The organism is Ruegeria sp. BG6 (genome assembly GCF_056538465.1).
The window spans coordinates 619,217-676,887 of the sequence record NZ_JBQFTB010000001.1; the positions used below are offsets into that span (position 1 = coordinate 619,217).

Sequence of the window (57,671 nt, forward strand, 5' to 3'; positions counted from 1 at the left end):
GCGGACAGTCCAGAATGACCACATCATAGTCACTGCCCGCCGCAACCAGGGCTTTCTTCAACCGGGATCTTCTGTTTTTCATTCGCGACAGGAAAACATCGAAATCGCGATAGGTCAGGTTAGCAGGCAGGACGTCCAGCCGGTCAAAGTCGCTGGCGCGGATCGATTTGGTAAACCGTTCCACATCCTCGAAGAATCGTGTTTCAATCAGCTTTTTTGACGGCTTTACCCGCAGGTAGAATCCTGACGCCCCTTGGGAATCCAGATCACACAGCAGCACGTTTTGACCCGAACGCGCATAAGCATAGGCAAGATTGACCGAGGTCGCGGTTTTTCCCACACCACCTTTGTTGCTGTAACAGGCAATGGTTTTCAATCCTCAGTCCCCCTTATGATGAAACAAGCTGCGGAAAAGATGCCGGATGTCCGGGCTGTCAAAATGGTTGAAATTGGCGATCACACGATCCCGTTCGGATTTTTGCCGCTGATCAAGCACCGAAATCAGCCCACCAGCGGCCAAGGCCATTTGGGCATCCACCCGGCCTTGTGTGTTCGACTGTTTAGTCACAAACCCTAGCAGCGCGTCCTGCTGGACTGAACAGTCATTGAAACGCCCCAGATTATCTTGCAACTTTTTCAATGGCTTGATGATCGACTTGAATGCCTTTGCATCAAACAGCGGTGCAAAGAATTCCATAAGATACCTGAGTTTCTTACAGTCGATCCTGAGATCGTGGACCGCTTTATTCGGGGTCATGGGGGATATACGCCGCGCCCTTTTGCAAACCTTGCGGTAGCGTTTCCAGATCAGGGCGCAGGCATATTGATAAGCGCCGCGTTCGGCGTTGGGCCCGGGTTGCAAAGACTGGGGAGCTGCAAGCAGCGCCGCAAGGTCATCCATCTGCTTTTGATAGGCTGCACTGCGGAACCGACGGGACAGGCTTGAAAGATTCTGCGCACGTTCTGTCTGGAATTGCCGAAACATGGCCTCGGCACCATCATGAAGATTGGGCGGTATCAAGCTGAAATATATATCCTTTTCCAAAAGATATACATCCAAGTCCCGCAAACGACCGGTCGGGGCCATAAGGTCGGAAAATTGCCGCTTGAGGGCATTCGTATGCGCAGGTGAAAAGACCCCTTTGAACAGGCTGAGAACCGAGCGGACACGCCGCAACGAAACGCGGTAATCGTGAAGAAACTCGGTATCAATGTCGGCAATAACACCCGCTTCGTTCCGCCGCGCAACAGCCAGAAAGGTGCGCATCAGATCCACGGCAACCTCGATTGAAGGCTCTTCTTTTCCCAAAAGTACGATAGGTTTGGATTGATACGGGGGCGTTTCAGGGAACAGGATGGGGTAAACGACATCAAGACCGCCTTCGTCCCCGGCCATTTCCTGCAATGCTGCGCAGATCGTTTCATAGGCGGGTTCATATCCGCGCAGGGAACGAACTCGCACCAGGGTCGCCTGCCTGTTTTCGGATTTCAGTGAAATCAGTTCGCCGCGCACTCGCGTCTTTTCCAAATTGTCAACTGCGGCAAATTCCTGGATTTCCAAATCTCCTGCACCAAGGTTCATCAATGCACGCAGCTTTGGAAATCCGTTCAATGCATCACGTACCGGACCGTCCGATAGATCCTGAACGAACTTTCCCGTGCCTGTGCCCTTCTGAACCGGAAATCCTGCATTGCCCTGCAAAAGTCGCAGTGTTTCGCCGACCTCCAGCAAGATCGACCCTGCCGACCTGAGCGATTGATCGTGGCAATCCAGCCAGTTGAAGGACTGCGGCGAATTCCCACCTTCAACCCGTAAGGCCAGCCCTTTCAGGCCCTTGTCGAACGCAAGCGGGTCAAATTTCCCTTCAACAACGTACACTCCGGCCAGTTGCACCATCAGGGTCGGTCCTTGAGAGGTACGCGGGGCTCATCGGTCAAAAAAGTTTCCATGATTTCTGGCACGCTCACCCTTCTTCGACCGCCCGGCTTTCGCGATATTGTAAACGGCCACCGATTGTTACCGGTTTCCTTGCTTTTCCAATATCAGAGACTGCACGGCAATATGACACCATGAAACCGTAGCTTGGGTTGTCAGGCAAGCATTGCGTCTGAGTTATCCTTCGGGCCAGCGACACTCCATCAACCGGATGACAGCATCACGGCGTCCAGATAAGACTTGGGCATGTCAGATCCTGTTTCATCCATCCGCAACCTCGGCCCTGCCTTTGAACAGGCATGCGCACGCGCTGGAATTCATTCGGCGCAGGAGTTGCGCGAACTGGGGGCCGACGCGGCGTATGCCCGGCTGCTTCACGCAGGGTCACGACCGCATTTCATTGGCTACTATGTACTTGTCATGGGATTGCAGGGCCGCCCCTGGAACGATTGCAAAGGCGAGGAAAAGAAAGCGCTGCGTCAAAGGTTCGATGCGATCAAGGCCAATACAAAGACCGCCCCGCAATCGAAGTTGGTTTCGGACCTCGACGCCATCGGAGTGCGCATCACGTCGAATGACCTCAAGCCAGTTTGAACAAAAAACCGCCCCCGAAACCGGAGGCGGCCTAATCTGTTCACCAAAGTGGTGGCTTAGCCGACCAGCTCGATGCCCGAGAAGAAGTAAGCGATTTCAACCGCTGCTGTCTCAGGTGCGTCCGAACCGTGGACCGAGTTTTCGCCAACCGATTCGGCGAACTCGGCGCGGATGGTGCCAGCTGCTGCGTCTGCAGGGTTGGTTGCGCCCATGACTTCACGGTTCTTTGCAATGGCGCCTTCGCCTTCCAGAACCTGAACAACAACCGGAGCCGACGACATGAATTCGCACAGTTCGTCATAGAACGGACGCTCGGCATGTACTTCGTAGAACTTGCCGGCTTGTTCCTTCGTCATGTGGATGCGCTTTTGCGCAACGATGCGCAGGCCGGCTTCTTCAAACTTGGCGTTGATCTTGCCAGTCAGGTTGCGGCGGGTTGCATCGGGTTTGATGATCGAGAATGTGCGTTCCAGTGCCATGTCGGCCTCTCCTTACTATATGACGCGGACCCGCGCCGAAATCTATCGCGCGCCGCCTAGCATGGTCTGTCCCTTAAGAAAAGCACTATGATGCTTTGCGGATCAGATCGTGTCGGGCAACGGGTCGCGCTGGTCAATCCAGCGCACATAGAGCACTGCAAGAAGGCCCGCGAAACTGCTGACGCCCATCATCCCCAGCACGATGAAGGGGGCGTTTCCGGGGGTGACCAGTACCCCGGTGGCCGAAGTCAGGATCGCACCCAACGCCACCGTCATAGCGCCCGAAAGACCTGCTGCGCTGCCTGCAAGCTGGGGCCGTACGGACATCAAGCCGGCGGTCGCGTTGGCCACGGTCAGCCCGTTCCCAAATCCGACAAACACGGCGGAACCAAAGAAGGACCAGACAGTCCCCACACCCCCAAGAAACGTCATCAGGCCGATCAGGGGGCCAACCGAAGCGATCACTCGTCCCGCAAGAATCAGGGTGCTCAGTCTTGTGCGGGCTGCAAGCCGTCCGGTCAGAAAGCTGCCGGCCATGAACCCCATCGTGATGATCCCGATCCCAAGCCCCAGCAAGGCCGGGTTCAGATCGAACCACGTGGCCGCAACAAGCGGCGCACCGGTGATGAAGGCGTAGAACCCGCCGATGGAAAAGGCGGCACAGAATGAATACCCCCAGAACCGTCGCGAGTTGAACAGCAGCGGATAGAGCTTAATCTGGGCCATGAATGTTGCGGTTGTGTTGGTGTTGGTCTCGCCCAGATCGACCCAGACCAGCGCCAAAAGGCCTGTTCCCATCAGGAAATACAGAACAAATCCGGCCCGCCAGCCGAACAGCACCTCAAGCACTCCGCCCAGCATCGGGCCAAGCATTGGTGCCAGCGCCATGGCCATCGAGACATAACCCAGTTTGCTGGCGGCCTCATTTGGAGGATGCATGTCGCGGATGGCGGCGCGCGCAAGAACCTGCCCCGCGATAACAGCGCCCTGCAACATACGGAAACCCAGAAACACCCAGATTGATTGGGCCATGGCGCAGCCGATTGAGGCAATGACGAAAAGCCCCATGCAGCTCAGCAATACCGGCCTGCGACCGAACCTGTCGGACAAAGGACCCATGATCAGTTGCAAAACCGCAGATAGCGCCAGGTACCCTGCAACAGACAGGTTCACGAGACCGTAATCTGCCTGCAAGTCCTCGCCGATATGAGGCAGAGATGGCAGAAACATGTTCAGCGACAGAACCGACAACGCAGTGATCAGGACCAGCGTGATCAGGGATGGAGGCGTTCGCGCGGGTCTCATTCAACAATCCGTTCCGGGTGAAAACATGTCAGCGCTATCACATTGATCCCGTGCTGAACATGTCAAGCTGCTGGCGGCCAATTTCACCCTCTGTTATGAGCGGCTCATGTTACGGATCGAAGACATAACCTACGCGGTAGAAGGCCGCCCCCTGTTCGACGGGGCCAGTGCAACAATTCCTGACGGCCACAAGGTGGGTCTTGTCGGGCGCAATGGCACCGGCAAGACCACCCTCTTCCGCCTCATCCGTGGGGAACTGGCGCTGGAATCGGGCAACATCAAGCTGCCCAGTCGCGCGCGGATTGGCGGGGTGGCACAGGAAGTCCCCTCCTCCGATGTTTCGCTGATCAATACGGTTCTGGCCGCCGACACCGAACGCAGCGCGCTGTTGGCCGAGGCTGACGCAGCTACCGACCCGGCGCGGATTGCCGATATCCAGACCCGTCTGGCAGACATCAACGCCTGGTCGGCCGAGGCGCGCGCGGCTTCGATCCTGAAAGGACTGGGTTTTGACGATGAAGACCAGTTGCGGCCCTGTTCGGATTTCTCTGGCGGGTGGCGGATGCGCATTGCACTGGCGGCGGTGCTGTTTTCGCAACCCGATCTGCTGCTGCTGGACGAACCGACCAACTATCTGGACCTCGAAGGTGCGCTGTGGCTGGAAAGCTATCTGGCAAAATATCCGCATACGGTCATCATCATCAGTCACGACCGGGGTCTGCTGAACCGCGCGGTGGGATCGATCCTTCATCTGGAAGACCGCAAGCTGACCTATTACGCGGTGCCCTATGACAAATTCGCCGAGCGTCGCGCCGAGCGGCTGGCGCAGGCCGAATCCGAGAACGCCAAGGCCAAGGCGCGTATCGCCCATCTGCAAAGCTTTGTGGATCGTTTCAGGTACAAAGCCTCCAAGGCGGTTCAGGCCCAATCGCGCCTTAAAATGATCGAGCGCATTCAGCTGGTCTCGACCCCGCAAGAGGCCGCCCTTCGCGCGTTTTCGTTCCCGGAACCCGAAGAGCTGTCCCCGCCCATCATCCAGATTGAAGGCGGCGTGACGGGCTATGGCGAGACCGAGGTTCTGCGACGTCTGAACCTGCGCATCGACCAGGACGACCGCATTGCGCTGTTAGGCAAGAACGGTCAGGGGAAATCGACCCTGTCCAAGCTGCTGTCCGACCGCCTGCCCCTGATGGCTGGCAAAATGACCCGCAGCAACAAGTTGCGGATCGGCTATTTCGCCCAGCATCAGGTGGATGAGCTTTATGTTGATGAAACGCCGCTGGATCACTTACGCCGCCTGCGCCCAAACGAGGCGCCGGGCAAGTGGCGGTCTCGTCTGGCCGGGTTCGGTTTGAACGCCGATCAGGCCGAGACCGTGGTCGGCCGCCTCTCGGGCGGACAGAAGGCCCGCCTGTCGCTGCTGATCGCAACGATTGACGCGCCGCATATGCTGATCCTCGACGAACCGACAAACCACTTGGACATCGAAAGTCGCGAGGCGCTGGTCGAGGCGCTGACTGAATATTCCGGCGCGGTTGTTCTGGTCAGCCACGACATGCATTTGCTGTCGCTGGTCGCAGATCGGCTTTGGCTGGTATCGGACGGCACGGTCAAGCCCTTTGACGGCGACCTTGAAGCCTATCGCGCCATGCTGCTGGCCCGAGAAAAACCGCTCAAGGAAAAGCCGCAAGCCGCCAAACCCAAACGCCCGTCGCGCGAGGCGATGCTGGCTCTGCGCGCTGATCTGCGCAAATGTGAGGACCGGATCGAGAAGTTGAGCGACATGCACGAGAAGCTGTCGGCCAAACTGGCTGACCCCGCGCTGTATGAAGACGACCGGATCAACGATCTGGAATCCTGGAACCGCAAATTTGCCGAAGTTGTCGAAGCCATGCAAAAGGCCGAGACCTTGTGGGTTGCGGCCGCCGAACGACTAGAACAGGCGGAATCCGCATGACCCAACCCGTCAAGGACACCAATGCCATGATTTCCGGCATGCGCCCCGTTTTGCAGCCTGGTGCGTTTGCCTTTGTGGTCTGGCCTGACAACAAACCCTGGCCTGACGGAACACGTGCAAGCTGCGTCGAGGCGGAGGGGTTGTCCCTGATCGTCCCGATTGACAGCGCGCCACAAGACACGGTCCCAATGCACTGCATCACATTGCAGGTTCATTCCTCGCTGGAGGGCGTAGGCCTTACCGCCGCCGTATCCGGTGCTTTGGCGCGGCATGGAATACCTGCAAACATGGTCGCGGGATATCACCACGACCACATCTATGTCCCCGCAGCGCAGTCGCAAGACGCCTTGCGTGTCCTGCAAGACCTGCAACGGAGCAGCATACAGTGATAGACAGCGCATTCCTGATTACCGCGTTCACGACGCTATTCGTGGTGCTCGACCCGCCTGCGCAAACACCGATCTTTGTGGCGCTGACCCAGGGCATGGATTGGAACACGCGCCGCTCGATCGCAATCCGCGCGTGTCTGACGGCGGGCGTCATTCTGGCCATGTTTGCCGCCTTTGGCGAAGCGCTTCTGGGGTTTGTCGGTATCTCGATGGAGGCATTCCGGGTCGCTGGTGGCGTCCTGCTGTTTCTGACAGCGCTCGACATGCTGTTTGAGCGCCGAACAAAACGGCGTGAAACCAGCGCCGAGGAAGAAGAACACCCCGATCCGTCAGTCTTTCCGCTGGGCATTCCTTTGATTGCAGGCCCTGGCGCGATTGCAACGATGATTTTGCTGGCGGGTCAGCAGCCCGGTATACAGGGGCTGGCCGTCGTCATCGGTGTGATGCTGGTCGTGCTGGCGATGGTGTTCGTGATGTATCTGACATCCGGCGCTGTGGCCCGTATTCTGGGCAAGACCGGGCTGAACGTACTGACCCGCCTGCTGGGCATGTTGCTGGCGGCATTGTCGGTTCAGTTCATCCTGGATGGCCTTAAGGCCTTTGGATTTGCGTCCTGAATCCCCATATATCACTCAGGTAATATTGTTGGGATAACGGTATGGATGGCGACAGCATTGCACGTTTGGCGTATCTGAGCCTGCTCGGCGCAGCGGTGGTGGCCTGGTTCATCTCTCAGAACCGGCAATCGCTGAACAAGACCTTGCAACAGATGATGGCCTGGGTGTTCATCTTTATTGGTGTGATAGCTGTGGTGGGCCTGTGGGAAGACATCCGTTCAACCGTGGGTCCTTCGGCGCAGATGTCCGTAACCGGCGACACGGTTGAGGTTCCCCGGTCTTATGACGGGCACTATTACCTGCCAGTTCTGGTGAACGGAAAGCCGATTACATTTCTCGTAGATACCGGAGCCAGTCAGATTGTCCTGAGTTCCGCAGACGCAAGGCGCGTCGGCATTGATCCGGATCAATTGAACTATTTTGGCCGCGCCGCCACTGCAAACGGAGAGGTCCGGACAGCACCCGTGCGTCTGGACAGCCTCGAGCTTGGCCCGATCGTAGACCGCAACATCTCGGCCTGGATCAACGAAGGCGAGCTGCATCAGTCCCTTCTGGGCATGGATTATCTGCATCGTTTCTCGAACATCCAGTTTGCCGATGGCCGTCTGATCCTGTCTCGTTAAATAGACTCCGGGATCACATCCGATCTTGAGAACAAAATGAGAACATGCTAACCTGACGGCATGTCTGCACACCTTCTTGGCCGCAAACCCGCGCGCGAGGCGCCGGGGATAAAACTGCACCCTCAGATCACCCTGCAACTGGCCCGCGTGCACGAGGCCTGCGGCCCTGCCCGACGCAGCTTTGCCATGTGGCTGGCGGGTCAGGCACAGGGGCCGGTGCTGTGGATTTCCCCCGCGTGGGAGCCCGGCCAGCTGAACCCTGACGGGATGATGCCTTTTGCCGACCCCGCACGTTTCCTGTTCGTCCGCCCCAACCGCGCCGAAGACCTGCTGTGGTGCATGGAAGAGGCGTTGCGCAGCGGGGCCATCCCGCTGATCATTGGCGACCTGCCCGGTGCGCCCGGGCTGACACCGGTACGACGGATGCATCTGGCCGCAGAACAGGGCGGCGCGATGGGGCGGGCACCGCTCGGGCTGCTGCTGACACCCGGCGATGGCGGCGCGCAAGGTGTCGAGACGCGCTGGCACATGGCGGCAAACCACAAGGGCGAGGCCCGCTCCTGGACTCTGACCCGCCGCCGCGCCCGCGCCCTGCCCCCGGTCAGCTGGCAAGCCACCCAGACCAAACCGCGCGCGGGCCTGCACCTGCACCGGACCGAAGCGCAGGATGTTCCGGCCTGATCGGGCCATTCACGAAGGATGTGATTGGCCAAACACAAAGCCGGGCTCTAGCTGAGGGTCAGAGCTAACCAATCCACCTCAGGGCCCCGATGTTAACCAGACAAGTTAATTTCCAATGCAAACACAGCACCGCATGGCGCGCCTGACCCGACGCGACGTCTTGGTCGGTCTGGCCGCAGCAGCCCTGCCGCACCCGGCACAGGCGGCCCTGCGCCCTTACGAACTTGTTACAGACGGAACCACAGTCAGCTTTACATTCGACCTGGCTGGAATCCCGCAATCCGGCATCATGCCGATCCGGTCGGCCAGCATTGCACTTGACCTATCAAACCTTGCCAACAGCAAGGTCGATGTCCTGATGGATGTTGCCAAGGCGCGAACCCGAATGCCCATTGCAAAAGGACCGATGCTGAGCGCGAGTGTGCTGGACGCCAGCACCTATCCGACCATCCGTTTCAGATCGACCCGCATTCAACTTGGCCAAAGTGGCCGAATCTCAGACGGCGCGCAAATTACCGGCGATCTGACCCTGCGCGGCATCACACGTCCGATCACACTGCAGGCCGCGCTGTACCGTCAGCGCGGCACTGCGACCCAAGACCTGAACGAATTGTCGATCCGCCTGCGCGGCGCCCTGAACCGGCACGATTTTGGCGCGTCGGGCTATGCCGATCTGGTGCAGGACACAGTGGGGCTGGACATTCGTGCCGAAATCAAAGGTAAAGACTGAAGGGATTTGACAAAAACGACTCCGCAAGGTCGATAACGTGCGTGAAATCCCGGCCTGGACAGTCAAGTTGAGAACATCATGCGTACACTCATTTCCTTTGCGGCCCTGTTTCTTTCTGTCATTTTGCTACAACTGTCGACAGGCGGCGTGGGTCCACTGGACGCAATTTCCGGTCTGACGCTCAACTTTACCACCGAACAGATCGGTATGCTGGGTTCGGCCCATTTCCTGGGTTTTTTCGTGGGATGCTGGTGGGCTCCGCGTCTGATGGGCAACGTCGGCCATTCCCGCGCTTTTGCCGTGTGCACCGCGCTGGGGGCCATGGGGCTGATCGGACACACGCTGACTGAAAATCCATATATCTGGGCCGCGTTGCGGATCGCCTCGGGCACTTGCGTTGCGGGAAGCTATACGGTGATCGAGGCATGGTTGAACGCCAAGGTCACGAACGAGACGCGCGGGCGCGCCATGGGCACCTATCGCATCGTAGATATGGGTGCGTCCCTAAGCGCTCAGCTGATCATCGCAGTCCTGCCGCCTGCCTCTTATGTCTCGTACAATTTGCTGGCCATCCTGTGCTGCGCCGCGTTGCTGCCGCTGACGTTGACCCGGGCCAGCCAGCCCAAAACACCCGACGCGCCGCGACTACGACCAAAACTGGCCTGGAGCAGCTCTCCATTGGCGGTGGCGGGCGTTATTGTGGCCGCGCTGAGTTCTGCATCGTTCAGGATGGTCGGCCCGGTATACGGGCAAGAAGTGGGTCTGGGCGTGGATCAGATCGCGTTCTTCCTGGCCTCGTTCGTGCTTGGCGGGGCGTTGGCGCAATACCCGATGGGATGGCTTGCGGACAAATACGACAGACGCTGGGTACTGATCTGGTTGTCCTTCGCGGCGGTGCTCAGTTGTGGGGTAACGATGGCGGCTAGTGACACAGGCACGGTAGGTGTCATGCTGGCTGCAGGACTGTTCGGCTTCACGACATTCCCGATCTTTTCGGTGTCATCCGCACACGCCAACGATTTTGCCACAACCGAACAGCGGGTCGAACTTTCTGCGGCCCTGATGTTCTGGTACGCCCTTGGCGCAATCGCCTCGCCCTATGTCTCGTCAACACTGATCCAAGAATTCGGTCCCGGAGCGTTGTTTGCCTTTGTCGCGCTGGGCCATGTGTTCCTGATCGGGTTTGGCCTGGCTCGGATGAGATCGCGGCCAACGCCGGAAGAACGGACCAATTATGTCTATGCCCCCCGCACCTCGTTCACGGTCGGCCGTCTGCTGAAACGGTCGCGTGAAGGTCGATAAAACAAGGGCCGGGAAAGTCCCGGCCCGGGCTCGACAGTGTTCGGCCTGCGCCTTTTCACGACGTGCTGCGGCATAGTTGGTTGTTCAAGCAGTCGTGTGAAGAACTAAGCCCCGGATGCTACTCCGATGGCGGAGAAGACGGGATCATTTCATCCAGAATTGAACCTGCCTCATATCCCAGCAGATCAACCTCCATTCGCCTCGGATCTCCGAAAGCCCAGGCGCCTACGTGACGTTGCATTCTCTCATAGCCGACGAAATCGGCCATCGCCTTGTTGCCATGTGCATTTTCCGCAAACATGACCTGGCCCGCCGCAACTTTCCGCGGCATCACCCGCTCCAGATACAGTTCCACGACATTGATCCCCGTAACATTGGACCCGCCGTGATGAACGACATACATTTTGTCCCAGTCTTCTTTACTGACGGCGGCACGCGCATCTGACACGGCCTTGTGTAACGTGGACAACTCGGCCCGAGCCGCTTGGCGCATGTTGGCCGCCCAAACCGGACGCATCTCGTTGATCGCGTTTGCTACGTCCTGCCGCGTGAGGGTACCGTGCTTGACCGCCCCGCTGGTGAAGGTGCGCGCGGCCTCAAGCATCTGTCGTTGTCGGGAAATCTCGTTTTCAGGCAGGTCAAGGCCCTCCAACGACGGCAACAACGTGTCGATTTCTTGCGCAATGGCTGCAAAGTCCTTTTTCCACCTTGCATCAGCGTCATCTTCCTCGGGCCAGGGGGTGACGGCACCGATGATCCCTAAAAGAACGTGGGATGTGGACTTGAATATTAGATAGTTTGGCGCGCCCCTGGGAAAGGACACCTGACCATTCTCGGACAGGATCGTAACATCCCGCGCGATCACCATGACCGGTCGGGTCTGAGACGTTAGTGCATCCTGGCCACGGCGAAAAACCGACAGCATCGCCTTGTCAAAGCTTTCAATCGCATCCATGGCTTTGCTTTGGTCAGCCTGAACACTCGGCGTGGCGAATGCTGTCAGACACAGAATGGCGGACACCTGTATCAGGCGATGAACCCCGAATAGCTTCATTTCAAACCCCCGTTAACAAATTGCGCGACCATCATACATGGTCCGGGACCACCGCGCGAAGGCTACATTGCTTCTGCACTTACGCGTCTTTTCGGGCGTCTATCGGTGTAACCGGTCTTTTGCTGGCGAGATTCATGCTGTAGACGGGCGCGCAGACAGATACGCGGAAACGGAAAATGGCTCGGATTCTCATCACCTCGGCGATCCCTTACATCAATGGGATCAAGCACCTCGGCAATCTGATCGGCTCGCAATTGCCTGCCGATCTTTACGCACGCTACCAGCGTGGCCGGGGAAATGAGGTAATGTTCCTTTGCGCCACCGATGAACACGGCACTCCGGCCGAACTGGCTGCCGCCAAGGCAGGAAAGCCGGTCGCGGAATATTGCGCCGAGATGTACGGCATTCAGGCCGATATCGCCAAGCGGTTTGGCCTGAGCTTCGATCACTTCGGACGCTCGTCCAGCGAGCAGAACAAGAAATTGACGCAGCATTTTGCAGGCAAACTGGATGACGCCGGACTGATCCGCGAAGTCAGCGAGAAACAGGTCTATTCCAACGCCGACAAACGGTTCCTGCCCGACCGCTACATCGAGGGCACCTGCCCCAACTGTGGCTACGAGCGCGCGCGCGGTGACCAGTGCGAGAATTGCACCAAGCAGCTGGACCCGACCGACTTGATCGAGCCACGCTCGGCCATTTCCGGCTCGACCGATCTGGAAGTGCGCGAAACCAAGCATCTGTATCTGCGTCAATCAGCGATGAAAGACCAGTTGGATGCATGGATCGACAGCAAGACAGACTGGCCAATCCTGACCACATCGATTGCGAAAAAGTGGCTGCATGACGGCGACGGCCTGCAAGACCGGGGTATCACCCGCGATCTGGAATGGGGCGTTCCGGTCAAGAAAGGCGAACAGGACTGGCCGGGAATGGAGGGCAAGGTCTTCTATGTCTGGTTCGACGCGCCGATTGAATACATCGCCTGCGCCAAGGAATGGGCAGATGCGAACGGCAGGACCGACGCCGATTGGGAACGCTGGTGGCGTACCGACAAGGGTGCCGATGACGTGCGTTACGTTCAGTTCATGGGCAAGGACAACGTGCCCTTCCACACCCTGTCTTTCCCGGCAACCATTCTGGGATCGGGCGAGCCTTGGAAGATGGTGGACCATCTGAAATCCTTCAACTACCTGAACTACGATGGTGGACAGTTCTCGACCTCTCAGGGGCGTGGCGTGTTCATGGATCAGGCGCTGGAGATCCTGCCTGCCGATTACTGGCGCTGGTGGTTGCTGAGCCATGCGCCCGAAAGCAGCGACAGTGAGTTCACCTGGGAAAACTTCCAGCAATCCGTGAACAAGGATCTGGCCGACGTGCTGGGCAACTTCGTCAGCCGTATTACCAAGTTCTGCCGCTCGAAATTCGGCGAGGCCGTGCCGGAAGGCGGTGCCTTCGGCGACCGGGAACAGGCGCTGATTGACGAGCTCACCAAACGTGTTCGCGCTTATGAAGGTCACATGGAGGCGATGGATGTCCGCAAATCCGCGCAAGAACTGCGGGCCATCTGGGTTGCGGGCAATGAATATCTGCAAGCCGCCGCCCCTTGGTCGACCTTCAAGGAAGACCCCGAACAGGCTGCCGCGCAGGTCCGGCTGGGCCTGAACCTGATCCGGCTTTATGCAGTTCTAAGCGCGCCGTTCATCCCCGACACCTCGGCCCGGATGTTGAGTGCGATGAACACGCTGGACACCGGCTGGCCCGACAATGTCGCCGACGCGCTCAACGCCCTGCCCGCCGGTCACGCGTTCACAGTGCCCGAGGTTTTGTTCGCCAAGATCACCGACGAACAACGCGAAGACTGGCAAACGCGGTTTGCCGGAACGCGCACCTGACCGAACATTCATGTGAAATACCAAAACGGGGGCCGCTTGAGCCCCCGTTTTTGTTTGGGCACCGACCTAAATGTACCAATCGGCGGAGAAATCTCTGCATGCATAGTGGAAGGGAACACATTCAAGACACTTGAGATATTGTCTTAAAGCGGCCATCCTGCCACGTAATTCCGCCGACTCAAAAAGGCACACATGCCATCGCGGCGCCTAATCCATAGATTGAACGAGGCTCTTTCCATGTCCCTTGCAGCAAAGCACCCGATTTTCCGTAGCAGCGGAGCAGTCAGGACACTTGGCAAGTATTTTGCCGTTCTGGCCTGTCTGGGCATGGTCCAACCTGTGCTGGCACAGGAACAAAGCGACGCGCCGCCGCCCAAGGTTTCCATCGCGGCCGCCTATTCCGAGGAAATCACTGACGAGGCCGTGTTCATCGGGCGCGCCGAAGCCATCGACAAGGTCGATATTGTCGCCCGGGTCAGCGGGTTTCTTGACAGTCAGAATGTTGAGGACGGGGCGTCCGTGACCCAGGGCGACCTGCTGTTCACTATTGAACCCGACCTGTATCAGGCCACTCTGGAGGCTCGCAAAGCCGATCTGGACCGGGCCGAGGCCAATCTGGAACTGGCCAAGGTCGATTTGGCCCGTAAGGAAGAATTGTACAAGCGCGACGCGACGCCGGAATCGGAACGCGATATTGCCCGCGCCAACGAGCTGGTCGCCGAGGCCGAGGTGAAAGCGGCCAATGCCGCCATTCAACAGGCAGAACTGGACCTGAGCTACACTGAAATTCACGCGCCTTTCACGGGCCGGATCGGACGGGTATCCACCAGTGTCGGCGACGTCGTCGGCCCGACCAATCCGCCACTTGTCAATCTGGTCAGCGAAGCGCCGATCTATGTCAATTTCTCGCTGAACGAAAAACAGTTCACCACGGTTCTGCAGGCCGTCGATGAAAATGCCTCATCCCTGGCCGAAAGCAACAAAAGCCCGGTGGTCAGGGTGACGCTGCCCAATGGCACAGAGCTGGGCGAAACCGGCGAGATCGTATTTGTCGACAACCGCATTGACCCGCTGACCGGCGCCATCACCGTCCGCGCCCAGTTCGACAACGAAAGCCGCCTGATCCTCGACGGTGCATTCCTGAATGTCCATATCGAGGCATTGGAGCCCACCTTGCGGGTTCTGGTCCCGCAGGCTGCACTGCAACGCGATCAGCGCGGCGAATTCGTTCTGGTCGTCAACGACAAACAGATGGTCGAACAACGCTATATCACCACCGGCGATACATTCGGCACCGCCATCATCGTGCTTGACGGGCTGCGCGAGGGAGAAAGCGTCATCGTCGAAGGGCTGCAAAGGGTTCGCCCGGGTGTCGCGGTGGATGCGGTTGTCGCATCCGAGCAGCCGGGAGAATAACGGATGTTCTCAGCCCTGTTCATCAGCCGGCCCAAGCTGGCGCTTGTCATCTCGCTTGTTCTGACGATCATGGGCGGCATCGGCTACCTTGTCCTGCCGGTCGCCCAGTTCCCTGACATCACGCCACCTGTCGTCAGCGTCACGACGACCTATACAGGCGCGAACGCTGAAACCGTGGAAAACACCGTGGCCGCCCCGATCGAGGCGCAGGTTAACGGTGTGGACGACATGATCTACATGACGTCAACCTCATCCGATAACGGATCGTATTCGCTGAACATTACGTTTGAAGTGGGCACCGACCCTGACATCGCTTCGGTCAACGTGCAAAACCGCGTGGCGCAGGCCATGTCGTCATTGCCGACCGAAGTGACTGCATCCGGCGTGGTTACACAGAAAGCATCGACAAACATGTTGCTGCTTGTGACGCTGACATCGCCCAATGGCACTTATGACAGCGTCTTCCTGTCGAACTATGCCTCAATTAACCTGAAGGACGCGCTGGCGCGTGTGCAGGGTGTAGGTAAGGCGGATGTTCTGACCAATCTGGAATACGCCATGCGGATCTGGATGGATCCCGACAAGATGGCCGCGCTGTCCATTACGCCCGGCGATGTGATCAACGCCATCCGCGAACAGAATATCGAAGTTTCGGCAGGTTCAATCGGGTCGCCGCCCGTGCCGGAAGGACAGACATTCCAGTACACGATCAAGACCAAGGGACGCCTGACATCGGCTGCCGAATTCGGTGAAATTGTCATTCGGACCGGTGATGCGGGCTCGATCGTTCGGGTCCGGGATATCGCGCGGGTCGAACTTGGGGCCCAGTTCTACTCGGCTTCGGGGTATTTCCAATCTGTACCGGCCACCGTGCTTGGCATTTATCAGGCACCCGGAGCAAACGCGCTGGCCGTGTCCGAGCGTGTGCAGGCGGAACTCGAACGATTGTCTCGCGCCTTCCCGACAGATGTCGAATATCAGGTGCCGTTCAACACCACCGATTTTGTCCAGCAATCGCTGAACGATGTGGTCTCGACCCTGATCCTGACCTTCATTCTGGTGATCTCGGTTGTGTTCGTTTTTCTTGGCAGTTGGCGCGCGACGATTATCCCGGCTGTGGCGATTCCTGTATCACTGATCGGGACATTCGCCTTTTTGCTGCTTTTCGGGATGTCGCTGAACACGATCTCTCTGTTTGCATTGGTGTTGGCCATCGGGATCGTGGTGGACGACGCGATCGTTGTCGTTGAAAATGTCGAACGGATCATCGCGGACGAGGGCCTGCCCCCAGCAGAGGCAACCCGCAAGGCGATGGGTCAGATCACCGGGCCGGTCATCGCGACCACTCTGGTTCTGCTGGCCGTCTTTGTGCCCGTGACTTTCATGCCCGGTATCTCGGGACGATTGTATTCACAGTTTGCCGTCACAATCTCGACCGCGGTGGTGATTTCGTCGATCAACGCACTGACGCTTTCGCCCGCTTTGTGCGGCCTTGTGCTGAAGGAACGCTCTGGCCCGCCCAAAGGCCTGCTTGCCGTGTTTGAGAAGTTCATTGGCACGGTACGCGGCGGGTATGTCGCCATTGTGCGCAAACTTCTGATCCTGCCGATCATCGCGCTGGGTGTCATCGTTGCCCTTGCCATGGGTACCGGCACGATCATGTCGAACACGTCCAGCGGCTTTATCCCGCTCGAGGACAACGGCTATCTATTTGTCGACGTTCAATTGCCGGACGCCGCCACATTGGAACGGACCGAAGCCGTCACGCGCCGTGTGGATGCGCAGATTCAGGAAATCCCCGGTGTCGCAAGCACGGTTCTGGTCAACGGGTTTTCTTTGCTGAACGGAACGATCACCAACGGCGCTGCGATCTTCGTAAACCTCGATAATTGGGATGATCGGCAAGAGGACGACCTGAGCGCAAATGCCATCCTTGCCAAAGTTCTGGCAATCGCAAACGGCGAGTCCGCTGCATCGATCGTGGCGTTCAACCCACCGCCCATTCAGGGTCTTGGCATGTCCGCCGGTGTCGAGATGGAGGTTCAGCAGACCGGTGGCGGTACGCCCCAGGATCTGGCATCGGCGGTAGGCTCGTTCGTGTACGCAGCCAATCAGCGCCCGGAAATCGGTCAGGCCTATACCACTTTCCGCGCGAATGTCCCGCAGCTGTTTGTCGATCTGGACCGCGAGAAGGCCAAGACGCTGCAAGTGTCCGTGGCCGAGATCTTTCAGACCATGCAGGCGCAGTTGGGGTCGTACTATGTCAACGACTTCAACCTGTTTGGCCGGGTCTATCGCGTGATGATCCAGGCGGACGGCACCTATCGCGACAATGTCGAAGACATCTCCAACCTGTATGTGCGGTCCACCAAGGGTGAGATGGTGCCACTCGGCACTTTGATCGACGTCGAGAACGTGCTGGGGCCGGTCCTGCTGAAACGTCACAACCTGTTCCGATCCGCGACCGTGACAGCAGTACCCGCACCGGGGCTGTCCAGCGGCGACGCGATCACTGTGATGACCGAGGAATCGGCAAACGCCCTGCCCCCCGGTTACGCCTTCGAATGGACCGGGACCGCGCAGCAACAATTGGCGTCGGGCAGTCTGGTTATAGTGATCCTGGGACTGGCGATTCTGTTCGGCTACCTGTTCCTTGTCGGACAATATGAAAGCTGGACTTTGCCTGTCTCGATCCTGCTGTCTGTTATCGTCGCCCTGTTCGGCGCCGTCGCTGCAGTGGCCATCGTGGGAAGTGACATCAATCTTTACACGCAGATCGGGATGATCATGCTTGTGGGGCTTGCCTCGAAGAACGGCATTCTGATTGTCGAATTTGCGATGGAGCAGCGCGCCAATGGCCTGTCGATCCGAGACGCGGCGGCCGAGGCCGCATTCCAGCGTTTCCGCGCGGTTATGATGACCGCACTTTCGTTCCTGCTGGGCGTTGTGCCATTGCTTGCAGCCAATGGCGCGGGCGCGGCCAGCCAGAAGGCCATCGGCGTGGCTGTATTTGGCGGAATGCTGGCGGCCACGCTGGTCGGCGTCATTCTTGTGCCTGTCCTGTACGCTCTGATGCAAAGCCTGCGGGAATGGGTCAAGGGCACCCGGAATGATCCGGCGCCGCCGGAAGAGACTGCATAAGGCAGAAAAAAGCCCCGCATTTTCTGCGGGGCTTTTTTCTGTCCATCAGGCGGATACGGCTACGCCTGACCGTTTTCGCTCATCCATCCACTGCTGAATGCGCGCAATCTGTTCGCTGCTCAGGCGAAGACCCAGTTTGTTCCGCCGCCAGATTGCATCCTCGGCATCACGCGCGAATTCCCGGTCCATCAGCCACGCCAGTTCACGAGCCGTCAACGAGGCTCCGAACCCCTCCCCCAGATCTTCTGCGTTTTGGGCCTTGCCCAGCATCAGGCGCGCTTCGGTTCCATAGGCCCGGATCAGACGGCGCGCCCATTTTTCGTCCAGAAAACCGTAATCCGATCGCAAACCCTGAACCAGATCCTCTATCCCGTCGACCGGAAAATCACCCCCCGGCAACGCGACACCAGCGGTCCACGGTCCGGACAGAGCCGGGAAATGTTCGGCAACCTTTTCCATCGCGCTTTCGGCCAGCCGGCGATAGGTCGTGATTTTTCCGCCGAAGACATTCAGAACAGGCGCACCGCCCTGTGCATCGACCTTGAGCGTATAATCCCGCGTCGCGGCCGTAGCGCTCCTGGCCCCGTCATCATAAAGCGGGCGTACGCCGGAATAGGTCCATACGACAGCCTCGCGCGATACGGGTTGATCAAAGTACTTCGAGGCGAACGCACACAGATAGTCCTGCTCGTCCTCGGTGCAGACCGGCAGCTGGGACGGATCGGGATGATCCTGATCGGTGGTTCCGATCAACGTGAAATCCTGCTCATAAGGAATTGCAAATATGATCCGGCCATCTTCACCCTGAAAGAAATAGCATTTGTCGTGATCGTAAAGCTTACGCGTCACGATATGGCTGCCGCGAACCAACCGCACGCCATCGCGCGAATTCATGCGGATCCTGGTCTGAATAATGTCGCCGACCCAGGGGCCGCCGGCATTGATCAGCATCTTTGCACGAATGACACGTTGGGTTCCGCTATCCCGGTCTCGAACCGTTACATTCCACAGCCCGTCAACGCGATCTGCTGACATGACTTCGGTGCGAACCATGATCTCGGCCCCTCGTGCCTGCGCATCGCGGGCGTTCAGGACGACTAGGCGCGAATCCTCGATCCAGCAGTCGGAATACTCATAGGCGGTTTCGAATTTACCTTTCAAAGGCCTGCCTTCCGGCACCGATCGCAGGTTCAATGACGATGTGCCCGGCAGGATTTTGCGGCCGCCGAGATGGTCATAGAGAAATAGACCCAACCGGATCAGCCAGGCCGGACGCCTGCCCCGCATCCATGGCATCACTGTGCTGAGCAGCCGCGAAGTCGGCGTTTCCGCGTCAAATCGCATGTCCTTGTGATAGGGCAGCACAAAGCGCATTGGCCAACTGATATGCGGCATGGCCCGCAGCAGGGTTTCGCGTTCGATCAAGGCCTCTCGGACAAGGCGAAACTCGAAGTATTCGAGATACCGCAACCCTCCGTGAAACAGCTTTGTCGATGCCGACGACGTGGCCGAGGCCAGATCGTTCATTTCAGCCAGGCTAACCGAAAGACCCCGCCCGGCGGCGTCCCGGGCGATGCCACATCCGTTGATCCCCCCGCCGATGATGAAAAGGTCGGTGATCAGGTTTTCCTGCGCTTCCATAGCTGGTCGATTCTCTGTCTGGAAAAACTATGCGCATTAACTGTTGTCGCCTTCGCATCGTCAACTATATTTTTCGTTTTCTTTCGCTTTTACGAAATTTTCATTGAGAATTGGCCCAGAAATTCATTCCTCTTGAAAAATTCGAAAAAAAGAACAAAAACGAATGCACCTTAGAACACAGGTGTTTGCATGTCTCTTTCCTTCCGTCAGTCCGACATACTGGAAATCGCTCGCCAACAAGGGCGAGTGACTGTCGAAGGGCTGGCGGAACAGTTCAGCGTGACGGTGCAGACCATTCGCAGGGATCTGGCGGAACTGGCTGACATGGGGAAACTCGACCGTGTCCATGGGGGCGCCGTTTTGCACTCGGGCGTTTCAAATATCGGTTACGAAGACCGCCGGGGCCTGAATGAAGAGGCCAAGTCCCGTATTGGCGAATTATGCGCAGCCAGCATTCCGGACGGGGCATCGGTATTCATGAACATCGGAACCTCGACCGAAGCTGTCGCCCGGCATCTGCTGGACCACAAGAACCTGATGGTCGTTACCAACAACATGAATGTTGCCAACATACTGGTTGAAAACCCCGAATGTAGGATCGTGGTGGCGGGTGGGGTCCTGCGCCGCTCTGACGGCGGCCTGATCGGAGATTTGACGGCCTCGACCATTCGGCAGTTCAAGGTCGATTACGCGATCATCGGATGTTCGGCACTGGATGCCGATGGCGATCTTCTGGATTTCGACTTTCAGGAGGTTCAGGTCAGCCAGACGATCATCGCACAGGCACGGCAGACGTTTCTTGTGGCGGATCAGTCCAAGTTTCAACGCACCGCCCCGGCGCGAATCGCATCGCTGGCCGATATCGGGATGTTCTTCACGGACCACGCTTTGCCACATGATCTGAACGCTAAATGTGAGGAATGGGAGACTCAGGTGAAGCTCTGCCTTTAACCTGCGGTGCGGATTACATTTCTGCCGGTTTCATTGCCCCATTCCTTGCCAGATATCCAATCGCCTGCCAGTATCGGGACAATTTACGGTTGTTCTTGCCTTTGGGGTCACTTGATTTGGGCCTGATCCCGCCGGGCAGAGACAATTCGATTGACGTACCGGGCACCTACGCCTGAGGATGGGGTACCTTCCCAAAATGGAGGCACGAGCATGGGGTTACTGGGTCAGCCGCTGGAATTTTATGACTACCTGACATTTGTCGCGCTGATATTGCTGCTTGCGGCGGTCATGGGCTTGTTCCTGTTCATCATGGGGTTGCCCGGTCGCATCGCGATCAAGCGCAATCACCCGCATGCCGAGGCCGTCAAGATCATGGGCTGGATGGGTTTTTTGGCCATCGTGCCTTGGGTTCACGCCTTTATCTGGGCTTTCCACGACGGTGTAACCGTTGATTTTCGCCGCGGACCAGATGAAGAAAAAGATGCTATCCGGAATGAAATCAAACGGTTGGGCGGCGTCGTGAAACCGGAATACCGCGACGCGCTTGATACAGACGACGCGCAGAAAAGCTAAGGCCAGAGGAAGTCAAAACACATGTTCGTCGCCCTTGGCATCACGCTGTTTTACATCATTTTCGTCTGGTTCATTTTCTTCAAGGCGCAATGGCTGAAATTCAATATCGTCTGGGGCATCGTCTCGTTCTGGGTCGGCGCACATTTGCTGCTGATCTTTCTGGTCGCCTTGCGGTTTTTTCAGCCATTCTCGATCGACAGTCATGTTGTCAGGTCAACTATCCAGATCGTTCCCCGTTTGACGCAACCAACGGTGTTGACCGAGGTTCTGGTTGAACCCAACACCGAGGTCAAAAAGGGCGACCCGCTTTATCGTTTTGACGACACGGTGTTCTCGCTTGCGGTGGACAACGCGACAGCCCAGCTTGTTGCCGCTGAACAAAATGCGAAAATTCTTGAACAGGATGTCATAGCCGCGTCCGAGGCAATTGAGCGTGCAAATGCGCAGTTGGCCTATGCGAAGACGCAACAGGCCCGATACGAGAATCTTGTTCCTGCGGGTGGCGCCCGTCAGGATGAGCTTGACCGTTGGAACGAGCAGGTCACTGAGGATCAGGCACAGGTGCACGAAGCCGAAGCCAATCTTGAAAAGGCAAAGCTGGCGCAAGCCTCGCAGATCGATGGCGTTAATACCGGTATCCTGCAGGCCCAGTCGCAGTTGGACGAAGCCAAGTACTTCCTCGATAACACGACGATCTATGCGCCCGAAGACGGCATGATTGTTTCTCAGCAGGCCCGGCCCGGCCTGGTTGTCGGGGATATCCGTCTGGGTGCAATCGCAAGCTTTGTAACAAAGGACAATCCCTATGTCCTGGCCACCTACCGTCAACAGAACCTGAAATTCGTCGAACCCGGTCAGCCGGTTGAGGTGGCGCTGGACCTGTATCCCGGCGAAATCCTGACCGGCAAGGTCGAGGCGATCTGGTGGGCAACCCGGCAAGGTCAATACCTGCCTTCAGGCCGCCTGCCGGGCTTTGAACTGCCCAAATTGCCCGGACGGATCGCCGTACAGATTTCGGTCGATATCCCTGAGGGGCACACCTTCCCTGCGGGCGGTCACGCTGCAGTGGCGATTTATACCGGTCAGGGCAAGAGTTTTGAGTTTCTCAGGCGCATCAACATCCGCCTTTATTCCTTCGCCAACTTCATCCGACCGCTGGATATTTGAGGACGCGCATCATGATTCGGGCCAGAACCTTCCGCAGATTGATGGGCAGCGCGCTTTGTGTCGTGACCTTTGCAGCCTGCACTCCGGTTGGCCCGGACTTTGTGCGCCCGAACTCTCCGGTCGTCAAACAATGGATCGAAGTGAACAATCCCAACACGGGGCAAAGCGGACTGACCTCGCGCAGCGCGCCCGTGGTAAAATGGTGGGAAACTTTCAACGACCCCACCCTGAACAGACTGATCGCCGAAGCCTATGCGCAAAACCTGACCTTGCAGGTAGCCGGGGCGCGTGTGCTGCAGGCGCGGGCGCAGTTGGGCATCGCGTTTGGAGAGCTTTATCCGCAATCGCAGGCAGTCGGTGCGTCGCTTGAAAGGCGGCAGATCAGCGACAACCTCAATCCGGTGTCCGATATCAACCGCATCATCCCGCTGGACACGGAGTTCTCGACTTCGCAGGTCGGGTTCGACGCGCAATGGGAACTGGATGTCTGGGGCGCGCAGCGGCGCGGCGTTCAGGCTGCACGGTCCAATCTGGCTTTGCAGGTTGCCAACTATGACGATGCCCTTGTGACGCTGACGGGTGATGTTGCCGCCCTTTACGTCAATATCCGCGCCCTGCAGGAATCCCTGGTCGTTGCACAGGAGAATATCCGACTTCAGCAGGAATCTGCGGATCTGACGCAGCTGCGGTTCAACAACGGCGTCACGACCGAGTTGGATGTGCAGGAATCCACCGCCTTGTTGAACAATACAAAAGCGCTGGTTCCTGAACTGCAAAGCGACTTGCAGCAAGCTAAGAATGCGTTGGCCGTTTTGCTGGGGCAACCGCCATCGCGCTTGACCAGCCTGCTTGGAAGTTCTGGCCGTATCCCCTCGGCAAGGTCCAATGTCGCGGTCGGTGTACCTGCGGAACTGTTGCGCCGTCGCCCGGATGTTCGGGCCGCTGAACTGGCTGCGGCAACGCAATCCGCTCAGGTCGGGATTGCGATGGCCGACCTTTATCCGCAGTTCATCCTTTCGGGTTCAATCGGCCTGCAAGCATCGGGCGGGCGCGACCTGTTCAACGCCAACAGCACCATCGGGCTGGCCAGCGCGGGTGTTGTCTGGAACGTACTCAACTATGGTCGGATCAAGAACAACGTGCGGGCGCAGGACGCCGCATATCAGGCCCTGATCGCCAACTATCAGAACACGGTCCTGACTGCCTATTCCGAGGTTGAAAGCGCCATGGTCGCCTATGCGCAGGCCCGCAAGCAGGTCGAATTCTATCAGAACAGTGTCACGGCCTCGCGCCGGGCGGCCGAGATTGCGATCAGCCAATATCGTGATGGCATCGCCAGCTATTCACGGATTCTGAACACGCAAACCGCCCTGTTGCGGTCGCAAGCCAACCTGATCAGCGCACGTCAACAAGTGTCCAGCAATCTGGTCGCTGTCTACAAAGGTTTGGGCGGTGGATGGCAGATCCGGCAGAATCAGGAGTTCTTGCCCGGCACCGTTCTGGCCGAAATGGCATATCGCACCGACTGGGGTGATCTGCTGGAAAAGGCCCCGACCGGTGTCAGCCTGAACTAGGTTCTATTTTGTCAGCCCCCGCAACCCGCCCGAGATCAGGATATTCACCTCGTAGAGGATGCGTGGTGCCGCCAGACCGCCGGGGCTTGCCAGATAGTTAGGGCTCCACTCGGGGTCGAATTTCTGTTTGAACGCACGCAGGCCTTCGAAGTGATAGAACTGCTCGCCGTGTTCGTAGACAAACCCCCCGATCCGGTTCCAGAGCGAAGCCAGTTGCCGGTTTTCTATCCCTGAAAACGGCGCAGCTCCGAGAGAGAACCAGTGGAACCCCTGCTCGGACCCCCACACCATCATCTCGGCGAACAAAGCATCCATGACGAAACTGGCGCTGTCAGGCTCGTAACGCATCAGGTCCAACGACAGTTCAGACTTGTTCCCGCCCTGAAACAGATTGGCGAAGGCCACGATCCTGCCGGTTTCGGTATTGCGCAGAATGGCGTGATCGAAATACGAAAGATACTCGTAGTCGAAACCTCCCAAGGCAAAGCCCTTCTCTTCGCCCGCCTTACCGGCCAGCCAGTGATCCGAGATTTCACGCAATTCCGGCAGGACCGGTTTCAGGTCCTCCTTCGGAATGATCTCGAACACATAGCCATCACGTATGGCCCTGTTCTTGGCCTGCCGAAACCGTTTGCGTGATTTGCCGTCCAACGAAAACCCTTGCAGCGGAACCCGCGCGACCTCGCCAATTTTCAGGATCGAAAGGCCCAGATCCAGAAAGGTTGGCAGGTATTTGGTCGAAACACTGTAGAAAGCACACAGCTTGCCTTCGCGGTCCGCCCGTTCGCGCAGTTGCCAGATCAGCTGCTGACCCGCGGTCTCATCTCCCACAGGCTCTCCCTTGGTGATCAGCGCGTTTCCGGTGTCGGCATAGGCAAGAAACGCGGTTTCATCCGGCGAGATCAGGAACTGCTTGTCGCCCGTCAGAGAAATCTGGGCTTCGGTGTCTTCGCTTTGCAACGCAAGCCGTTCCACCGCCTCCGGTATTTCGGTTCGCACCTGAACCGGGATTTCGCGCCCGAACAGGGAATTGACAGCCACCACCCCAAGGATAACCGCAACCACCAGACTGGACCTGAGAAAACGCGAGGCATCGCCGTTCCAGGCGAACTCCCACCACAGGGCGTTTTGATATTCAACGTGCGAATACGCGAACAAACCGATCCAAAAAATCACCGCCATCAGTGCCAGCACACTGACCAGCCATGGAATATTCAGACGGAAGACCGACGCGCCGCTGACCCGGTAAAACGCGCCGCGAAACACCGCAAGAACGGCAATGGTCACCACCATACTCAGCGCTTCATGGATATCCAGGCCGCGGGTGAGCGAAGCGATGAATCCGGCCACCATCAGAACCATCGCGACGACCCAGGCGCGATAGAGCTTACGGAACAAGCCGCGTGATACGAGGATCAGCAGAACCCCAACCACACTGCCCGCCAGATGCGAGGCTTCGACGAACGAAAGCGGCAATACCTCGCGTAACGCGCCAAGGCTTTGGGAATTGGACGGCAGCGCGCCGGACACCAGTAATACAACTCCAGCCACTGCAGAAACGCCAGCTGCAACCATTGGAACAATCGGGCGAAAAGCGCGATAGACCCAACTGGCAGCCCCGCCAATCCTGTCGCGCTGTGTCAGCGCATAGGCCACAGCAATGGACAGGCTGGCGATGACGAAGGGCAAAAACGTGTAAACCACGCGATACAGCAACAAGGCTGCGATCACATCCGATCGGCCAGAGGCACCGAGACCCGCGATCAGTGTAGCCTCGAACACACCGATCCCGCCGGGCGCGTGGCTGAGGATACCGACGGCAATTGCCGCCACGTAGATGGCAAAGAAATACGGAAACCCGACGCCCAGATCGTCCGGCATCAGAACATACAGTGTCATTGATGCGCCAAACAGATCCCCTACTGCCGCCAGCGTCAAAAGGCTGGCCAGCTTTCCTCCGGGCAGGTTGAAGCCAAACCCACCATAAGCCAGACGGCGCCCGCCGCTGGCAAGCCAGACAAACAGAGCCGCCAACCCGGCCAGCAGGCACAGGCCGATTACGGTTTCGGTCGTTTCACTGATCGGAAGAACCTGAGATATCCCGTCCGGATGCAACGTCAGCAAGATGCCAAGGATCAGGACCATACCCATCCAGAAGGCCACCCAAGAGGTGGCGATAACCCCGGCCACACGGGCCAGATCCAGCCCAAGCGACGCATAGATCCGATACCGGATCGCGGTTCCCGTGATGTAGGAAAACCCCAGACAGTTTGACACAGCATAGCCACTGGCCCCGGCCATTCCGGCGACCGGCAGCGGAACCTTGTCTTCCGCCAAGCTTTTGACCGCAAACACATCGTAAAAGGACAGCGACAGAAAACTGAATGCGGTCCAGCACAGCGCGAAAAACATGAGCTTCCAGGACGTACCCGCAATATCGGTCTGAACGTCGGACCATTTCACATGCGAAGACAACTCGTGCAGGACGGTCAGCGCAATGATCGTGATGAGGATCGGAACCGCGATACGAACCCAGGGTCTTTCCAGCATGGCCGCAGCCTTCTCGGCCACCCTTAAAACCCGGGAATCGTCACTTGTTTCCTGTACGGTCATCACGACATTCCCTGCTTCAAACCAATCGCGTATTCGGAACTAAAGCCGCTAAAGCCTGCCCGACCGCCCAGGCGGAGTTTGGCACAATTTCCTTAGCATTCAAAGCGCTACAGGCAGCAAGTTCGCCACCCGGTCAGACGCGCCCCTTCCGCGTTGAAAGCAAGAGGTTGGTTTCGGATCGCGTGATCCCTTCCATCCGCCGGATCTGAAACAGAACCTCGTCCAGTTCCGCCAGCGTTTCGGCCCCGATCTCGGCAATCAGGTCCCAGCTGCCATTGGTCGTATGAACCGCTCTTACCTGTCGCATGGCGGCGATCCTTGCCATGGTCCGCTCGGTTCCCCGGCCTTCGATTTCCAGCATCATCAGTCCCCGAACCGGGCTTTGCGCAACATCGCGCCGCGTCAGAACGGTAAAGCCGACGATCTCTCCGGACTGTTTCAGGCGATGCAGTCGACTGCGGACGGTTGTTCGCGTCACGCCCAGAATCTGCGCCAGTTCCGACAGCGAGGCGCGCGCATCCCGGTGCAACGCGTTCAGCAGCTTGCTATCCAAATCGTCCATTGTCGCTTACCAGTTTGTTTATCGGGGTTTCTTTTTGAGCACTTTGCTATCTTCCGGGATGCCGTGTTGAAAGGTTAGACAAACACATGGCAAATGAAAACATAATACTTGTCGGCGCCCCGATGGACGCCGGAAAACGTCGGCAGGGATGCCGCATGGGTCCTGATGCCTATCGCGTCGCGGGTTTGCAGAAGGCCCTGATGGATCTGGGCCACAGCGTGTCGGACATCGGTGATGTCCGCCCTGACGACGTCGCAACCGCCGAGCATCCTCACCTGTTCGCCTTGCCCGAATGTGTAGGCTGGACCCAGGCGCTGAGCCGTGCGGCGCAGGAGAGCGCCCGCCAAGGTTTGCCCATTTTCATGGGTGGTGATCACGCGCTTTCTATGGGTACGGTCGCGGGAATGGCAGCCCATGCGCACAGCATCGGACGGCCCCTCTTTGTTCTGTGGCTGGATGCGCATAGCGACTTTCACACGCCCGACAGCACCGGCAGCGGCAATTTGCACGGCACCCCGGTCGCCTATTTCACCGGTCGGCACGGGTTTGACGCGTTTCCGCCGCTCACGGCACCGGTGCCCACCAACCGTGTCGGAATGATTGGCCTGCGCTCGGTCGACCCCGCGGAACGGGCCGCGCTGGAACAGGACCGCGCCATGCTGGCCGATATGCGCAGCATTGACGAAAATGGCATCAAAGCACCGCTGATGGCCTTTCTGGACCGCGTCCGCGCAGAAAGCGGTATCCTGCACGTCTCGCTGGACGTCGACTTTCTGGACCCCGCCATCGCACCTGCCGTGGGCACCACCGTTCCCGGCGGCGCGACCGAACGGGAAGCGCATCTGGTGATGGAACTACTGCATGAAAGCGGCCTCGTACGCTCGCTGGATCTGGTAGAGTTGAACCCGTTTCTGGATGAACGCGGCCGAACCGCAAAACTGATGGTCGATCTGGCCGCCTCGTTACTCGGTCGCCGCATATTCGACCGCCCCACCCGGAGTTTCTGATGCAGTCGCTGCAAGCCCCTTCGGCCGTCGTGATGATCCGGCCGCATGCATTTGCCTCAAACCCGGAAACGCACGGAGACAACGCGTTCCAGACACTTGCCAGCCGTTCGGCGACCGCAACCTCATCTGCGGCGCGCAATGAACACGATCAGGCAGTCGCGCAATTGCGGGCCGCAGGTATCAGGGTTCACGTCTTTGACGATCACGGAGAACTGGACACACCCGACAGTGTGTTTCCGAACAACTGGTTTTCAACCCATCCCGGTGGGCATGTCGCGATCTATCCGATGTACGTTCCTTCCCGGCGGCGCGAACGTCGTTCCGACGTCATCGAGATGCTGAAACAGGAATATCGCGTTCAGGACGTGATCGACTATTCCGGTCTCGAACAGGACAAGCTGGCGCTGGAAGGCACCGGCGCGATGGTCCTGGATCACATTGGTCGGGTGGCTTACACGGTAAAATCAAACCGCGCCGACCCCGTTCTGCTCGAACGGTTCTGTACTCACTTCAACTATGAGCCTATTGTTTTCGAAGCGAAAGATGCCCTGGGGCACGATGTCTATCACACCAACGTTCTGATGGGTATCGGCACCGAATATGCGCTGATTTGCCTGGACATGATCACCGACCCCGAGCGACGCACGACAGTCAAAGCCAGGCTGGAGGAAACCGGTCGTGCCGTCATCGACCTAACCCACGATCAGATCGCGGAATTCGCGGGCAACGCCATTGAGCTGGCTGGCCAAGACGGTCTGGTCCTGGCTTTGTCCAGCCGGACGCTGGAAGCACTGACGCCCGAACAGATTTCCATAATCGAAGCCAGTGCAAAACCACTGCCGCTTTCGGTTCCCACAATTGAAACAGCGGGTGGATCCGTGCGCTGCATGATCGCAGGCATTCACTTGTCCCGCCGATAGGAGACCCTGATGCAACCTTCTGACAAGGCGCTTGTGCCCTTTGTTTCCGTCGACAACATGATGCGCCTCGTCCATCATATCGGCCTTGAAAAGATGATCACGCAGATTGCCGCGCAGATCGAATCTGACTTCAAGCGATGGGAAAGCTTCGACAAAACGCCCCGAATCCCCGCCCATTCCCCCCATGGCGTGATTGAATTGATGCCAACTTCGGATGGTGAGGCATACGGTTTCAAGTATGTGAACGGGCATCCAAAAAATACGTCCGAGGGTCTGCAGACCGTGACCGCGTTCGGGTTGCTGGCGGATGTTTACACGGGCTATCCCACCCTCTTGACTGAAATGACCATGCTGACGGCCCTGAGAACGGCAGCAACCTCTGCCTTGGTCGGCAGCTATCTGGCACCGAAATCCGCAACGACGATGGCCATGATCGGCAATGGCGCTCAATCCGAGTTCCAGTGCCTGGCGTTTAAGGCAATGTGCGGCATCGACACTGTGCGGCTGTATGACACCGACACGAATGCAACGGCCAAATGCGCGGCAAACCTGCAAGGCAAGGGTCTGACTGTTGTTTCCTGCAATACGGCGGAAGACGCCATCGAAAGCGCCCAGATCATCACGACGTGCACAGCCGACAAGAAATACGCCACCATTCTGACGGACAACATGGTCGGTCCCGGCGTTCACATAAACGCAATCGGCGGTGATTGCCCGGGCAAGACCGAGTTGCACAAGGATATCCTGCTGCGTTCGGAAATATTCGTTGAATACCCCGAGCAAACGCGGATCGAAGGCGAAATTCAGGCCCTGGACTCAGACCACCCCGTGACTGAAATCTGGCAGGTGATGACAGGCCAGGCCAAGGGGCGCACGGATGAACGGGCGATTACACTATTCGACAGTGTCGGTTTTGCGATCGAGGATTTTTCTGCCCTTCGTTACATCAAACGCGCCATCGAAGGGACAGACTTCTTCGAGCCTCTGGACATGCTGGCGGACCCCGACGATCCACGTGACCTCTATGGCATGTTGATGCGCGCCGAAACCTGAATCTTGCCAGGGTTTCAAAGGTCAAGGGGGCTCTGCCCCCGCCGCCCTGCGGGCGACTCCCCCGGGATATTTTTGGCCAGATGAACAAGGGATCCGCTCTCCGGCCATTGGTCCGGAGAGCTTCACCTGGCGCGGTCATCGGCATCCCTGCCTGTACCGCCAATGCTGTGTCCGACAATTTGATTAAAGATCCGTTACTTCATCTGGCCAAAAATATCCCGGAGCGCGAGGCAGAGCCTCGCAAAAACCCAGGTCAACCAGCCAGGGACGGCAGATAGAGTACGATACCCGGAAAGGCCACAAGCAGGGCGATGGTAACAGCGTCGGCCACAAAGAACGGTGTCACGCCCTTGAAGACATCCTGAACACTGAGATCAGGACGCACCCCCGCCACAACAAAGCAATTCAGCCCGATTGGCGGTGTGATCAGGCAAAACTCGGCCATTTTGACCACCAGAATTCCAAACCAGATCGCACACATCGGGCCGGACATTCCAAAAGCACTCTCGGCAGCGCTGACAGCTTCGCCGCCGTTCAGTGCCATTACCGCAGGGTATACAACAGGCAATGTCAGCAACAGCATACCGATTGCGTCCATGAACATGCCAAGCACGGCATAGGCCAACAGGATGCAGATCAGGATCAGCATGGGCGACATTTCAAGCGACGTGATCCAGTCGGAGAACGCTCCGGGCAGATCGGCGAAACCCAGAAAACGGACGTAGATCAGAACGCCCCAGATGATCGAAAAGATCATGGCCGTCAGCTTGGCAGTTTCCAGCAGCGCCGACTTCAATTCACCCCAGCGCATGCCGTGATAGATGGCAAAGCAGAAAACGATGAAGGCTCCGATTGCTCCGCCTTCAGTCGGCGTGCCCCAGGCTTTTTCGCCAAATGGGTTGTAGACAAAACAGATGATGATCAGGATCACCGCAACGATTGGCATTGCCCCAGGCAGCGATGCGAAACGTTGCTTCCAGGTAAAGCCGGTGACCGGCGGGCCGACTGATTTGAACACAACGGCGATGCCGACGATCAGGCCCCCATAGATGACCGCCGAGAACGCGCCGGGAATAAACCCGGCCAGCAAAAGCTTGCCAACATCCTGCTCGACGATGATCGCATAGATCACAAGGATGGCGGACGGCGGGATCAAGGAAGCCAATGTCCCGCCGGCGGCGACAACGCCTGCTGCAAATCGCTTGTTGTACCCGACCTCCAGCATCTCGGGGATTGCAACCCGGGCGAATACGGCAGACGTAGCGACAGACGCGCCCGACACGGCGGCAAAGCCTGCGGTGGCAAACACGGTCGACACTGCCAGGCCACCTGGAACCCAGGCAATCCAGCGCTTTGCCGCTTCGAACAAGGCGCGGGTCAGCCCGGCATAGTAGGCCAGATAGCCGATGAGTATGAATGTCGGGATCAGGCTGAGCGTGTGTGAGGCCACCTTGGAATGCGGCACCTGCCCGGCCGTTTTCACTGCCACCGTCAGCGCCTTGCCAAAGCGGTCGGGGTCATATCCGAACTTGGCCCAGAAAATCCATACAAGCCCAACAAGCCCTGCCAGCCCCGCCGCAAAGGCGACGCGCATTCCTGTGACCACCAAAAACAGCAGGCCGCCTGTGACCCACAATCCGATATCAATCGTGTCCATGAGTCAGCCTTGCCCTTCGAACTGATCCGCCTCGGCAGCGGCCTGTGCGGCCGCGTCCTGAATAAGAGGCACAGCGACCGGTTGATCCAGCCCCAGAACAAACGCGCGCCCATATCCCCAGATCTGCAAAACTAGACGCAGGCAGAGAACGGAGAACGCCACCGGAGCCAACAGTTTGGCCGGCCACAGAGGGATACCAATGTCGATGGAACTGTCCCTGCTCCACATTGGCGCGGCAAAATCGAACGACCGCTCGAAATGGGACCAGCTGCCCCAGACAAGGGCCATCATCAGGACGAGGATCAAGACGACGGAAATCGTCTCGAAGAACCAAAGCGCCCTGCCGCGAAGACGCGCGATGACGATGTCCATGCGAATATGCCCGCCATCTCGCTGCACGTAGGAAACGCCCAGGAATGCGATCAGTGGCATCGCCTGTTCAATCCAGTCGACATAGCCCGGCAATGGCGCGTTGAGCGCATTCCGGCCGCTTACAGACACAACGGCGAGAACCATCAGCGAGAAAACCGCCAGACCGCTGATCAGGGCCAGCAGTCTTTCTGCCCGAAGAAGATGCTGGTCCAGACGGCTGAGACGGCTGCCATCCTCCAGCACGGTGGCCTGTCCCGCCATCCTGCTTTTTCCTTGTGGTTGAAGAGAACCGGACGCCCGATGGCATCCGGTTCAAAACATCAGTTTCCGCCGCGTTGCTGCTGCAGTGTCGACTGAACAAGATCGTACAGGTCCTGCGCAGGCAGACCCTGATCGGTCATGTCGGCAATCCACTGTTCGCGGATCGGATCGGCCGCCTTGGCGCGGAACTCCTGAAGGACGGCGTCGTCAATCATGATTTTCTGAACGCCTTTTTCCTCAAGAACACCGTCCCACTTTTCAAGCAGGGCTCCGTAATTGGCCAGATAATGATCGATCGCCTCGTCAATCGAACTGTCCAGTGCCTCGCGATGCTCTGCCGGAAGCGCCTCATAGGCGTCGATGTTCACCACGACCGGGCAGTTTACGGTGCCGGGGTTCAGGTTGGCCGTCCACCAGTCGGCTTCGTTGATGGTGCCGAAGGACAGGTGTGCGTGCTGGGCAAATGCCACAGTATCGACAACGCCGGATTCCATCGCATTGAACGCTTCGGTGGCGGGCACGGATGTTGGCACGCCCCCTACGGCTTCAAACGCTTTGCCCAACCCGCCGGTCGCGCGCACGCGCATACCATCAAAAGCGGCAAGTGTGTCGCGCGGCTCGCCCGTGCCGACAAGGTTATACTGCGGCATGGGCGACGTCATGATGATCCGGGCGTTCCACTGCGCCATTTCTTCTTTGACGGCCGGGTGGTCATAAACCGCGTGGCTGACCGCTACTTCCTCGTCCAGATTGTTCACGCCCAGAAACGGAAGTTCTAGAACGGTGATCGCCCGGTTCTTGTCCCGATGGTAGCCCGCACAGAATTGTGCCATTTCGAATGCGCCGATCTCGATCCCGTCCAGGTTTTCCCTGGGTTTTGACAAGCCGCCATAGCTGACGTTGATCTTGAACTCGCCGCCGGTCTTTTCGGCAACCAGTTCGGACAGCTTTTCAACATGCTCTGTAAATGCGCGGCGCTTGCCCCAGACCGAGGCGTTCCATTCGGTCGCAACGGCTTCGCCTGCAAAGGCCACGCCAATGGCCGCGACGGCGGCGGCGCTTAACATCCTGTTCATAGTGATCTCTCCCTGTGATGCGCCCCTTGGTCAGAGCGCTTGGACATAAAGCTAGCGCCAACATCCGGATGTGCCAACCCCGCAGACGCTGATGAGTTGCCGCCTTCAGGGCGCGACCTGCCGGAACAATCGAAAGAAGAATTGGGAATCCAAAAGGCGTCCGGGAAATTCCGGAAAACTGCAGTTCGAAAATAGTTACACGGTAGATATTGTTATTTATACATTTTTTTTATCTTTTTCATATTTCTTTACATTTTTTTACCAGATAGCGAAATTTGTTTACAAACAAATCGTGGAACTACGGCAATTTATTTATTTGTTTTCAGAACCCCGTATATTCGCAATCGGGAGGAAACGGGTCGACATTGCCTGTTTGACGGGCAAAATCGGTTCATCAATATCCAGTCCTAGAGGGAGGAGCCTCAGTATGACAACCGCTGCCCAGGCAGATGCCAAAACATATCCGCCATCCGCAGAAATCGTGTCCCGTGCGCATATCGATGCTGACAAATACGCGGCAATGTATGCAGCCTCTGTCAGTGATCCTGATGTCTTCTGGGATGAACAGGGCAAGCGCGTCGACTGGATCAAGCCTTATACTCAGGTCAAGGATGTGGACTACAGCTTTGGCTCCGTGAAGATCAACTGGTATGCCGATGGCACGCTGAATGTTTCGGCAAACTGTCTGGACCGTCACTTGGCGACACGCGGCGATCAAACCGCGATCATTTGGGAGCCGGATGATCCAAACGACGCAGCGCAGCACATTACCTATGCCGAATTGCACCGCCGCACCTGCCGGATGGCCAACATTCTGGAATCAATGGGCGTGCGCAAGGGCGACCGGGTCGTGATCTATCTGCCGATGATCCCCGAAGCCGCCTATGCCATGCTGGCCTGCGCGCGGATTGGGGCGATCCATTCGATTGTTTTCGCAGGTTTTTCCCCGGACGCCCTGGCAGCGCGGGTCAATGGCTGCGACGCCAAGGTCCTGATCACTGCCGACGAAGCCCCGCGCGGTGGCCGCAAGACGCCACTGAAATCGAATGCCGATGCGGCTTTGCTGCACTGCAAGGACACCGTGAAATGTCTGGTGGTCAAGCGGACCGGTGGCCAAACCACATGGGTGGATGGGCGTGACCACGACTACAACGAAATGGCGCTTGAGGCGGATGACTACTGCGCGCCCGCCGAGATGAGCGCGGAAGACCCGCTGTTCATCCTCTATACCTCGGGCTCAACCGGTCAGCCCAAAGGCGTGGTGCATACGACCGGCGGCTATCTGGTCTATGCGTCGATGACCCATGAGATCACTTTCGATTACCACGATGGTGACGTGTACTGGTGCACCGCAGATGTGGGTTGGGTCACGGGCCACAGCTATATTGTTTACGGCCCACTGGCCAACGGAGCGACCACGCTGATGTTCGAGGGTGTGCCGACATTTCCGGACGCCTCGCGGTTCTGGCAGGTCTGCGAAAAGCACAAGGTGAACCAGTTCTACACCGCGCCGACCGCAATCCGTGCCCTGATGGGACAAGGCAATGAATTCGTCGACAAATGCGACCTGAGCGACCTGCGCGTTCTGGGCACAGTGGGCGAGCCCATCAACCCCGAAGCCTGGAACTGGTACAACGAAGTTGTCGGCAAAGGGAAATGCCCCATCGTTGATACCTGGTGGCAGACCGAAACCGGCGGTCACTTGATGACCCCCCTGCCCGGCGCACACGCGATGAAACCCGGCTCGGCCATGAAACCGTTCTTCGGCATTGTGCCGGTGGTTCTGGACCCGCAATCCGGTGTTGAGATTGAGGGCAATGGGGTCGAAGGCGTTCTGTGCATCAAGGACAGCTGGCCGGGCCAGATGCGCACCGTCTGGGGCGATCACGAGCGGTTTGAAAAGACCTATTTCTCGGACTACAAGGGCTATTACTTCACCGGCGACGGCTGCCGTCGTGATGAAGATGGCGATTACTGGATTACCGGTCGCGTTGACGATGTGATCAACGTATCCGGGCACCGTATGGGCACGGCCGAGGTAGAAAGCGCACTGGTTGCGCATGCCGCCGTCGCCGAAGCCGCTGTTGTTGGCTACCCCCATGAAATCAAGGGGCAAGGCATCTATTGCTACGTCACCCTGATGAATGATCGTGAGCCCAGCGACGAACTGCTGAAAGAACTGCGCACCTGGGTCCGGACCGAAATCGGCCCGATCGCCAGCCCGGATGTGATCCAGTGGGCGCCTGGCCTGCCCAAGACCCGCTCGGGCAAGATCATGCGCCGTATCCTGCGCAAGATTGCCGAAAACGACTTTGGCAGCTTGGGTGATACTTCGACACTGGCTGATCCGTCGGTCGTCGAAGACCTGATCGAAAACCGTGCGAACAAGTGAGGATGTGATGGACGCTGCCACGATCACCACACCCGCCGTTCTGATCCTTCTCGGCCCTCCGGGCGCCGGGAAGGGCACACAGGCCCGCATGCTTGAAGAAAAGTTCGGGCTGGTCCAACTGAGTACCGGCGATCTGCTTCGGGCCGCCGTTGCTGCCGGAACCGAGGCAGGCAAGGCCGCGAAGGCCGTGATGGAAGCCGGCGATCTTGTCAGTGACGAGATCGTCATAGCCATCCTGCGCGACCGGATGGCGGAACCGGATTGCGCCAAGGGTGTCATTCTGGACGGATTCCCGCGGACTACGGTTCAGGCCGAAGCGTTGGATGGACTGTTGGCCGAAAACGGTCAGAAGATCAGCGCCGCGATCAGCCTTGAGGTGGAAGATGCCGAGATGATCACCCGCATCTCGGGCCGCTATACCTGTGCTGGCTGCGGTGAGGGGTACCACGATCAGTTCAAGAAACCGGCGGTCGAAGGAAAATGTGACAAATGCGGTCACACGGAGTTCAAGCGCCGCGCCGATGATAATGCGGTAACCGTTGCGTCCCGGCTGGAAGCCTACCATGCGCAGACCGCTCCGCTGATCGACTACTACGAAAGTCATGAGGTTTTGAAACGGACCAACGCCATGGGCCGGATCGAAGACATAGCCAGTGATCTGGAACAGATCGTCGGCGACGCGATGAGTTAAGGGGATAAGTGAAGCCCAATTTGGGGCTCTGATCCAACAAAAGAATACTTCAACGGACCCGCCTTGGCGGACCGGAGGAGTTTTGCCAAACGCCACCCGGCGTTCGGCGCATTCGAGAGGCGGCCCAACGCACTGGAGGAGTTGGGCAAGGGGCCGCTCAACGACGAAGCGAAGGAGGAACCCGCGATGGCGGATCAATCTACAAACTCCGCGCAGGCTGCCGAGGCCGATAAGGGCTATTGGCAGGCCAACCTGCGCCTCATCTACATCAGCCTCGTGATCTGGGCGCTGGTGTCTTTCGGATTCGGCATTCTGCTGCGTCCTCTGCTGTCGGGTATCGCTGTTGGCGGCACCGACCTGGGCTTTTGGTTCGCTCAGCAGGGATCGATTCTGGTCTTTCTGGTGCTGATCTTCAACTACGCCTGGCGCATGAACAAGCTGGACGCCGAATACGGCGTGGATGAGGAGTAACCCCCATGGACCAGTTTACCATCAACCTGCTGTTTGTCGGCGCGTCGTTCGCGCTGTACATCGGCATCGCGATCTGGGCCCGTGCGGGATCCACATCCGAATTCTACGCCGCCGGTCGCGGCGTTCACCCGGTCACCAACGGTATGGCGACAGCGGCAGACTGGATGTCCGCGGCCTCGTTCATCTCGATGGCGGGTCTGATTGCCTTTACCGGCTATGACAACTCGACCTTCCTGATGGGTTGGACCGGTGGCTATGTGCTGTTGGCACTGCTGCTTGCACCTTACCTGCGTAAGTTCGGCAAGTTCACCGTATCGGAATTCATCGGTGACCGCTTCTACAGCCAGACCGCCCGTATCGTTGCGGTGATCTGTCTGATCGTGGCTTCGGTGACCTATGTTATCGGCCAGATGACCGGCGTTGGCGTGGCCTTCGGCCGCTTCCTTGAAGTGTCGAACACATCCGGTCTGCTGATCGGTGCCTGTGTCGTGTTTGCCTACGCGGTTTTCGGTGGGATGAAAGGTGTAACTTACACTCAGGTCGCTCAGTACTGCGTGCTGATCACCGCCTACACGATCCCGGCGATCTTCATCTCGCTGCAGCTGACCGGCACTCCGATCCCGGCGCTGGGGCTGTTCGGCGACACCGCAGGCGGAGAGCCTCTGCTGAGCAAGCTGGACGCGATCGTGACCGAGTTGGGCTTCAACGAATATACCGCCCACCACTCGAACACGCTGAACATGGTACTGTTCACACTGTCGCTGATGATCGGTACCGCCGGTCTGCCGCACGTGATCATGCGCTTCTTCACCGTACCGAAAGTGTCTGACGCTCGCTGGTCGGCTGGCTGGACGCTGGTCTTCATCGCTCTGCTGTACCTGACTGCCCCTGCGGTTGGCGCAATGGCGCGACTGAACATCACCGACATGATGTGGCCCAACGGTGGCATCGAAGGTGGCGCTGTTTCGGTTGAAGACATCGACACAGATCCACGTTACGACTGGATGCAGACGTGGCAGAAAACCGGTCTGCTGGACTGGGAAGACAAGAACGGCGACGGCAAGATCCAGTACTACAATGACGCGAATGCCGACATGCAAGCCATTGCGGAAGAAAAAGGCTGGGTTGGTAACGAACTGACCAAGTTCAACCGCGACATCCTGGTTCTGGCCAACCCCGAAATCGCCAACCTGCCGGGTTGGGTGATCGGTCTGGTCGCGGCCGGTGGTCTTGCGGCTGCCCTGTCGACCGCTGCGGGTCTGTTGCTGGCGATCTCGTCGGCGGTGTCCCACGACCTTGTCAAAGGTGCGATCAACCCGCAGATCTCTGAAAAAGGAGAACTGCTGGCCGCGCGTATCGCCATGGCCGTGGCCATCGTCGTTGCAACCTACCTGGGTCTGAACCCACCGGGCTTTGCGGCGCAAACCGTGGCACTTGCCTTCGGTCTGGCGGCGGCCTCGATCTTCCCGGCACTGATGATGGGGATCTTTTCGACCCGCATCAACAACACTGGCGCAGTTGCTGGTATGCTGGCAGGTCTGACCGTGACCTTGGTCTACATCTTCCTGCACAAGGGCTGGCTGTTCATTCCGGACACCAACTCGTTCACCGATGCTGACCCGCTTCTGGGTCCGATCAAGTCGACTTCGTTCGGTGCCATTGGTGCAATGATCAACTTCGGCGTTGCCTACGTCGTCGCCGGTATGACCAAAGAGACTCCGCCGGAGATCGTCGAATTGGTCGAAAGCGTGCGCATTCCCCGTGGTGCAGGCGCAGCTCAGAACAAATGAGCCTGATGTGGTCGGTACCCTCCATGGCTGACCACATCTTTCGATCCACTGTACCCGCCCGGCATCCCACCGGGCGGGGCTTTTCATTCAGAAGCCAAGGACGACCCAATGCCCCTGTCCCATGATGAGATCACCCGGTTTCTGAAATCCGTTCACCCCTATGACGCCCTGCCCTCGGATACGCTGGACGCCGTTGCCCGGCAGATCGAGGTTCATGAGGTCGAAGCGAATAGCCCGGTTTACGCGTTGGGCGGCCCCCTGCCTGGTGTTTTCGTAATCTACGAAGGACAGGTCGAAATCACAGATGAAAACGGCGCGGTCGTATCCCACCTTGGTCTGCGCAACTCATTTGGCGAGCGGGGGCTACTGAAAGACGGCAAGGCAGCAACGCATGCGCGCGCGGACACGCCGTCTGTTCTGATTCTGCTGCCGCCCGCCCTGGTGCGCCAACTGATCGACGATCATGATGTGGTCTCGAGATTCTTCAACCGAACCCGGGGCAACCGCTCCACTCCGCAAAGTCTGGCAACCACCGCTATTGACGTGTTGATGGCACGCGATCCTGCGACTTGCCCACCTTCCACCCCGGTTCAAAAGGCAGCGCAGTTGATGCGAGAAAGGCATATCTCGTCGCTTTGCGTATCCGAAGGCGAGACCCTTCTGGGCATTGCCACGCTGAGGGACATTGCAAGCAAGTTCGTGGCAGACGGAATGCCCGCAGCAACGCCGGTTTCGTCGATCATGACGGTAAATCCGGTCACACTTTCGCCCTCGGATATCGGCTCGGACGTTCTGCATGTCATGATGGAGCGCGGCATCGGCCACATCCCCATTTCCGAAGGCGGACGTCTTGTCGGCATCGTCACGCAAACGGACCTGACCCACTATCAGGCCGTCAATTCCGCCGAACTCGTGCGTCGGATCGCCCGCGCCCAATCCGCCGAGGAGATGGCGCTGGTAACGGCTGAAATCCCTCAGTTGCTGGTGCAGTTGGTGGCCGGAGGGAACCGGCATGAGATCGTGACTCGTCTGATCACCGACATTGCCGATACTGCCACCCGGCGCTTGCTGGTATTGGCCGAAGACAAATTTGGACCACCGCCAGTTCCCTATCTGTGGCTGGCGTGCGGTTCGCAAGGGCGGCAGGAACAGACAGGTGTTTCGGATCAGGACAACTGCCTGATGCTGCACGATAAGGTGACGGACGCCCAGATGCCCTATTTTGCTGATCTGGCCAAATTTGTTTCGGACGGGCTGGACACCTGCGGGTATTTCTATTGCCCCGGCGACATGATGGCCACCAACCCGCGCTGGTGTCAGCCGGTCCGCGTCTGGCGCGACTATTTCAAGGGCTGGATCGCCAAACCCAACCCCGAGGCACAGATGTTGGCCTCGGTTATGTTCGACCTGCGCCCCATCGGCGGCGCGTTCGAGCTGTTCTCGGATCTTCAGGCAGATACGCTCGGCGCGGCCAGCGCAAATTCAATCTTTGTCGCCCACATGATTTCCAACTCGCTCAAGCACACGCCACCATTGGGCCTGCTCCGCGGCTTTGCGACGATCCGTTCGGGCGAGCATCGAAACACGCTGGACCTGAAACATAACGGCGTCGTGCCTGTGGTGGATCTGGCCCGGATTTACAGTCTGCAGGGGCAATTCACCAAAGCCAACACACGTGCACGCCTGAAAGCCGCCGAGGCCGGCGGCGTGCTGAGCCCCGCTGGCGCGCGGGATCTGCTGGACGCCTACGATCTGATTGCCGAAACCCGGCTTGAACATCAGGTTCGGCAGATCAAGGCTGCGAAAGATCCCGACAATTACCTGCCCCCGTCGGATTTGTCCGACTTTGAGCGAAGTCATCTGCGCGATGCCTTTGTCGTGGTAAAAACGATGCAGTCGGCGGTAGGCCACGGCAAGGGCATGTTGGGTTAAGTGTAGTTTGACGAGTACGATGGGATCGCTTTCGGCGACCGTATTTGGAACAAGAAGAAGAGGCGAGACGCGCCTGAGTCAGAAAGGTTAGCCATGTTTCTTGAATTGATCGGTACGGTTTTTGCAGGTTTTGCTTTTGCAGGCATCGCAATGCTGTTGAACAAGCTTTCCGGTGGCCGTCTGCCCCGCTGGACCGCGCCGGTTGCCGCCGGTGCCGGGATGATCGGAGTGACCATCGCCAGCGAATATTCGTGGTATGGGCGCCAGCTTGATACCTTGCCTGAAGGAATGGAAATCGTGCAGGAGGTCGAAAGCCGCGCCTTCTATCGACCTTGGACCTATGCCGTGCCCTTCGTGGATCGTTTTGCCGCGATCGATACCGTATCGGTACGCACCAACGCGCAGGTTCCCGAGCAACGCCTGGTGGATTTATACTTCTTCGGTCGCTGGGCCCCGGTTTCGAAACTGCCCGTTGCAGTCAATTGCGCCGAAAACAGCCGCGCCAACCTCGCAGATGGTGCAGAATTCGCCGATGACGGACGGCTGCTGAATGCCACCTGGATCGCGGCGGGTTCCGGAGACCCGGTCATAGAAGCCACCTGCGAGGTCTGATCATGCTGACCCGGCTGAGCCTGCGCCTGAGAGTATTCCTGTTCTTCTGTCTGCTGGCACTTGGCGGATTGACCGTCTGCATTGCAGCCCTGTGGGTCGGATACGCACGAACGGGCAACCCGGACCTGGCCAATGCGTTTGTTTTTGCCGGTATTCTTATCGCCTTTGGCCTTTTGGCGCTAAGTGTCGGCGTCTGGCTGTTGTTTGACGACAATGTCGCGAAACCGATCGAGCGCTTGTCGGCTGAACTGCGCGCCCGTGCGCATGCCGGTGTCAGCAGCGACCTTGACCTTCAGGCCGCGCGGTATTTGGGGGATCTGGCCCCGGCAGCGGCAGGGCTTGCGGATCGGCTCACTGACAAGACCCTTGATATCGCCGAAGCCGTCGCTGCGGAAACTGCTCATCTCGCGGCTGAAAAGCGGAAGCTTACGGCGCTGTTGACGGAAATTCCGGTGGCAATGCTGCTGGCTGGTCCGACCCATAAAATCGTTCTCTACGACGCGCAGGCCGCCGAGGTTTTGGCCCAGATTTCCCATCCTAGGCTGAACGCCTCTCTTTTCGAGTATCTGCAGCCGAACCCGCTGACAGCGGCGTATGAGAAGATGTGCAAGACCGGGCTCGAGGTCGCATGTACGCTGACCAGCATTGATGGCAACCAAAGCTATGCCGCGCGTATGAAACCCCTGGGCCATGCGCCCGGCTACATGCTGATCTTCGACGACAGTGCCGCCAATATCCCGCCCGAGGCCGCCCGCCCGCTGGTTTACAATTTCGATCTGTTGGACGGAGCCACCGATGTAGAATTCGAACATCGCGCCCTGACCGACCTGTGTTTCGTGGTGTTCGATACCGAGACGACGGGCCTGCTGCCGCACAAGGATGAAGTTGTGCAGATCGGCGCAGTCCGGGTGGTCAAGGGCCGGATCGTCGAAGGTGAGCATCTGGATTTGCTGGTCAACCCCGGAATTCCGATCCCTCCGGCTTCGACCAAGGTGCACAAGGTCAGCGACCACATGGTCCAGGGGGCTCCGGACATTGCCCAGGCTGGGCGCGTTTTTCATCAGTTCGCTCATGATGCGGTCATTGTGGCCCACAACGCTCCGTTCGATATGGCGTTTATGCGCCGGCATGAGAAACGCATGGGTGTGGAATGGAACCACCTGATTTTGGACACGGTCCTGCTGTCGGCTGTGCTGTTCGGTGCCAGCGACACACACACTCTGGATGCACTATGCGAGCGACTGGACATCACAATCCCGGAGGCGCTGCGCCATACGGCATTGGGCGACGCCGTCGCGACGGCCGAGGCTCTGGTCAAGATGCTGCCCATGCTTCGGGCACGCGGGATGGTGACATTTGGCGATGTTCTGGTCGAAACACGCAAACATGGGCGATTGCTGGAAGATCTGAACTGACGCGTAAATATTCACGCCATTTTCACCTTTCCATGGACAAACCCGACCGCTCATGGCACCTGGTGCGCGTCTGAAACACGAGCGCGCAATGACGGATAGAACCTTCACCCCCGGCCCGGATCACAGCAACGCCTTTCGCCAGGCGTTGGGCTGTTTCGGCACAGGTGTGACGGTCATCACGACCAACACGGCCGCAGGGCCGCGCGCCATTACCGTGAATTCCTTTTCCTCGGTGTCGCTGGATCCCCCGCTGGTTCTGTGGTGCCTTGCCAAGGATTCCAACCGCTTTGACGCCTTCAGCGCGTGCACGGACTATTCGATCCACGTCATGGCGCAGGAGCAGCAGGATCAGGCTTTGAAATTTGCCCGAAACGGCTTTGATTTCTCGCACGCAGACTGGAGCGCGGATCCTGCCGGTCGCCCTCAACTGGACGGCTGCCTGGCGCGGTTTGATTGCCATCTGCATGACCGGCACGAAGCGGGCGATCACCTGATCTTGGTGGGCCGCGTCGAAACCGCGATGTACCGGACTGGTCAGGGCCTGATTTTCAAACGCGGTCAGTTCGGTGGTTTTGTCGATACGATCTGAACGCTATTCGTCCAGTGACCCATGGACGGCAAGCGCCTCAAGTTCAGCATCTTGGGGAACGATGACGCGAAACGCTTCATGAACACCTGAATCGGTCAACTCGCGAGCAACGGTCAGCAGCGTGTTGGGCGCGTGTTCTTCACACAGGCCGGACATATGGTCAATTTCGGCCTGTGCAACGCCCAGGGCTGCATCGATTGACGGGGCTCCGTAGAAACGGACGAAATGATCCGCGAGGCTCTGCGCGATCTGGTCAAGTTCGGGTGGTTCGACCTTGGTAACGGCGACGAATGTTACCCGTCCGAATGTCTCAAGCCCCAGCCAGCCGTTGGCAAAGGCCTGCCGCGCCCTGCCAGCCAGATCGGCCGATCCCCAGTTCGAAAACTCGAACCCGCCCGAAATACACCATTCACCGGTGCGCGCAGGCGACTGAAAGACATTCATGTCACTTTCGTCAAAGTGAATGGCACGGGCCAATTTCATCAGGATGCCTCCAGCAATTCAGTCAGTGGGCGCAGTTGGGTGTCCGAACCCTTGCGGATCAGCATACCGAACCTTTCATCCGTGCCAAGGAACACGCCCTGTTCTTCAATCGGCTCACCCACGCCGCGCAGAAGTCCCATCCATTCTGCGTGCAACGGGCCGTTGCCGTCCTCTTGCCAGCGATTGAGCCAGGTCAGCATGTGACGCGACCAGCTTTCGACCAACTGCACCGGGCCGACTTCGGCACAGCCTTCGTCATACAGCGCGGTGACATCAGGGTTTTCCCCGGGTGCATCGCTTGTCTGCAACAAGGCCAGTTCCCACCCGATCACCAACCAGTCAGGGATTTCTTCCAAACTAGTGGCGGAAGCAGCGGCCCGAAACTGCCCACACCGGGCCCCGTTCACGCAGACCAAACCGTCCCAGCCCAGATGTACGGCAACCTCGGGCGGGGCCAGCGCGCCCAAAGCGTTCTGAAAACCCACCGCGCACAACGGAAGCATTGCCATTGCGTCCCGCAGCGGCACCTCGGGCGCGAAGACAATCGCAACCCGCAGACGGTCTGCCTGAATATTGTAAACGACCGCGCCCGCGTCACAGCCCAGCGCAGCCATTGCCTGCGCGCGGTCAAACGGGTCTTCCCCGCCCTGAACCGGATGTCCGGTCAGCAATGGGGGGAAGACCGGCTCGGTCATGCCTGGCCCTCGGCGATCATGTCGCGGGCGATCTTGCGGAACGCCTCGGCCTGCGGACTGTCTGGCTTGCTGACCACGATCGGCGCACCGCCATCGGCTGCGACGCGAATGTCCAAATGCAGCGGAATTTCCCCCAGCAGCGGCACGCCCAGCGCAGCGGCTTCGGAGGCCACTCCGCCGTGTCCGAATACATGCTCCTCATGTCCGCAATTCGAACAGATATGGGTCGACATGTTCTCGATCATCCCCACGATGGGCGTTTTGAGCTGATTGAACATGTCGATGCCTTTGCGGGCGTCGATCAGTGCCACGTCCTGCGGAGTTGACACGACGATGGCACCGTCCACCCGGAACTTCTGGCTCAGCGTCAGTTGCACGTCGCCTGTGCCGGGCGGCAGATCGACGATCAGCACATCCAGTGCACCCCATTGCACCTGGTTCATCATCTGCTGCAGCGCGCCCATCAGCATTGGGCCACGCCACACGACCGCCTGCCCTTCGTTGGTCATCAGGCCCATCGACATCATGGTGACACCGTGATTGCGCAACGGCAGAATCGTTTTTCCGTCAGGGCTTGCCGGTCGTCCGGACACCCCCAGCATACGCGGCTGCGAAGGCCCATAAACATCCGCATCCAATAGCCCCACACGGCGACCTTCGGCGGCCAGTGCGCAGGCCAGATTGGCGGAAACCGTCGATTTACCGACCCCGCCCTTGCCAGATGCCACGGCGATGATCCGGTCAACACCCGCAACCGGCTGTGGCCCTGTTTGCGAGGGCTTGGGTTTCGGCTTCAGATCCGGCGGCGCCTTTTCGGAATGCGCGGTCATCATCGCGGATACCTTTTCTACGCCCTCGACCATTTTCGCGGCCTGTTCTGCGGCGGCACGCACCGGCTCCATCCGCTCGGCCTGTTTCGGGTCGATCTCCAGCACGAAACGAACGGTTTCACCTTCGACATTCAGGGCGCGCACCACACCTGCGCTGACGATGTCCTGACCCGAAACCGGATCGGTGATCTTTTTCAGGTTCGCCAGAACCGCGTCACGAACACTCATGCATCTGTTTCCTTGTTCCGCCCCATAGTGTGGGTATCGCCTGTCATTGCATGTGTCTCCGTCTTTTTCAGTTTATTTGACGCTATCCGCCTGTCGCCGCTAGGCTTGGGGAATGCGTGCCATCCTTTTGTGCCTGAGCCTGTCGCTGTCTGCCACCCCTTCGTTATCGCAGGAGGCGCTTGGGCTTGCGGCTCCGGATCAGGTGAGGGACTCGGGTCTCCTGCAACATATTCTTCCGCGCTTTTCCCTCAAGACCGGAATCCGGGTTATCGCCGATGAAAACGGGATAATGTCTGTGGCGGCCTCCCCGCCGGGTAAGCCCGTCTTTGCCCGGGATGGCGTCACCTACCATCTTCGTATTCAGGATGACCCCCGCCAGGTCCGGTTTGAGGACTGGATGCTGTCGGACATTGGAAAGCGCACGATCGAAAGCTTTGTGCCGGATCAGGGCCCTTCTTTCGATACGCAGTTTGACACCGTTGAAACTGCTGAAGAAACGGCAACGAACGCGAACACTGAAATCGGGCGCGAGCTGTCGTTTACCCATTGCGGAAGGTGTCATGTTATTGGTCCGCGCAACCGCATGAACGGTCTGGGCTCGACCCCGTCCTTTGCGGTTCTGCGCGCCATGCCCGACTGGTCGGAGCGGTTCGAAGCCTTCTTTGCGCTGAACCCGCACCCTTCGTTCACCCAGATCGCAGGGCTGACACCGCCGTTCGATCCGACCCGGCCCTCGCCCATTCACCCGGTCGAAATCACGCTGGAGGACTTGGAAGCTATCCTCGCCTTCGTGTCGAACATCCGCGCGGCCGATCTGGGCGCGCCACTGCAGCATCAGTGATCCTTTCGCTTCGAGAAGTAGTCCTCGGTGGTGACAACACGCGGCCTTGGGCTGGATTGAAAAGGATTGTCCTGATGCTGAAACTGCGCATTTATACGGCAATTATCGCACATCTGGATCATTCGCGCCTGTTGGGATGAGGCAAACATCGGATGGCTTCCCGACAGTTTGTCCATAATGCGTTCGACCGTGGACTTCACACCGAACAACGCTCCACACTCGACGCAGGCAAAGGGTTCTTCCTCGTTCAACACCTGCTGAGACAGGGCCTTGTCACTCAGGTCCAGCTGCGGGACCAGAGCAATCGCTTTTTCGGGGCAGATCGTCCGACACAGGCCACATTGCAAACACGCGTCCTGCTGGAAATTCAGTTGCGGCATATCCGGGTTGTCGACCAATGCGCCGGACGGGCACAGCGACACGCAGCTCAAACACAGCGTGCAGGCATCCGTATCAACAGCAATTGCCCCATATGGCGCGCCCTGTGGCAAAGTGATCGGCTCATCGGCGTCACCGTTCAGCGCCTGCGCTGCCAGTCGCGCGACCTGCCGGCGATTTCCCAAAGGCAGGACCGGATCAGTCAAAGCCTGCGGGACATGCTGGTCGTAAAGACGGTCAGACAGTGCATCCGGGTCAGTTTCATCAATCACATCAAGACACTCGGGATCGGCAATGGCCTGCGCCAGCATCAGTTCCTTGTCCAGCGCGTCTTTTTCGGTCGTTGGCGAAAGCAGGACATCGACTCGTGCAAAACCGTGGGCCAGACCGGCCAGCATTTCCGCATGACCAAAGCCCGAGATCACGTTCAGTTCCAGCGGGATTACATCCGCAGGCAAGCCCCGACCGAACCGGGCAGCAAGCCGGATCATCTCGGCCCCATGGGCATCGTGAACCAGCAAACGCGGGGCGATGCCTCCGGCTCGTCGGTAGGTGCGCGCCAGGACATGCATCCGAGACAGCAAAGCGGCCAGGGGCGGATCCTCGTAGGTGATCGCCATCGACGGGCAAACCGATGAACATTCGCCGCATCCGGCGCAGATCATCGGATCTATTGCGACGTGTTCTCCGGCCGGAGTAATTGCACCCGTCGGACAAATGTCCAGACAATTCGTGCAAGCCACCTGTTCCGCCCGGGAATGGGCGCAAAGGGTTTCATCGAGACGAACATAGAGCGGCTTTTCGAACGTTCCAACCAATTGCGCCGCATCAAACGCCACCCTTTCGGCGGCCAGCGCATCGCGCGGATCGGCGCGCAGGTAGCCTTCGCGCTTGGCAGGGGCCTGAACAAATGGGGTGCCGCCGGTCAGGTCGATCACAATGTCGCAGACCGAGCGCGCGCCATCCTTTGCGTCGGTCCAACCGAACGCGCCCCGCCCGCCGGGTTTCAACTGCCTCAACCTGTCCAACTTCAGCGAGAACGCACCAAGCGCCCCATTCAGCGCGCGCAGTTCCCCATGCACGACGTCAAACGATCTGGAGACCGGTACAGCGTCATCCGTGGCCAGCACTGTGATCGCCAAAGTACCTGACAAACGCCCGGCCAGCGCAAAAGCGACCTCGCCCGGTCCAATGATAAAGCAGGTACCTTCGCTAACGACATCGACGCTGGGAGTGATCGGTTGCGGCAGCAGTGCTTCGGCGGCCAGCGCAGCCATCTTGGGTGCCGCATCCTGCCCCTGTTCGGACCAACCTGCGCGGTCGCGCAGATCGACAAAGCCGGGCGTTTCAACACCCAGATCGTCGGCAAGGTCACGAAACACGTCCTGCTCCTGCCCGCAGGCTATGATTGTCGTATCCTCGCCTTTCAGCGCAGCGGCGGCGGCTTCCAGTTCCCGCGTGCACAGCGCGCTGTGAATTTTGGAACACGCCACGTCGCAGGCCGAGGTCACCTTATCCGCATCCAGCGACTGGGTTCCCGCGCAATCGCAAAGCAGCATCTTTATGGCCATATCCATCCCCATCGCTTTCCCCACCCTCAGCACATTAAGCCGTATGCGCAGTGAGGCAATGTCCGCGGCACCAAAGAAAGGAATATTCGACGGATCAACCCCGCATAACCTTCGCCCGGACACCAAAATTAATAACCAATTGGTTAAAAAATAAACTTGTGGTGATCAATTGTCATGTTTCGCGCCAATAAGATGCTTGGCGAAAAGCCGTTTTGTGTACCATAGTGGACACCAAGGAAGGCAGGGGAGAGCCTTTCGGGGAGGATTAGGTGGCCAGGGCCGCAAATCAGATCGAAATGCCGGTTGGCGTTGTTGTGCGCAAAACACCGGGTGTGACCCGTTGGGCGCGGTGGAACTGGCGTGCAGTGGCGGCTTTGCCCGGAGCAGGACCTGCGGATTGGAAGGAATTGCGCCGCGAGGGGGAAGCAGTGGAGTACCATGCAGCCACCCTTCCGCTGACGCTCTGGGCAGACGAAACCGAAGCCTACATGGTGAACCTGTCTGACATTCAACCGTCCGTCTATCTGGTCTTGCGGGACGAGCTTGACGGAGATCATCCGTTGAATGCGGTTCTGATCACGGCTTCTCCTTTTGAAGGTCAGGACTATGCCGATACCGGAGAAGAGATCGTCGAAAAAATTCCAATGAGCGAGGGTCTGATTGCGTGGGTGCGCGACTTTACGCTGCAACATCACCGGGATGAGGTGTTCGTCAAACGCCGCCGCGACAAGAAACGGACCGATCTGGTGGAAGATGGAAAAGGGGATGCACGCATTCGGCAAGCTTCGGACGTGTATCGTGCGCCGCGGAGGATCGTGCAATGACGGAAGTGCACGATTTCTGGTCCCGCCGCAAGGCTGCCGTTCAGGCTGAAGCCGAGGCTGAACGCATCTCGTCCGAAGCACAGAAAGTGGCAGAACAGCAGGCAGAGCTGGGAGAGAAGTCAGATGCGGAGATTCTTGCCGCATTCGATCTGCCGGACCCGGATGATCTGAAACCCGGTGACGACATTTCAGGGTTCATGGCCCAGGCCGTCCCCGACCGCCTCCGCCGACGTGCATTGCGACGCCTGTGGCGATTGAATCCGGTTCTGGCCAATGTGGACGGGCTGGTCGACTACGGTGAGGACTATACGGACGCCGCATGCGTCATCGAGAACATTCAGACGGCCTATCAGGTCGGCAAAGGTATGCTGGCCCATGTCGAGGCGCTGGCCGCCGAAGATGATGAAGAAGAACGTCCACCCGAAGGCGAGGACGAGGTGATTACCGACATCCGGGACGAACCCACATTCGTTGACGACACACGACTGGAACCTGTGCAGATCGCAGAATGCGATGCGCCTGAAGATACCGAACTAACCCCTGCCCCGCGCCGCATGACGTTTGAATTCGAAGGATAACCCAATGACCGCAAGCAACGCGCAAAACCTGGATGTCTCGGCCGAAGACCGACTGCGCGCGGATTTCTACAACTTTCTTGGTCTGCTGTTGGCGGGCCCGCCGGATCAGTTGCTGCTGGATCAGATGGCCGGATTGGGTGGCGACGACACTGAACTGGGCAAGGCCATTCAGGCCATGGCAAGGGTTGCCAAAGTCACCAAACCCGCAGCGGCGGAACGGGAATTCAATGCGCTGTTCATCGGGTTGGGTCGGGGCGAGTTGCTGCCTTATGCCAGCTTCTACCTGACGGGTTTCCTGAACGAGAAACCACTGGCTCATCTACGCAACGACATGGCAGCGCGTGGGATTACGCGGGCGCAAAACGTGTTTGAGCCCGAGGACAACATCGCGTCGCTGATGGAGATGATGGCGGGCATGATTGTCGGACGCTTTGGCGCGCCTGCCACGCTGGAGGACCAGAAGGTGTTCTGGAACAAGCACATCGGCCCATGGGCCATGCATTTCTATTCGGATCTCGAAGCCGCCGAAGCTTCGGTTCTCTATGCCTCGGTCGGGACAGCCGGCCGGGTTTTCATGGAGATCGAGCGGGAGGCTTTCCGGATGACGGCAGCGTAACTTGCTGCCATTCGCCAGCGCCCCAAACGGCGCTAAATCGCAATTGGGAAGGAGGAGCCCATGAGCAAGACCAAGGAAGACGGCGCCACACGCCGCGATTTCCTGAAACTGGCCGGTACCGCAGCGCCCGCTGCCGTTGCCGCAGCCAGCCTGACCGGGAAAGCCGAGGCAGCCGAGCTGCCGACGGACGAGACCCGAATTCAGGACACTGCGCATACGCGCGCATACTTGAAAAGCGCGCGCTTCTGAGCCGCGACGACAGCGCCCGGGTCTGATCCGGACGATGTCACACCCGACTGACGGTTGCGACTGGCCCTGACGTCGGCTTCAGCAGTACCAAGCCAGCCATGGCTTACATGGCCAGCAAGGGAGGAAAACAATGCTTAGGAAAAAGACCAACGGGGTTGCGAGACGCCCCCAGCGGACAAGTATCCTGTCCCAGGTCGGCGAAAAAACCGTCGATCGCCGCGCATTCCTGCGTGGCTCGGGCCTGACGATCGGCGGCCTTGCCGCGATCAGCGCCACGGGTGGAACCGTGACGCCAGCCAGCGCCCAGACAGCGGCAAACCAGGCCGTTGAGAATATCAAAACCGTATGCACCCACTGTTCGGTCGGCTGTACCGTCGTCGCCGAAGTGCAGAACGGTGTCTGGATCGGGCAGGAACCCGGTTGGGACAGCCCGTTCAATCTGGGTGCACACTGCGCCAAGGGGGCCTCGGTTCGCGAGCACGCCCATGGCGAGCGTCGCCTCAAGTACCCGATGAAAAAGGAAGGCGGCGAGTGGAAGCGCATCAGCTGGGAAGAGGCGATCAACGAGATCGGCGACGGCATGATGAGCATCCGCGAGGAATCCGGGCCGGACAGCGTGTACTGGCTGGGGTCCGCGAAGCATAACAACGAACAGGCCTATCTGTTCCGCAAGTTCGCCGCCTACTGGGGCACGAACAACGTGGACCATCAGGCCCGTATCTGCCACTCAACCACTGTTGCGGGTGTTGCGAACACATGGGGCTACGGCGCCATGACCAATTCGTATAACGACATCCATAATTCCCGGGCCATCTTCATCATCGGCGGCAACCCGGCCGAGGCGCACCCCGTCTCGCTGCTGCACGTTCTGCGCGCGAAAGAGCAGAACAACGCGCCGCTGATCGTCTGCGACCCGCGCTTTACGCGCACCGCGGCCCATGCGGATGAATATGTCCGCTTCCGTCCCGGCTCAGACGTGGCGCTGATCTGGGGCATCCTGTGGCACATCTTCGACAACGGCTGGGAGGACAAAGAGTTCATCCGCACCCGTGTCTGGGGCATGGACCAGATCCGTGAAGAGGTTGCCAAGTGGAACCCGGATGAGGTCGAGCGCGTTACCGGAACACCCGGCTCGCAACTGAAGCGTGTTGCGCGGACCATGGCCAACAACCGTCCCGGCACCGTGATCTGGTGCATGGGCGGTACGCAGCACACCAACGGCAACAACAACACCCGCGCCTACTGCGTGTTGCAGCTTGCCTTGGGCAACATGGGCACCTCGGGTGGTGGCACCAACATCTTCCGCGGCCATGACAACGTGCAGGGCGCGACGGACCTGGGTGTTCTGTCACACACCCTGCCCGGCTACTATGGCCTTTCGGCAGGTGCCTGGGGTCATTGGGCCCGTGTCTGGGGAGAAGAACCGGAATGGCTGGCAGGTCAGTTCGCCACGATCAAGGACAAGGAAGGCAAGGACAAACCGCTTCAGAATGAACGCGGTATCCCTGTCTCCCGCTGGATCGACGGTGTTTTGGAGGACCCGGCGAACATGGATCAGGACAACAACGTCCGTGCCATGGTTCTGTGGGGTCACGCTCCGAACTCGCAGACGCGGGGACCGGAAATGAAGACGGCGATGGAGAAGCTGGACATGCTGGTCGTGATCGACCCGTATCCCACCGTCTCGGCCGTTCTGCATGACCGCACCGATGGCGTCTACCTGTTGCCCGCCTGCACGCAGTTCGAAACCCGTGGCTCGGTCACGGCGTCGAACCGTTCCCTGCAATGGCGCGACAAGGTGGTTGATCCGCTGTTCGAAAGCCTGCCGGACGAGGTCATCATGGCCAAATTCGCCAACAAGTTCGGCTGGGCGGATCGGTTCTTCCGCAATATCGAGATGGAAGATCCCGAAACCCCGAATGTTGAAAGCATCACGCGTGAGTTCAACTCGGGCCTCTGGACCATCGGCTACACAGGTCAGTCGCCGGAACGTCTGAAAAGCCATATGGCCAACCAGCACACGTTCGACAGAACCACGCTGCAGGCCATTGGTGGCCCGAACGACGGCGAATATTATGGTCTGCCCTGGCCCTGCTGGGGAACGCCGGAAATGGGTCATACGGGGACACCGAACCTCTATGATATGTCCAAACCGGTGGCCGAAGGCGGCCTGACCTTCCGCGCCCGTTTTGGCGTGGAACGTGATGGCGACAACCTGCTGGCCGAAGGTGTCTATAGCGTTGGATCGGAAATTCAGGATGGTTATCCCGAATTCACGATGCAGATGCTGATGGACCTTGGCTGGGACGGTGACCTCACCGCTGAGGAACGCGCGGCCATCGACGCCGTTGCGGGGCCAGAGACCAACTGGAAAACCGACCTGTCCGGCGGTATCCAGCGGGTCGCGATCGCTCATGGCTGTGCGCCCTTCGGGAACGCCAAAGCCCGCGCGGTTGTCTGGACCTTCCCGGATCCGATCCCGCTGCATCGCGAACCGCTCTATACCAACCGGCGCGATCTGGTGGAGGACTATCCGACCTACGAAGACCGGCATGCCTATCGCCTGCCCACCCTTTATGCTTCGATCCAGAAGAACGACTTTTCAAAGGATTACCCGATAATCCTGACGTCAGGTCGTCTGGTCGAATATGAAGGTGGCGGTGATGAGACACGGTCGAACCCGTGGCTGGCTGAACTGCAGCAGGACATGTTCGTCGAGATCAATCCGCGCGATGCCAACAACCTTGGTATTCGTGACGGATCGCAGGTCTGGGTCGAAGGTCCCGAAGGCGGCAAGGTCAAGGTAATGGCGATGCTGACCAACAGGGTCGGTGCCGGCGTGGCCTTCATGCCGTTCCACTTTGGCGGCCATTTCCAGGGCGAAGACCTCAGGGCGAAATACCCTGCTGGTGCCGATCCCTATGTCTTGGGTGAAAGTTCCAACACCGCCCAGACCTATGGCTATGATTCAGTGACCCAGATGCAGGAGACCAAGTGTACTCTCTGCAAGATCTGGGCAGCGTAAGGAGGACGATAATGGCTAGAGCAAAGTTTCTCTGCGACGCTGAACGCTGCATCGAGTGCAACGCCTGCGTGACCGCGTGCAAGAACGAACACGAGGTGCCGTGGGGCATCAACCGCCGCAGGGTGGTGACGATCAATGACGGCAACCCGGGCGAACGCTCGATCTCGGTGGCCTGTATGCATTGTTCGGATGCGCCTTGCATGGCGGTGTGCCCGGTCGACTGCTTCTATCAGAACGAGGAAGGCGTCGTCCTGCACTCCAAGGACCTGTGCATCGGCTGCGGCTATTGCTTCTACGCATGCCCGTTTGGCGCGCCGCAATACCCACAGGCTGGCAACTTCGGATCGCGCGGCAAGATGGACAAATGTACCTTCTGCGCCGGCGGCCCCGAGGAAACGCACTCGACCGCAGAGTTCGCCAAGTACGGTCGCAATCGGATCGCCGAGGGCAAACTGCCTATCTGCGCCGAAATGTGTTCCACCAAGGCCCTGCTTGCCGGTGACGGCGATGTGGTCTCGGCCATCTACCGCGAGCGCGTCGTCGCCCGTGGCTTTGGCTCGGGCGCCTGGGGTTGGGGCACGGCCTACGACCAGAAAGACGGATAAAACCGTTTTCTTGAACCAAACAGACGACCCGCTGCGCCGGGTCGTCTGACTAGGGATTTTGACCGAGGTTCAGATGTTCCGCTTGCTCACCGTCTTACTGCTGACATTCTCGATGGCCCAGATCGCCGTCGCCCAATCAAGTGAAACCCAAGCCCCCGCCCCTGCCGACAGGTCAGCGACTGGCGGCGCGACGACGCTTGAAGACATCCTGGCGCGTCAGCGCGGCGAACAGGTGGATAACAGCTATCGCTCGGACAATACCGGCCAAGGCAACGCCGAAGGCTTGCTTGGCCAGTTGGGAACGCGCGGCGTCGCCTCGGACAGCGATGTCTATCGCGCCCTTCGCTATGGGTCAGCAGACGTGACGGTGTCGTCCAAAGGGCCTGCAGCCGGAGTACTGATCCAGGACGGCGGTATGTGGTGGCTGAACTTTCGAACCGGACCGTTGCGCGAATACGGAACCTATATCGTGGGCGGAATGCTGGCGGTCATCGTATTGTTTTTCCTGATCCGCGGGAAAATCCGCATCGACGGCGAAAGGACCGGCCGCACTGTGACCCGCTTCAACGGATTTGAAAGGTTTGGCCATTGGCTGTTTGCCGGGTCGTTCCTGATCCTTGGCGTTACGGGTCTGCTGACGCTATACGGCCGCGACTTCCTGATCCCGCTTGTCGGCAAGGAAGGGTTTGCGACGATTGCTCAGGGGTGCAAATGGCTGCACAACAACCTCGCCTGGGCTTTCATGCTGGGCCTGATCATCGTCACGGTGAACTGGATCGCCCACAATATCCCCAACCGGACCGACCTGAAATGGCTCGCTGCCGGAGGAGGACTGTTTTCCAAAGGCAGTCACCCGCCCGCCTGGAAGTTCAACGCGGGCCAAAAAATCATCTTCTGGGCCTGTATCCTGCTTGGCGTCTCGATCAGCTTGTCCGGTCTGTCGCTTCTGTTCCCCTTTGAACTGCCGATGTTCGCAAAGACCTTCTCGGTCGCCAACGCGACCGGGCTTCCGCAAATGCTGGGCCTGACCCTGCCCGAGCAGATGTCCCCGCAGGAAGAGATGCAGTATGCCCAAGTCTGGCACGTGATGGTCGCGTATGTGTTCATCGCCATCATCATCGCCCATATCTACTTGGGCTCGGTCGGGATGGAAGGCGCATTCGACGCCATGGGCACGGGCGAGGTCGAGGAACAATGGGCGCGCGAGCATCATTCGCTGTGGCTGGAAGGCGTCCAGGAAAAAGAGGCTGGCAAGGCAGCGGCCTCGCCAGCGGAATAGATGCGCAAGCTGGTCATAGCACTGGCCCTGATCCCCTTCCCGGCTTTGGCCGAGTTTTTCACGCTGAAGGGTCACGGCGGGCCGATCATGGGGATCGCCACTGCGCCGGACGGACGGATTGCGACTGCAAGTTTCGACAACTCGGTCGGGCTGTGGTCGGACCGCAAGCCGGAATGGCTTGAAGGGCACGAGGCCGCCGTCAATTCCGTCGCCTTCAACGGCCGTGCTGTCTATTCCGCCGGAGACGATTTCACGCTGCGTCGCTGGCCGGACGGAGAGATCGTTGGCCAACACAAAGGCAAGATTGTTGGGCTTGCCGCCTCGAAGACGCATGTGGCCACGGCCAGTTGGGACGGAACCATCGGGATTTGGCCAGAGGATGGTTCGGCCTCGCTGACACTTCAGGCGGGTAGCGGCGTGAACGCCGTTACCTTTTCGCCGGATGGGGCCACGTTATACTCGGCGGGCATGGACGGTACATTGCGCGTTTGGGACGTTGCCAGTGGACAGGAAACTGACCGGATGGTCGAACACGGGTTCGGTATTAACGAACTGGTTCTGAACTCCACTGACAACTGGATCGCCTATGGCGCCGTGGACGGTGTGACGCGCATCCTGGACCTGACAACCGACGAAGAACGCGACTTTACGCTCGACCGCCGTCCAATCCTTGCGCTGGCGCTTAGCCCCGATCGCAAACTTTTGGCGGTCGGCGACGGCGAAGGCTACATCATGGTGATCGACACGGTCGAATGGCGCATTGCGCAGGATTTCCGTGCGACCTTGCGCGGGCCGGTTTGGGCATTGGCCTTCTCGTCGGACGGTCAGAACATCTATGCCGGCGGCATTGACGAGGCGATGTACAGCTGGCCTGTCGCCGCCCTTGGGGATCAGGAGCAAATGGCCGCAGCCGAACCCAGCTTCCTTAAAAACCCTGATGAGATGAGCAATGGCGAACGCCAGTTTGCCCGAAAATGCTCAATCTGCCACAACTTGACCCCCGACAGTGAACGACGGGCCGGACCGACTTTGCACGGCGTATTTGGGCGACAGGCGGGCACCCTGCCCGGATATTTCTACTCGGACACGCTGCAAGACTCTGATATCGTTTGGAATGAGGACACAATTAATGCCTTGTTCGATCAGGGTCCGGACCATTACATTCCGGGATCGAAGATGCCGATGCAGCGGATCGCCGGGTCACAGGACAGAGTGGATCTGATCGACTTTCTGCGCCACGCCACCGCACCGGAAAACTGAGCCGGAGGGAACCATGAAAGCCTTTCTTGCCGCCGTTGCGGCGATGGTCGTTATCACTGTCAGCGCGCCTTATGCTCTGAAACAGGCCGGGTTCAGTGCTGCCGACGCAGGGTCTGGTTCCGCGGTGCGCCTCGACTGAATGTCCCACTACCTGACCACAAAAGAACTGGCCGACCTGCTGCGCATTGGTGAGCGGAAGGCCTATGATCTGGCCTCCTCGGGCGAGGTGCCTTGCGTGCGCGCGATGGGCAAGCTGCTGTTCCCCCGGGCCGAGGTCATCGCCTGGCTGAACGCGTCAAGATCCGGGCCGCAGGTCGCGGAACCGCCCCTTCCCCCGATTGTCGCAGGCAGTCACGATCCCCTACTGGACTGGGCCTTGCGGGAAAGCGGATCGGGTCTGGCAACATATTACGATGGGTCTTTCGACGGCCTGAACCGCCTGAAAGATCGCAGCGCGCAGGCTGCCGTGTTGCATATCCACGAAGAAAACGGGTTCAACACCCAGGCGATGCGCAACGCCTTCGGCGAAGCACCGGTTGTCCTTATCGAGATCGCGCAAAGACAGCGCGGTCTGTTGCTGGCCCCAGGCGTGTCGGGCATCAGGGAATTTGGGGACCTGAAAGCGCGGCGGGTCATACTCCGTCAGGATAGTGCGGCAAGCCAACATCTGTTCGACGGTCAACTGTCCGCCTGCGGCCTCACTCGGGATGATCTGGACGCGCTGCCATCCTGCGCCCGAACCGAGGAAGAACTGGCTGTGGCCCTGCACGA

52 protein-coding genes (2 of these 52 running past the window's edge) are annotated in these 57,671 nt (G+C 58.8%); 37 read left to right on the forward strand and 15 right to left on the reverse strand.

Features of this window, described 5'->3' with window-relative positions:
• A protein-coding gene (locus ACR0JW_RS03105; protein ID WP_170676768.1) for an AAA family ATPase crosses the window boundary here: on the reverse strand, positions 1-376 show its 5' portion. 368 nt of this gene lie to the left of the window's left edge; 376 of the gene's 744 nt are visible here — the first part of the coding sequence; its start codon is at positions 374-376; its stop codon lies off the left edge, out of view.
• Positions 377-379: 3 nt separating this feature from the next.
• Entirely contained in the window at positions 380-1,897 is a 1,518-nt protein-coding gene (locus ACR0JW_RS03110) for a CHAD domain-containing protein (protein WP_170676766.1), read from the reverse strand.
• Positions 1,898-2,182: 285 nt separating this feature from the next.
• On the opposite strand from ACR0JW_RS03110, the gene ACR0JW_RS03115 reads away from it, so the two are divergent.
• Positions 2,183-2,530 carry a TfoX/Sxy family protein gene (locus tag ACR0JW_RS03115; RefSeq protein WP_170616287.1) on the forward strand — a complete coding sequence of 116 codons (348 nt, stop codon included), beginning with the start codon at positions 2,183-2,185 and terminating at the stop codon, positions 2,528-2,530.
• A gap of 56 nt (positions 2,531-2,586) precedes the next feature.
• Here the strand turns inward: ACR0JW_RS03115 and ndk are convergent, their stop codons facing one another.
• Together ndk and ACR0JW_RS03125 are read right to left on the reverse strand one after the other, a co-directional pair.
• Positions 2,587-3,009: a nucleoside-diphosphate kinase gene (gene ndk, locus ACR0JW_RS03120; RefSeq protein ID WP_155143779.1), complete on the reverse strand. Its 423-nt coding sequence runs from the start codon at positions 3,007-3,009 to the stop codon at positions 2,587-2,589.
• A gap of 102 nt (positions 3,010-3,111) precedes the next feature.
• Positions 3,112-4,314, reverse strand: a complete 1,203-nt coding sequence (locus tag ACR0JW_RS03125; RefSeq protein WP_170676764.1) for a multidrug effflux MFS transporter — start codon at positions 4,312-4,314, stop codon at positions 3,112-3,114.
• A gap of 106 nt (positions 4,315-4,420) precedes the next feature.
• Between ACR0JW_RS03125 and ACR0JW_RS03130 the strand changes: the two genes are divergently transcribed.
• From ACR0JW_RS03130 to ACR0JW_RS03160, 7 genes are all read left to right on the forward strand, one after another.
• A complete protein-coding gene (locus tag ACR0JW_RS03130) occupies positions 4,421-6,271 on the forward strand; it encodes an ABC-F family ATP-binding cassette domain-containing protein (protein ID WP_170676762.1) in 1,851 nt (616 codons plus the stop codon).
• Positions 6,268-6,660: an ACT domain-containing protein gene (locus ACR0JW_RS03135; protein WP_480713571.1), complete on the forward strand. Its 393-nt coding sequence runs from the start codon at positions 6,268-6,270 to the stop codon at positions 6,658-6,660. The genes ACR0JW_RS03130 and ACR0JW_RS03135 overlap by 4 nt, the downstream gene beginning before the upstream one ends.
• Positions 6,657-7,277, forward strand: coding sequence for a MarC family protein (locus ACR0JW_RS03140; protein ID WP_170616279.1), 621 nt, complete (start codon positions 6,657-6,659; stop codon positions 7,275-7,277). Before ACR0JW_RS03135 ends, ACR0JW_RS03140 begins: the two co-directional genes overlap by 4 nt.
• Positions 7,278-7,318: 41 nt before the next feature.
• The gene (locus ACR0JW_RS03145; RefSeq protein WP_170676758.1) at positions 7,319-7,900 is read left to right on the forward strand and encodes a TIGR02281 family clan AA aspartic protease; all 582 of its coding nucleotides are present in this window, start codon (positions 7,319-7,321) and stop codon (positions 7,898-7,900) included.
• A gap of 60 nt (positions 7,901-7,960) precedes the next feature.
• On the forward strand, positions 7,961-8,581 hold the full coding sequence (locus ACR0JW_RS03150; protein WP_170676757.1) for an ImuA family protein: 621 nt from the start codon (positions 7,961-7,963) through the stop codon (positions 8,579-8,581).
• Between the two features lie 133 nt (positions 8,582-8,714).
• Entirely contained in the window at positions 8,715-9,311 is a 597-nt protein-coding gene (locus tag ACR0JW_RS03155) for a YceI family protein (protein WP_170676755.1), read from the forward strand.
• Between the two features lie 78 nt (positions 9,312-9,389).
• Positions 9,390-10,613, forward strand: a complete 1,224-nt coding sequence (locus ACR0JW_RS03160; RefSeq protein ID WP_170676753.1) for an MFS transporter — start codon at positions 9,390-9,392, stop codon at positions 10,611-10,613.
• Between the two features lie 118 nt (positions 10,614-10,731).
• On the opposite strand, the gene ACR0JW_RS03165 is transcribed toward ACR0JW_RS03160, so the two are convergent.
• On the reverse strand, positions 10,732-11,667 hold the full coding sequence (locus ACR0JW_RS03165; protein ID WP_170676751.1) for a hypothetical protein: 936 nt from the start codon (positions 11,665-11,667) through the stop codon (positions 10,732-10,734).
• Positions 11,668-11,843: 176 nt separating this feature from the next.
• Here ACR0JW_RS03165 and metG point away from each other — a divergent pair, with 176 nt between their 5' ends.
• The 3 genes from metG (at position 11,844) to ACR0JW_RS03180 (ending at position 18,119) form a co-directional block, all read left to right on the forward strand.
• Positions 11,844-13,562, forward strand: coding sequence for a methionine--tRNA ligase (metG, locus tag ACR0JW_RS03170; RefSeq protein WP_480713572.1), 1,719 nt, complete (start codon positions 11,844-11,846; stop codon positions 13,560-13,562).
• Between the two features lie 237 nt (positions 13,563-13,799).
• Complete coding sequence (locus tag ACR0JW_RS03175; protein WP_480713573.1) at positions 13,800-14,978, forward strand: efflux RND transporter periplasmic adaptor subunit; 1,179 nt, start codon at positions 13,800-13,802, stop codon at positions 14,976-14,978.
• 3 nt (positions 14,979-14,981) lie between these two features.
• Positions 14,982-18,119 carry an efflux RND transporter permease subunit gene (locus tag ACR0JW_RS03180; RefSeq protein WP_480713574.1) on the forward strand — a complete coding sequence of 1,046 codons (3,138 nt, stop codon included), beginning with the start codon at positions 14,982-14,984 and terminating at the stop codon, positions 18,117-18,119.
• 45 nt (positions 18,120-18,164) lie between these two features.
• Here the strand turns inward: ACR0JW_RS03180 and glpD are convergent, their stop codons facing one another.
• On the reverse strand, positions 18,165-19,760 hold the full coding sequence (gene glpD / locus ACR0JW_RS03185) for a glycerol-3-phosphate dehydrogenase (RefSeq protein WP_480713575.1): 1,596 nt from the start codon (positions 19,758-19,760) through the stop codon (positions 18,165-18,167).
• 189 nt (positions 19,761-19,949) lie between these two features.
• On the opposite strand from glpD, the gene ACR0JW_RS03190 reads away from it, so the two are divergent.
• The 4 genes from ACR0JW_RS03190 (at position 19,950) to ACR0JW_RS03205 (ending at position 24,025) form a co-directional block, all read left to right on the forward strand.
• Positions 19,950-20,711: a DeoR/GlpR family DNA-binding transcription regulator gene (locus tag ACR0JW_RS03190; protein ID WP_170676743.1), complete on the forward strand. Its 762-nt coding sequence runs from the start codon at positions 19,950-19,952 to the stop codon at positions 20,709-20,711.
• A 210-nt stretch (positions 20,712-20,921) separates the two neighbouring features.
• Entirely contained in the window at positions 20,922-21,284 is a 363-nt protein-coding gene (locus ACR0JW_RS03195; RefSeq protein WP_170616246.1) for a DUF3302 domain-containing protein, read from the forward strand.
• 21 nt (positions 21,285-21,305) lie between these two features.
• Positions 21,306-22,451, forward strand: a complete 1,146-nt coding sequence (locus ACR0JW_RS03200) for an HlyD family secretion protein (RefSeq protein ID WP_170616245.1) — start codon at positions 21,306-21,308, stop codon at positions 22,449-22,451.
• Positions 22,452-22,462: 11 nt separating this feature from the next.
• A complete protein-coding gene (locus ACR0JW_RS03205; RefSeq protein WP_170676741.1) occupies positions 22,463-24,025 on the forward strand; it encodes an efflux transporter outer membrane subunit in 1,563 nt (520 codons plus the stop codon).
• A gap of 3 nt (positions 24,026-24,028) precedes the next feature.
• Here the strand turns inward: ACR0JW_RS03205 and mprF are convergent, their stop codons facing one another.
• Positions 24,029-26,638 carry a bifunctional lysylphosphatidylglycerol flippase/synthetase MprF gene (gene mprF / locus ACR0JW_RS03210; RefSeq protein ID WP_170676739.1) on the reverse strand — a complete coding sequence of 870 codons (2,610 nt, stop codon included), beginning with the start codon at positions 26,636-26,638 and terminating at the stop codon, positions 24,029-24,031.
• 133 nt (positions 26,639-26,771) lie between these two features.
• Complete coding sequence (locus ACR0JW_RS03215; RefSeq protein ID WP_170676737.1) at positions 26,772-27,200, reverse strand: Lrp/AsnC family transcriptional regulator; 429 nt, start codon at positions 27,198-27,200, stop codon at positions 26,772-26,774.
• 86 nt (positions 27,201-27,286) lie between these two features.
• Here ACR0JW_RS03215 and rocF point away from each other — a divergent pair, with 86 nt between their 5' ends.
• From rocF to ACR0JW_RS03230, 3 genes are read left to right on the forward strand one after another with little or no spacing between them, the layout of a single operon-like run.
• Entirely contained in the window at positions 27,287-28,207 is a 921-nt protein-coding gene (rocF, locus tag ACR0JW_RS03220; RefSeq protein ID WP_480713576.1) for an arginase, read from the forward strand.
• Positions 28,207-29,127 carry a citrulline utilization hydrolase CtlX gene (gene ctlX, locus ACR0JW_RS03225; protein ID WP_170676734.1) on the forward strand — a complete coding sequence of 307 codons (921 nt, stop codon included), beginning with the start codon at positions 28,207-28,209 and terminating at the stop codon, positions 29,125-29,127. Before rocF ends, ctlX begins: the two co-directional genes overlap by 1 nt.
• Positions 29,128-29,133: 6 nt before the next feature.
• Positions 29,134-30,180: an ornithine cyclodeaminase gene (locus tag ACR0JW_RS03230; RefSeq protein ID WP_480713633.1), complete on the forward strand. Its 1,047-nt coding sequence runs from the start codon at positions 29,134-29,136 to the stop codon at positions 30,178-30,180.
• Positions 30,181-30,433: 253 nt separating this feature from the next.
• On the opposite strand, the gene ACR0JW_RS03235 is transcribed toward ACR0JW_RS03230, so the two are convergent.
• Genes ACR0JW_RS03235 through ACR0JW_RS03245 form a run of 3 tightly spaced genes read right to left on the reverse strand, consistent with a single transcriptional unit; the run spans position 30,434 to position 33,546 of the window.
• Complete coding sequence (locus ACR0JW_RS03235; protein ID WP_170676730.1) at positions 30,434-31,837, reverse strand: TRAP transporter large permease; 1,404 nt, start codon at positions 31,835-31,837, stop codon at positions 30,434-30,436.
• Between the two features lie 3 nt (positions 31,838-31,840).
• Positions 31,841-32,470, reverse strand: coding sequence for a TRAP transporter small permease (locus ACR0JW_RS03240; RefSeq protein ID WP_170676728.1), 630 nt, complete (start codon positions 32,468-32,470; stop codon positions 31,841-31,843).
• A gap of 59 nt (positions 32,471-32,529) precedes the next feature.
• Complete coding sequence (locus ACR0JW_RS03245; protein ID WP_480713577.1) at positions 32,530-33,546, reverse strand: C4-dicarboxylate TRAP transporter substrate-binding protein; 1,017 nt, start codon at positions 33,544-33,546, stop codon at positions 32,530-32,532.
• A 427-nt stretch (positions 33,547-33,973) separates the two neighbouring features.
• Here ACR0JW_RS03245 and acs point away from each other — a divergent pair, with 427 nt between their 5' ends.
• From acs to ACR0JW_RS03285, 8 genes are all read left to right on the forward strand, one after another.
• The gene (gene acs, locus ACR0JW_RS03250) at positions 33,974-35,938 is read left to right on the forward strand and encodes an acetate--CoA ligase (protein ID WP_170824578.1); all 1,965 of its coding nucleotides are present in this window, start codon (positions 33,974-33,976) and stop codon (positions 35,936-35,938) included.
• A gap of 7 nt (positions 35,939-35,945) precedes the next feature.
• Positions 35,946-36,629 carry an adenylate kinase gene (locus ACR0JW_RS03255; RefSeq protein WP_170676723.1) on the forward strand — a complete coding sequence of 228 codons (684 nt, stop codon included), beginning with the start codon at positions 35,946-35,948 and terminating at the stop codon, positions 36,627-36,629.
• 186 nt (positions 36,630-36,815) lie between these two features.
• Positions 36,816-37,100, forward strand: a complete 285-nt coding sequence (locus ACR0JW_RS03260; RefSeq protein WP_170348424.1) for a DUF4212 domain-containing protein — start codon at positions 36,816-36,818, stop codon at positions 37,098-37,100.
• Between the two features lie 5 nt (positions 37,101-37,105).
• Positions 37,106-38,890, forward strand: coding sequence for a sodium:solute symporter family protein (locus ACR0JW_RS03265; RefSeq protein WP_170616216.1), 1,785 nt, complete (start codon positions 37,106-37,108; stop codon positions 38,888-38,890).
• Between the two features lie 108 nt (positions 38,891-38,998).
• Positions 38,999-40,822, forward strand: a complete 1,824-nt coding sequence (locus ACR0JW_RS03270) for a DUF294 nucleotidyltransferase-like domain-containing protein (RefSeq protein ID WP_480713578.1) — start codon at positions 38,999-39,001, stop codon at positions 40,820-40,822.
• A 93-nt stretch (positions 40,823-40,915) separates the two neighbouring features.
• Complete coding sequence (locus tag ACR0JW_RS03275) at positions 40,916-41,434, forward strand: hypothetical protein (RefSeq protein WP_170676719.1); 519 nt, start codon at positions 40,916-40,918, stop codon at positions 41,432-41,434.
• Between the two features lie 2 nt (positions 41,435-41,436).
• Positions 41,437-42,849 (forward strand): exonuclease domain-containing protein, encoded by a 1,413-nt coding sequence (locus ACR0JW_RS03280; protein ID WP_170676717.1) that lies wholly within the window; start codon positions 41,437-41,439, stop codon positions 42,847-42,849.
• Positions 42,850-42,937: 88 nt separating this feature from the next.
• Positions 42,938-43,438, forward strand: coding sequence for a flavin reductase family protein (locus tag ACR0JW_RS03285; RefSeq protein ID WP_170676715.1), 501 nt, complete (start codon positions 42,938-42,940; stop codon positions 43,436-43,438).
• A gap of 3 nt (positions 43,439-43,441) precedes the next feature.
• Here the strand turns inward: ACR0JW_RS03285 and ACR0JW_RS03290 are convergent, their stop codons facing one another.
• Genes ACR0JW_RS03290 through ACR0JW_RS03300 form a run of 3 tightly spaced genes read right to left on the reverse strand, consistent with a single transcriptional unit; the run spans position 43,442 to position 45,674 of the window.
• Entirely contained in the window at positions 43,442-43,921 is a 480-nt protein-coding gene (locus tag ACR0JW_RS03290) for a DUF6505 family protein (RefSeq protein WP_480713579.1), read from the reverse strand.
• Entirely contained in the window at positions 43,921-44,616 is a 696-nt protein-coding gene (locus ACR0JW_RS03295; protein ID WP_170676711.1) for a biotin/lipoate--protein ligase family protein, read from the reverse strand. Before ACR0JW_RS03295 ends, ACR0JW_RS03290 begins: the two co-directional genes overlap by 1 nt.
• Entirely contained in the window at positions 44,613-45,674 is a 1,062-nt protein-coding gene (locus ACR0JW_RS03300) for an Mrp/NBP35 family ATP-binding protein (RefSeq protein ID WP_170676709.1), read from the reverse strand. Before ACR0JW_RS03300 ends, ACR0JW_RS03295 begins: the two co-directional genes overlap by 4 nt.
• 112 nt (positions 45,675-45,786) lie before the next feature.
• Here ACR0JW_RS03300 and ACR0JW_RS03305 point away from each other — a divergent pair, with 112 nt between their 5' ends.
• Entirely contained in the window at positions 45,787-46,515 is a 729-nt protein-coding gene (locus tag ACR0JW_RS03305) for a cytochrome c family protein (protein ID WP_170676707.1), read from the forward strand.
• Here the strand turns inward: ACR0JW_RS03305 and ACR0JW_RS03310 are convergent.
• A complete protein-coding gene (locus tag ACR0JW_RS03310; RefSeq protein WP_480713580.1) occupies positions 46,509-48,464 on the reverse strand; it encodes a 4Fe-4S binding protein in 1,956 nt (651 codons plus the stop codon). The genes ACR0JW_RS03305 and ACR0JW_RS03310 overlap by 7 nt on opposite strands.
• A 269-nt stretch (positions 48,465-48,733) precedes the next feature.
• On the opposite strand from ACR0JW_RS03310, the gene ACR0JW_RS03315 reads away from it, so the two are divergent.
• The 10 genes from ACR0JW_RS03315 to ACR0JW_RS03360 all read left to right on the forward strand — a co-directional run.
• Positions 48,734-49,288 carry a DUF3305 domain-containing protein gene (locus ACR0JW_RS03315; RefSeq protein WP_170676703.1) on the forward strand — a complete coding sequence of 185 codons (555 nt, stop codon included), beginning with the start codon at positions 48,734-48,736 and terminating at the stop codon, positions 49,286-49,288.
• A complete protein-coding gene (locus ACR0JW_RS03320) occupies positions 49,285-49,866 on the forward strand; it encodes a DUF3306 domain-containing protein (RefSeq protein WP_170676701.1) in 582 nt (193 codons plus the stop codon). Before ACR0JW_RS03315 ends, ACR0JW_RS03320 begins: the two co-directional genes overlap by 4 nt.
• Before the next feature lie 4 nt (positions 49,867-49,870).
• Positions 49,871-50,482, forward strand: a complete 612-nt coding sequence (locus ACR0JW_RS03325; RefSeq protein WP_170676699.1) for a molecular chaperone TorD family protein — start codon at positions 49,871-49,873, stop codon at positions 50,480-50,482.
• Positions 50,483-50,542: 60 nt separating this feature from the next.
• Positions 50,543-50,731 carry a ubiquinol-cytochrome c reductase iron-sulfur subunit N-terminal domain-containing protein gene (locus ACR0JW_RS03330; protein ID WP_170676697.1) on the forward strand — a complete coding sequence of 63 codons (189 nt, stop codon included), beginning with the start codon at positions 50,543-50,545 and terminating at the stop codon, positions 50,729-50,731.
• Positions 50,732-50,861: 130 nt separating this feature from the next.
• Positions 50,862-53,756: a formate dehydrogenase subunit alpha gene (locus ACR0JW_RS03335; protein WP_170676695.1), complete on the forward strand. Its 2,895-nt coding sequence runs from the start codon at positions 50,862-50,864 to the stop codon at positions 53,754-53,756.
• Between the two features lie 11 nt (positions 53,757-53,767).
• On the forward strand, positions 53,768-54,361 hold the full coding sequence (fdh3B, locus tag ACR0JW_RS03340) for a formate dehydrogenase FDH3 subunit beta (protein ID WP_037307340.1): 594 nt from the start codon (positions 53,768-53,770) through the stop codon (positions 54,359-54,361).
• A 73-nt stretch (positions 54,362-54,434) separates the two neighbouring features.
• A complete protein-coding gene (locus ACR0JW_RS03345) occupies positions 54,435-55,640 on the forward strand; it encodes a formate dehydrogenase subunit gamma (RefSeq protein ID WP_170676693.1) in 1,206 nt (401 codons plus the stop codon).
• Positions 55,641-56,900, forward strand: coding sequence for a c-type cytochrome (locus ACR0JW_RS03350; RefSeq protein WP_170676691.1), 1,260 nt, complete (start codon positions 55,641-55,643; stop codon positions 56,898-56,900).
• 13 nt (positions 56,901-56,913) lie between these two features.
• Complete coding sequence (locus ACR0JW_RS03355) at positions 56,914-57,039, forward strand: hypothetical protein (protein ID WP_321253456.1); 126 nt, start codon at positions 56,914-56,916, stop codon at positions 57,037-57,039.
• Positions 57,040-57,671: the 5' portion of a helix-turn-helix transcriptional regulator gene (locus ACR0JW_RS03360; protein ID WP_170676689.1), read on the forward strand. It continues 241 nt past the right edge of the window; only the first 632 of its 873 coding nucleotides appear in the window; it begins with the start codon at positions 57,040-57,042; its stop codon lies beyond the right edge, outside the window.

What these genes read in the sequence shown, in the direction of transcription:
- ACR0JW_RS03110 (WP_170676766.1), bottom strand. Translation starts at nt 1,897, where the DNA reads ATGGTGCAACTGGCCGGAGTGTACGTTGTTGAAGGGAAATTTGACCCG.
- ACR0JW_RS03115 (WP_170616287.1), top strand. Translation starts at nt 2,183, where the DNA reads ATGTCAGATCCTGTTTCATCCATCCGCAACCTCGGCCCTGCCTTTGAA.
- ndk (WP_155143779.1), bottom strand. Translation starts at nt 3,009, where the DNA reads ATGGCACTGGAACGCACATTCTCGATCATCAAACCCGATGCAACCCGC.
- ACR0JW_RS03125 (WP_170676764.1), bottom strand. Translation starts at nt 4,314, where the DNA reads ATGAGACCCGCGCGAACGCCTCCATCCCTGATCACGCTGGTCCTGATC.
- ACR0JW_RS03130 (WP_170676762.1), top strand. Translation starts at nt 4,421, where the DNA reads ATGTTACGGATCGAAGACATAACCTACGCGGTAGAAGGCCGCCCCCTG.
- ACR0JW_RS03135 (WP_480713571.1), top strand. Translation starts at nt 6,268, where the DNA reads ATGACCCAACCCGTCAAGGACACCAATGCCATGATTTCCGGCATGCGC.
- ACR0JW_RS03145 (WP_170676758.1), top strand. Translation starts at nt 7,319, where the DNA reads ATGGATGGCGACAGCATTGCACGTTTGGCGTATCTGAGCCTGCTCGGC.
- ACR0JW_RS03150 (WP_170676757.1), top strand. Translation starts at nt 7,961, where the DNA reads ATGTCTGCACACCTTCTTGGCCGCAAACCCGCGCGCGAGGCGCCGGGG.
- ACR0JW_RS03155 (WP_170676755.1), top strand. Translation starts at nt 8,715, where the DNA reads ATGGCGCGCCTGACCCGACGCGACGTCTTGGTCGGTCTGGCCGCAGCA.
- ACR0JW_RS03160 (WP_170676753.1), top strand. Translation starts at nt 9,390, where the DNA reads ATGCGTACACTCATTTCCTTTGCGGCCCTGTTTCTTTCTGTCATTTTG.
- ACR0JW_RS03165 (WP_170676751.1), bottom strand. Translation starts at nt 11,667, where the DNA reads ATGAAGCTATTCGGGGTTCATCGCCTGATACAGGTGTCCGCCATTCTG.
- metG (WP_480713572.1), top strand. Translation starts at nt 11,844, where the DNA reads ATGGCTCGGATTCTCATCACCTCGGCGATCCCTTACATCAATGGGATC.
- ACR0JW_RS03175 (WP_480713573.1), top strand. Translation starts at nt 13,800, where the DNA reads ATGTCCCTTGCAGCAAAGCACCCGATTTTCCGTAGCAGCGGAGCAGTC.
- ACR0JW_RS03180 (WP_480713574.1), top strand. Translation starts at nt 14,982, where the DNA reads ATGTTCTCAGCCCTGTTCATCAGCCGGCCCAAGCTGGCGCTTGTCATC.
- glpD (WP_480713575.1), bottom strand. Translation starts at nt 19,760, where the DNA reads ATGGAAGCGCAGGAAAACCTGATCACCGACCTTTTCATCATCGGCGGG.
- ACR0JW_RS03190 (WP_170676743.1), top strand. Translation starts at nt 19,950, where the DNA reads ATGTCTCTTTCCTTCCGTCAGTCCGACATACTGGAAATCGCTCGCCAA.
- ACR0JW_RS03195 (WP_170616246.1), top strand. Translation starts at nt 20,922, where the DNA reads ATGGGGTTACTGGGTCAGCCGCTGGAATTTTATGACTACCTGACATTT.
- ACR0JW_RS03200 (WP_170616245.1), top strand. Translation starts at nt 21,306, where the DNA reads ATGTTCGTCGCCCTTGGCATCACGCTGTTTTACATCATTTTCGTCTGG.
- ACR0JW_RS03205 (WP_170676741.1), top strand. Translation starts at nt 22,463, where the DNA reads ATGATTCGGGCCAGAACCTTCCGCAGATTGATGGGCAGCGCGCTTTGT.
- mprF (WP_170676739.1), bottom strand. Translation starts at nt 26,638, where the DNA reads ATGACCGTACAGGAAACAAGTGACGATTCCCGGGTTTTAAGGGTGGCC.
- ACR0JW_RS03215 (WP_170676737.1), bottom strand. Translation starts at nt 27,200, where the DNA reads ATGGACGATTTGGATAGCAAGCTGCTGAACGCGTTGCACCGGGATGCG.
- rocF (WP_480713576.1), top strand. Translation starts at nt 27,287, where the DNA reads ATGGCAAATGAAAACATAATACTTGTCGGCGCCCCGATGGACGCCGGA.
- ctlX (WP_170676734.1), top strand. Translation starts at nt 28,207, where the DNA reads ATGCAGTCGCTGCAAGCCCCTTCGGCCGTCGTGATGATCCGGCCGCAT.
- ACR0JW_RS03235 (WP_170676730.1), bottom strand. Translation starts at nt 31,837, where the DNA reads ATGGACACGATTGATATCGGATTGTGGGTCACAGGCGGCCTGCTGTTT.
- ACR0JW_RS03240 (WP_170676728.1), bottom strand. Translation starts at nt 32,470, where the DNA reads ATGGCGGGACAGGCCACCGTGCTGGAGGATGGCAGCCGTCTCAGCCGT.
- ACR0JW_RS03245 (WP_480713577.1), bottom strand. Translation starts at nt 33,546, where the DNA reads ATGAACAGGATGTTAAGCGCCGCCGCCGTCGCGGCCATTGGCGTGGCC.
- acs (WP_170824578.1), top strand. Translation starts at nt 33,974, where the DNA reads ATGACAACCGCTGCCCAGGCAGATGCCAAAACATATCCGCCATCCGCA.
- ACR0JW_RS03255 (WP_170676723.1), top strand. Translation starts at nt 35,946, where the DNA reads ATGGACGCTGCCACGATCACCACACCCGCCGTTCTGATCCTTCTCGGC.
- ACR0JW_RS03260 (WP_170348424.1), top strand. Translation starts at nt 36,816, where the DNA reads ATGGCGGATCAATCTACAAACTCCGCGCAGGCTGCCGAGGCCGATAAG.
- ACR0JW_RS03265 (WP_170616216.1), top strand. Translation starts at nt 37,106, where the DNA reads ATGGACCAGTTTACCATCAACCTGCTGTTTGTCGGCGCGTCGTTCGCG.
- ACR0JW_RS03270 (WP_480713578.1), top strand. Translation starts at nt 38,999, where the DNA reads ATGCCCCTGTCCCATGATGAGATCACCCGGTTTCTGAAATCCGTTCAC.
- ACR0JW_RS03275 (WP_170676719.1), top strand. Translation starts at nt 40,916, where the DNA reads ATGTTTCTTGAATTGATCGGTACGGTTTTTGCAGGTTTTGCTTTTGCA.
- ACR0JW_RS03280 (WP_170676717.1), top strand. Translation starts at nt 41,437, where the DNA reads ATGCTGACCCGGCTGAGCCTGCGCCTGAGAGTATTCCTGTTCTTCTGT.
- ACR0JW_RS03285 (WP_170676715.1), top strand. Translation starts at nt 42,938, where the DNA reads ATGACGGATAGAACCTTCACCCCCGGCCCGGATCACAGCAACGCCTTT.
- ACR0JW_RS03290 (WP_480713579.1), bottom strand. Translation starts at nt 43,921, where the DNA reads ATGAAATTGGCCCGTGCCATTCACTTTGACGAAAGTGACATGAATGTC.
- ACR0JW_RS03295 (WP_170676711.1), bottom strand. Translation starts at nt 44,616, where the DNA reads ATGACCGAGCCGGTCTTCCCCCCATTGCTGACCGGACATCCGGTTCAG.
- ACR0JW_RS03300 (WP_170676709.1), bottom strand. Translation starts at nt 45,674, where the DNA reads ATGAGTGTTCGTGACGCGGTTCTGGCGAACCTGAAAAAGATCACCGAT.
- ACR0JW_RS03305 (WP_170676707.1), top strand. Translation starts at nt 45,787, where the DNA reads ATGCGTGCCATCCTTTTGTGCCTGAGCCTGTCGCTGTCTGCCACCCCT.
- ACR0JW_RS03310 (WP_480713580.1), bottom strand. Translation starts at nt 48,464, where the DNA reads ATGGCCATAAAGATGCTGCTTTGCGATTGCGCGGGAACCCAGTCGCTG.
- ACR0JW_RS03320 (WP_170676701.1), top strand. Translation starts at nt 49,285, where the DNA reads ATGACGGAAGTGCACGATTTCTGGTCCCGCCGCAAGGCTGCCGTTCAG.
- ACR0JW_RS03325 (WP_170676699.1), top strand. Translation starts at nt 49,871, where the DNA reads ATGACCGCAAGCAACGCGCAAAACCTGGATGTCTCGGCCGAAGACCGA.
- ACR0JW_RS03330 (WP_170676697.1), top strand. Translation starts at nt 50,543, where the DNA reads ATGAGCAAGACCAAGGAAGACGGCGCCACACGCCGCGATTTCCTGAAA.
- ACR0JW_RS03335 (WP_170676695.1), top strand. Translation starts at nt 50,862, where the DNA reads ATGCTTAGGAAAAAGACCAACGGGGTTGCGAGACGCCCCCAGCGGACA.
- fdh3B (WP_037307340.1), top strand. Translation starts at nt 53,768, where the DNA reads ATGGCTAGAGCAAAGTTTCTCTGCGACGCTGAACGCTGCATCGAGTGC.
- ACR0JW_RS03345 (WP_170676693.1), top strand. Translation starts at nt 54,435, where the DNA reads ATGTTCCGCTTGCTCACCGTCTTACTGCTGACATTCTCGATGGCCCAG.
- ACR0JW_RS03350 (WP_170676691.1), top strand. Translation starts at nt 55,641, where the DNA reads ATGCGCAAGCTGGTCATAGCACTGGCCCTGATCCCCTTCCCGGCTTTG.
- ACR0JW_RS03355 (WP_321253456.1), top strand. Translation starts at nt 56,914, where the DNA reads ATGAAAGCCTTTCTTGCCGCCGTTGCGGCGATGGTCGTTATCACTGTC.